Here is a 44,793-nt window from a genome sequence, read left to right on the forward strand (position 1 = left end):
GCCGCGACGGTCTATATCGCATCCCTTGGAACAAGCTCGACATTTCCGATCCCGCGCGACCGCGGCTGCTGTGCCCAATGACCGAACTCTCAGGCATGAAGGGCGCACCAGACCTCCAGGAATAGGCCGTGGGGTGCTGCTTCGTCGGGATCGTTCTCAGCGCAGCATGCTCGCTGCCAGGAAAACCACGGCTGCTATCAAAACGACAGCTGCAATCACCAACACCGGCCAGTTGCCGCCGGGCCGCAGTTCCGGCTCGCCTTCGACCGGACGCATGGCATTGGCAAAGCTGGCATCGTTTTCGAATTCTGGACGTTTGCGCGGCGGACTTGTCTCAGCGACCGGATTTTGCGTGTCCGCGGCCTCTGCGTCTGTCTCAAGCGGGGCAATGGCGGGATCGAACCCCGGCGTCTTGTCCTGCGTCGCTCCTGCCTGAACTTCGCCTCTGGCCGCGGCAGGGGTCGGACTTGAAACCTTGGCCATGATTTCTCCCTTTCAACCACGCCCTGGCAGACTTGCACTTGTGAGCGCGGCGAGAGCAAAGCTTGCGTGCGCCGGAGCGGCCTACCATGGTCGATTTGCTCGCCATGTGGTCCCTCGTAGCGCACGCCAAACTTCTGCCGCCGCCGATTTGTTCCAAGCAGCAACACCCACGGCCTGAGTCGGTTCACACGAGGCTGTGGCGCTCAAGAATTTGGCTGTGGAGCATGGCGTCGCCAAATTGGCGTTGGACCAGCCTTGGCAGATCATATGAACAGTCACTGCTCGCTGCGGGAAAATGAACCGACCCGTCGCTGCCTCGCGATTGAGGCCATGACGGCAGGTTCGCGATCAATTTCACAGCAGATCTTTCCGAAGGAAGATGCGGGCATGTCCAGGGATCCCGAATTCGACTTTGCCAAATTCCTCGAAACCATGGCGCATGTAGAATAGCGGCGCCTGGAAACTGCTCGTCTCCACGACGGCCTTCTTGCAGCCCCGCCGGATGGCTTCTTCCTCGATCATCGTGAGAAGTTGTGAGCCAAAGGATTGGCCACGCAATGGCTCAGGCAGGAAGAACATGTCGAGAAACAGGAGACCGAGTTCCGTTCTGCCCCAAAGCCCGCCCCAGATCTTTCCAGACTGGTCGCAAAGCTCCGCTCCGATAACAGCTCGGTCGTCGATCCCGGTCTGTGCGATGTTGTATTGATAGAGCGCTGCGGCGGCCCGCGCTCTTTCATCCTCGCTATAGGTCAAAGCGGTTGTAAATCTCTCGGATCGGAATGACATGCATTTTCCTCCTGGGTGGCACAGGCATGAGGTCCGCCGGCAACGTCGGTCACGGCCAAGATGAACTCGTTGCCAACGCCAAGAAATAAATCCGACATCCATCTCAGGCGCCTTCGAACGCCGCAGGCTTTGTGGTCTTCACAAAATGTTACGTAAGGGAACGTTCGCGCCTGACTCTTCTTAGGCAATCGAGGCGGTTGTCGCCTCGTGGATTTTGAAGGAGAAGAAGAATGCCCAATCAAGGTGGTAGTCACGAACAGCATGTGAAGGCAGGCCAGCAGAGCCACAAGAACGCCGACAATAAAAACCGTCAGCAACAGCAGGCCGCTGGTGGTGGTCAACGGCAGCAGGGCGATGGATCCGGCATGCGTGGTGGAACCCACGAACAGCACGTGAAAGCTGGCGAACAAGGCCACAAAAACCGCTGATCGCGGGTGATTTAAGCAGACCCACCCCTAAGTGTCGGGGTGGGTCTGATTGCATCTGAAGGGGTATCGACGACGCCGCGGCAAGTCGCGAAAGTCGCCCCGGCGGCTTGGCGCAGGGGCGAGGCCCGGTAAGGACACCCAGTCAGGCAGCTTGCTGCAGGGCGCGCTCATTGACACCGCCTTCGCCCAGCCCGGAAAGCGCTTCGTCCGTCGCGACCTCCTCTTTCAATGTCTCGTTGAGGAGTTTGACCACGTCGCTCTTGCCAAGCTGTTCAGCCCACGCGACCAACGTGCCATAGCGCGCGATTTCATAATGTTCGACGGCCTGTGCTGCGCCGACCAGCCCTGCATCCAGCGCTGGGTCACCCTTGTATTCGTCGAGGATTTCCGATCCTTCCTCAAGAATGCCGTCGATCGCCGGACAGGTCTTGCCGCGGGCCGGTTTGTCCATAAGTTCGAACACTTGCTCGAGTCGATCGACCTGGCCTTCGGTTTCCATGCGGTGTTTCTCAAAGGCTGCGGCCACCTCCTCGGATTCGGCGCCCTTTGCCATCTTCGGCAAGGCTTTGAGTATCTTCTTTTCAGCGTAGTAGATGTCCTTCAGCCCATCGAGGAACAAAGCCTCCAGTCCTTTTGTCGTCGTTTTTTTTGCAGTCGCCATGATTTGTCTCCCTTGGATTGTCGTGAAAGCTCACCGGCGGTGTAGCCATGGACTAACTTTCCATGGAAGCAGTTGTTCCCTGAGCGCGACTCGGAAGGGCAGCACGCGAAACACCGCTTTTGTCGAAAGCCGATCGCTGTCAAAAGGCGATGGATGATGACGGTGTGAGAACCGCCGGCAGGGGACGGAGAGCACCGGGGTTCGTCGCGCGATATGGAGCAGATGGTGAAAAGAAACCCTTCCGATGGGTTCATATACGAAATCATATTTACATATAAAACAAATCATGATGATCTTGCAGTCGTGCAACGCGGCTAAGGTGGTTGGTTCCGGCGTACATCGCTGAGCCTGAATGCCAGCAGATGATCGTGCACAAAATCAACATGATGTCGCGGTAGAGCCAGCCGTGCATTGGTCGGATCCGGGGAGTACGGCATGCCGTTCGATGTCATCGTTGTCGGAGCCGGCGCAGCCGGGGCTGTTCTTGCTGCCCGGCTAACCGAGGATGCAGCCACGAACGTGCTTTTGCTGGAAGCGGGGCCGGACTACCGGAGCGGCGAGCAACCTGCCGAGATGGCGAGCCCAAATCCCTTCAACCTGCTGCTTCCCGATCATTTTCAGCAGCAATACATGTATCCCGACCTGATGGCTCGCCGCACGAAGCGGCAGGAGCATCGGGTCTACTGGCGCGGCAAGGGGCTTGGTGGTTCGACGGCCGTCAATGGGCAGATTGCCATTCGCGGCGTGCTCCATGCATTCGACCGCTGGGAGGAAATCGGATGCAAGGGCTGGTCGGGAGCCGACGTGCTGCCCTTCTTCTGCCGCTTGGAGGATGATCCGATCGCGGCCAATTTTCACGGCAGCGGCGGCCCGATTCCGATCTACCGCGCGCCTGTCGAAAGCTGGGGAAGCGTCGACAAGGCCATGCGCCAAAGCGCGATGGCTCTCGGCCATCCCTGGCATGACGATCTCAATGCTCCGGATGTCGAAGGGGCTTGCACCTATCCCATCAACAGTCGAGCCGGCAAGCGCGTGTCGGTCAATGACGGCTATCTGGAAGCTGCCCGCGACCGGCCGAACCTCACCATCATCGGGCAGGCGACGGTGGATAAGGTGCTTTTCGATGGCAAGAAAGCGATCGGCGTTTTGGCCATCGTGGCCGGTCAGGTTCGCAAATTCGAGACGCCGCTGGTCATCGTCTCGGCCGGCGCCATCCACTCTCCGGTCATCCTGCAGCGCTCGGGCATCGGTCCGGCGGCTCTCTTGAATCGAAAGGACATCGAGGTGCTTGCCGACCTGCCGGTCGGCGAAGGTTTCTTCGACCATCCTTATTGCCGCATCGAACTGAAGCTGAAGCCGGAATTCAAGGCGACCGATGTCGACGCGCGGCATACCAACTGCTGTGTGCGGATGAGTTCGGGCGTGCCGGGCGCTGAGCGCGACGACATTCTCTACGTCGCCATGAACCATGGCGGTATCGGCGTGGAGTCCGACAGCGCCCAGTTCGGCGAGGCCATGGTCAATCTGATTCTGATGGAGGCCAAGAGCCGCGGCACCGTGCAACTGCGTTCCGCCAACCCTTTCGACCAGCCGATCGTGGAAGAGAACATGCTGGACGATCCAATGGATCTCCAGCGCATGCGTATCGCCTATCGCCACCTTGGCGAGATTGCCCGGCAGGCGCCGATCCAGGCGATCGCCGAGCGCGTCCTGCTGGGGGATTCCGATCTGCCTTTGTCATGGCTCGAAACGGCAAGCGACGAGGAGGTCGACAATTTCCTGCTGGCGCAGTCTTCCGATGCGCAGCATGGGATCGGAGGCTGTTGCATGGGAAGGCCCGGCGAGGCCGTGGTCGATCCGGAATGCCGGGTCTACGGTTTGGAAGGACTGCGGGTTATCGATGCGTCGATCATGCCGCTCGATTGCCAGGCAAACACCAATCTCACCTCGATCATGATCGGCGAGAAAATGGCCGACAGTCTGCGCCGGTCCACCTGACAGCTCTCTGCCGAACTGCATATGGTCGCGAGCCCGCGCACAAGAGCATGATGCCGAAAAGTGTGAAGCGGTTTTCTCGGACAAACGGGTACCGTTTGTCCAGACATCATGCTCTGTCTCTTTGAGTTGGAGCCGGATGATTTCAGGTCGAATCCACCCGAAATCATCCGGCTCTGGGCGCGGGCCTTGAATGTCAGCGAGTGACATCCACGGTAATCGTCTTCAAGTCGCACATTTCCATCAGCGTGTGCCGACCCCCGGTGCGACCGAGACCGCTCTGCGTCCCGGCGGCGCCGCCGGCAGGGATGTGCGGCTCCCAATAGCAACTCATCTCGTTGATGTTGACGATGCCGACCCTCAGGCTTTCAGCAAAGGCAAAGGCGTTCTTGATGGTGCTGGTGAAGACCGCGGCCGACAGGCCGTAGGGGCTGGACGCCGCAAGTTCCATCGCCTCCTCGTCGGTCTCGAAGGTCAGCACGGGTGCAATCGGCCCGAAGGATTCCTCGACATTGAGCAGGCTTTCCCGGGTCAGTCCTGTGACGATCGACGGCTCGAAATAGAGATTGGTGGCAAAGCCCGCCGCCACATTGCCGCCGGTGACGATCTCGGCGCCACGTGAGCGGGCGTCCGCGATGTGGCTGAGCACCTTGTCGACGGCCACCGCATTGTTGATCGGCCCCATCGTCGTCGCGGGATCGAAAGGGTCGCCCATTTTCACCTTCGCGGCCGCTTTCATGAGACCTTCGATGAAACGGTCATGGACGGATTTATGCACCAGCACGCGTTCGGTGGCCGTGCAGATCTGCCCGGCATTGGCAAAGCAGCCGGCCCCCACCTGGGCGGCAGCCATATCGATATCGGCATCGGCGAGCACGATGGTCGGACCGTTGCCGCCCATTTCGAGCAGAAGCGGCTTGCCCGCGCCACGCCGGGCGATCGTCGCGCCGGTGGCGGAACTGCCGGTGAAGCCGATGGCATGGGTGCCCGGATGAACGACCGCCTCGTCGCCCACCTCCGCACCGTCACCCAGAACGAGATTGATGGCGCCGTCCGGCAGGCCCGCCTCGATGAAGCATTCGACAAGTGCCGTGGCAATCAGCGACGTCGTCGGCGCGGGCACCCAGACGACGGTGTTGCCCGTTGCGACGGCCGGTCCGAGATAATAGAGGCAGGGCAGGGCGAGCGGGAAATTCCAGGGTGTGATGATGGCAAAGACGCCCTTCGGCTGCAGGAAGCTGAAGGCGCGCTTGTTGGCATCGGCAAGCGGAAACGCCGCCGTCTCCAGCCACTTCATCTGCTCTGCCGCATTGCGGAAACCGAGAGCTGCCGCTGATGCTTCGGCCTTTGCCTCGCTGTGGAAGGGCTTACCCTGTTCCAGGCAGAGCAGGCGCGCGAGTTCCTCGGCGCGCCTGTCGATCGCGTCGGCGATGCGCATGCACAGTTGAGCGCGTGCGAAGGTTCCCATCTTGCGCATGGCCTCGCGTGCGCCTTCGGCGGCTTTCACCGCGCGGCCGACATCGGCACGGGTGGAAAGTGAGAGATAGCCGAGGTGTTCGCCCGTCGAAGGACTGTCTATTTTCAGGAATTTGCCGGAGCTGCCGGCAATCCACTCGCCGCCGATGCGATTGATGCCGATGCGGGCGGCTGCTTCCGGCTCCGAGACGATCGCCATGCCGCGCAGGTTGGGGCCTTCGAGAGAAGATTTGAAATGAACTGTCATCATGTTTTCCTTTGGCCGAATTCGGATTGGATGTTCAAAATGGCGGCGCGGCTGCGCTCCACGGCTGCGATGAAAAGTCTGCTGCCGGCCTCCGCGCTTGCCTGCGATGGCTTGCCGATGACGCCGTTGTCGCGGATGGCTTCGAAACGGCGCCAGACGGTGACGGCCGGCGCCGCGTAAAGGTGAGGATCCGGCCAAGATGGCGGGGTGCCTCCTGGCGGGATGAGATCGCGGCGAACGCTGTCGCCAAGCACATGCATCATCATCGACGTTTCAAGCGCACAAGCGTGACCGGTGCCTGTAGCGGCATCGGGCAGGGCCTCCGCCGCCACGTCGGCGATGAGATCGAAATACGAGAAACCCGCCGTGACGATGCCACGCTTACCAAGGGTGGTGATCGCCACCTGGATGGCGGCGCGGTTTCCGCCATGGCCGTTCAGCATGACCGGCAGGAAGCCGTCTTCGGCAAGACAGCTGCAGAGATCGACGAGAACGGCGATGAAGGTCCGCGGACTGAGACTCATCGTGCCGGAGAAGGAGCGATGATGCTCGGACGAGCCATAGGCGAAAGGTTCGGCGACACGCATGGAAGCCTGTCCTTCCGCCGCGGCGAGAGCGACTGCTTCCGCAAGCCAGCAATCGACGCCGAGAGGCAGATGCGGGCCATGTTGCTCGACAGCGCCGAGCGGCAGAATGACGACGGGTTTATGCACGCCGGCTGTCGCGTGTCTTTCCGTATCCGGCGAGGTCATCAGCGCAAAGCTGGACCTGGGCGGGATCGGCAAGGCCGGAGCTGGCTCGCTCATCGTGCTGCCTCGACAAGCCGGGCCTTGGCGTAGGTCATGCCGGAATCGGCCAGGAGAGCGACCATGATGATTGCCCCCTTGTAGAGTTCGAGGCTGGAAGGATCCGTGCCGAACACCCGAAGCGCCGTCGTCAGCAGGCTGACGATCAGGGCGCCGACGACCGCCCCCCACACCGTTCCCCGTCCGCCGAAGATACTGGTGCCGCCAAGCACGGCAGCGGCGATCGCGTCCAGAAGCAGCGAGGTACCGCCGATATTAGGCGTCACGACAGGCACCCGGCTGATCATGATCACAGCCGTCAGGAAGACGAAAATACTGGAGGCGCAATAGACGAGGATCGTGTGTTTCGTCACCGGGATGCCGGCAAGTTCCGCGGCTCCGGCATCCGACCCGAGCGCATAGGTACGCAGCCCGAAACGGCTGTGCCGCATCAGGATTGCTGCTACGGCAACGATCAGGAGCGTTGCGAAGATGACATTGGGAATGCCAAAGCTGCGCTCAATGCCGACCGCGCGAAGCGTCGGATCCTTCAGCATCAGGACGCCTTTGGAGGCAACGGCAAGCGTTGCGCCCTGCAGCGCGACCATTGTGGCCAGTGTCGTCACGAAGGGCGGTATTTTCAACAGTGCGATAACGGCGCCGTTCGCGAGGCCGATCACCACCATCACGGCAAAACCGACAAGTAGGGCAAGCGGCAGGCCGGCGCCGCTGTCGACCAGGCTGGCGATGAAGACGGCGCAGAAGGCGACGCCGACGCCGGCGGACAGGTCGATGCCCGCCGTCAGCAGAACGATCAGAGCCCCAAGCGCCAGGATGGCGATCGGCGTCGCCTGGGCGACGATGTTGATGAGGCTGGCGGTTGAAACGATGCGGGCGTCGATGAGCGCGAAGATCGCCAGCAGGATGACCAGCAGGATCAACGGCGAGAGGTCGAGAAAGCGCCTGCACCAGATGTTCTGTTGGCGGGTCATGAGGATCCTCTCATCGAATGTGCCAATCTTCGACCGGTTCGCGCAGGCCTGATTTGACGCTGCGCAGGATGGCATCATTGACGGCGACGGCGCGTAGGGCGTCGCCGACCGGCATCACGAAAGGGGTGTCGTCGCGAACCGCCGAAATGAAATGGTGGACCTCCTCGAAGAGATCCCCGGTGATACGGCCATTGACGGTCGGCCAGTGCAGGGCGTCGGGTTGCGACCACTGTCCCCGCGACAGGATGCGCAGACCATGGTCGCGCACGTCGAGGTCGATCATGCCTTCAGTGCCGATGATTTCCGTGCGTGCCCAGATGCCGGTCGGAACGGTCGGTGGCAGCGTCCAGCCGAAGTAGAGCTGTCCGCTCATTCCGTTCGACAGCTCGACGGTGGAGAAGATCGCGTCTTCGGATCGAACTCCGAGCGAAGGCATGAGCTTGGCGACGGGCCGGGAGTAGACGGCGATGATGTCCGAACCTGAGATCCATTGCAGCGCATCCACGTCGTGCACGCCGAGGTAGAAGCAGACGCTCGAGTTTCCGTTCATGCGAAGACCGACTTCGCGATTGGTGAAACGGCCGCTGCTGCCGTGGATCGGCTCACCGATCCGCCCGGATTTCACCGCTGCCGCGGCCTCGCAATAGCGCGGGTCGAACCGCAGGATGTGGCCGACCAACAGACGCGCGCCGTTTCTCTCGGCCGCTCTAGCAATCGCCTTGGCAGCGGAAAGATCGTGAGCCATCGGTTTTTCGAGCAGCACCGGCTTGCCGGCATCGAGCAGCGTGCGGCAGACGTCTTCATGCAGCGTGTCGGGTGCCGCCACTATGTAGGCGTCGGCGGCATTGGCGGCCAGCGCGGTGGCGGCATCGCGGAAATGCCGGGCACCGAAATCGGACGCGGCCTTGCTTCCCGAGGCAGGATTCGGATCAACGAATGCCGACAGTTCCGCGACAGGGCTAGCGGCAACCACCTGCGCATGCAGGAGGCCCATGTAGCCGGCACCGACGATGGCGATCTTCAACTTGCTCAAAGGGTTTCTCCTCACAGGCATGGTGCAAGGTTGGATGCTGGCCGGGGTGAGCAGGCTGGTGGTGTGATCGTGCGATCACCGAAAGCCAGCGTCATCACGTCTTCTTCCGTCGCCCCACGAGCCAGCGTGCCGACAGAGTGGCCTTCGCGCATGACGACGATGCGGTCGGCAACGCCGAGAACCTCGGGCAACTCGCTCGACACCATGAGGATCGCCGCGCCCTCGGCCTTCAATCTTGCGATCAGATGATGGAGTTCCGACTTCGCGCCGACGTCGACGCCGCGCGTTGGCTCGTCGAGCAGAATGATTTTCGGCTTGGTGGCCAGCCATTTGCCGATGACGACCTTCTGCTGATTGCCACCCGAAAGCTCGATGGTCATCTTGTCGGGCTGGGCCGGCCGCACGCCGAGTGAGCCGATGAGATCGCGCGCGAGAGCCAGGATGCGGCGAGGTCTCAGCAGGCCGAAGTGACTGTTGTCGCGTATCCAGGCGAGGGACAGGTTATCTCTGATCGACATTGTGCCGACGAAGCCTTCCAGGTGCCGATCTTCCGGTATGTAGACGATGCCGGCGCGATTGGCGGCCTTGGTGTCGCCGCCGGTCTGCTGCCCGCCGAAAATTCTGAGCGTGCCGCCATGCATGGTCTCGAGGCCGGCAATCAGCCTGAGCACTTCGGAGCGGCCGCTGCCCATCAGGCCGGCGAGCGCGACGATTTCGCCCCTGCACACGCTGAGCGTCGCAGACTTCAAGAGCTTGCCATCGGAGATGTTGCTGATCTCGATCGCGGTTTCGCCGACTTGCGCTTCGAGATAGGGGAAGATGTCGCCGACATCACGCCCGACCATCATCGACACGATCTCGGCCTCGCTGGTCTGGCGGGTCTGGCGCTCGCCGATGAAGCGCCCGTCACGCAGAACGACGACGCGGTCGCACTGGCTGAAGATCTCTTCCATCTTGTGGGAGATGTAGAGGATGCCGGCGCCGCGAGCTCTCAGCCTGTCGATCAGGTCGTAGAGTTGGTCGCGCTCGCGGTTAGAGAGCGCGCTGGTCGGCTCGTCCATGATGAAGAACCAGGCATCGGACAGAACGGCACGGGCAATTTCCACCATCTGCCGGTGCCCGACGGAAAGCGTTCGCAGCTCCGCGCCAATGTCGATATCGAGCGACAGCTCGTCCATGATGGATTTCGCATCGCGCCGCATCCGGGCCCGGTCGAGAAATCCCAGGCGGGTACGCGGTTCGCGGCCGATGAAGAGATTCTCCGCCACCGTCAGGTCCGGCGAAAGGCTGAAATGCTGATGGATGACGCTGATGCCCTTGGCGTCGCTGGGGGAGTGGAACTGGACGGCGTTGCCGTCGATGACGATCTCACCCTCGTCCGGGCGATGCAGACCGGAAATGCACTTCACCAGCGTCGATTTTCCGGCCCCGTTCTCGCCGGCAAGTCCTACCACCTCGCCGGCCGAGACGGCAAAGCTGACACCGTCGAGTGCCTTGACGCCCGGAAAAGACTTGCCAAGCCCGCGCAAGGCGATGCTGTGTTTGCCGACCGGTGTTGCGGCGGTGTTGCGGTGCGACGGGGTGGACTTGCGGCCACTGGTTTTGAACAGGGCGGCGACACTCTCCGGCTGGCTGGTGAGAACGGCCACCAGAATGAGGCTCGCGGTCACGAAATAGATCAGTATCTGCGGTACCTGCAGGAAGGACAGGCCGGTGTTGATGACGCCCAGCAGCAGCGCCCCGATCGCCGTTCCCCAGGTGGAGCCCTGGCCGCCGGACAGTTTCGTGCCGCCGATGATGGCGGCTGTGATGGCTGTAAATTCAAGCCCGGTGCCGGCAAGCGGCTGTGCCGAACCAAGGCGGCCGATGGTGAGTATCGCGCCGAGCCCGGCCGTTGCGCCGGCAATCAGGTAGACGGAGATGCGCACGAGGTCGACGGGAACCAGAGAGGCCCGCGCTGCTCCCGCATTGCCGCCGACCGCATAGATCCAGCGCCCGTACACCGTGCGATTGAGCACGAACCACCAGAGGCCCAGGCAGATGGCGGCGATGATGACGGAGACAGGTAGGAGGCCGATCGTCTCGCGTCCCGCGAAAAGCAGGACCGGATCGGCGACGGCTATGCTGGATGCGCCGGAGAGACTGAGCGCCAGGCCGCGCGCAAACGCCATGGTGGCGAGCGTTGCGATGAATGGGGAGATGCCGGCAAAGCCGATCAGCGCTCCATTGAGCAGACCGATTGCGGCACCGCCACCGATCGCGGCGAGAAGGCTCAAGCTCGCCGAGCCGGTTGCCGTGTAGGCAAGGCCCGCGGCGATGCCGGAACAGGCGAGGTTGCTGCCGACGGAAATATCGATGCCGCGCGCGATGATCACGGCCGTCATGGCAAAAGAGATGAGGGCGATGACCGCACTTTGCTGCGCGATGCTGACAAGATTGCCGGTCGACAGAAAACGCGGATCGATCCAGCCGAAGACGGCGATGGCGACCAGCAGCACCGCGATGAGAACCGGTTCGTTGCGCCGCAGTAATGGAGAGGTCCAGGACTGGAACATGGGTCGGTCCTCTTATCGAGCATCATGCGCGGTCACCACGGAGCGGCGACGGCGATCGTCAGGAAAAGGGGGCGCCGGATGATATGTCATCCGGCGCTTGAGCCGCCTTTAGGCTGTTACTTTGCCAGGGTCATGGCGGTCGCCGGAACCTTGGGACCGAGTTGCTCGGTATAGTTCTTGGCTTCCACCGCCTCCTTGTCGGTGTTGATGTATTCGAAGGTGAGGCCATCGGCCTTGAGCTTCGCCGCCGTCGCATCCGAGGTCACGAAATAGGTCGGCATATAGAGATCCTGCGGCAGCTTTTCGCCGTTGGCCAGGCGAGCGGCAACGGCGATGTTCCAGTAGCCGACACGATAGGCGCCGGTCAGCACGTCCATCACCATCTTGCCGTCGTCGATCAGCGGCTTCATCTCGGCGTCGCCGTCATAGCCGCCGTAGAGCAGCTGGGTTCCCATCGAGCTGGCAACGGAATCGGCGGCCAGGCAAAGGCTGTCGGAGATGCAGCCGATGGCCTTCAGATCCGGATAGGTGGTGAGCCAGGTCTGGGCGGCATTGGTTGCCTTGGCTGCGTCCCAGCCGGTCGGCTCGATGCCGACGACCTTGATGTCCGGAAACTCCTTTTTCAGGGTTTCGACAAAGCCTTTTTCGCGCGTGTCGGACACGAAGTTGCCACGCGAACCGACGAGCAGGGCGACTTCGCCCTTGCCGCCAAGCGACTTGCCGAGCGCGCGGGCAACCATCGACATGTTGTCGTAGTCCGGATAGAGCGTCGAGTAGTTCGAGCCGGCCTCGACCTTGTTGCCCATGGTGATCACCGGAATGCCGGCGGCGGTGGCTTTCTGGATGACCGGAATGACCGCGTTCTTGTCGATCGGATCGATCAGGATCGCGCTGACGCCCTGATTGATGAAATTCTCGATGATGCTGACCTGTTTTTCCAGACTGCCCTCGGCGCTCTGCCAGGTGGATTTCACCCCATAGTCGGCGGCAGCCACGTCGCCCGCTTCCTTCATGCGGACAAAGAAGGAATTCTGCAGGTCGATTGCCGCAAGCCCCAGAACCTTTTCCGCGGCAAGCGAGGGCGTTGCGATGGCGAGTGCGAGCAGGGCAATGGATGCTTTCAAGGAAATGCGCATGTGTCAGTTCTCCTCTTGTTGCGACAGGACGATTCTTCGTCTCTTTTTCATGTCCCGCACGACGACCGTCCCAGCGACAGGCATTCCGGCGGTATTCCGCGGCACTCGTGCCGTATCCATGTCAGGGCCGCGTCCGGTGTGGACCAGCCTTGTTCAACCTCAGCCATTCAGGCCTTCGACACCGGCGCCGCAGACAAGCCCCGCGATGCGGGCGCCGCGCGGTGGCTTGAAAGCTCCGCTCGTCAACGCGGCCAGCGATGCCGCGCCGCTGAGGTCGGCGGCAATGCCGAATTCGAACCAGAGCAACTCAGCGGCCTTCTGCATGTCCGCATCCTCGACAAGGACGATGTCGTCGACGTGCTTGGCGACGATCGCGTAGATGCTTTCATCCGTGCGGCCGCAGGCCATGGTCGCCACCTTTGTCGTTATCTCGGGCAAGCGAACGACACGGCCGGCAGCCAGGGAGGCGTGAAGGGTCGGTGAACCGGTCGGCTCGACACCGATGATCCTGGCTTCAGGTTTGACGTGCTTCAGGACTTCGGACATGCCACTGATAAGGCCGCCACCGCCGATCGCGACGATGTAGATGTCGGCATCGGGAATTTGATCGACCATCTCCAGCGCCACGGTTCCCTGACCGGACACGATCTGGGCATCGGCGAAGGGATGCATGTAGAAGGCGCCGCACGCCTTTGCCTCGGCCGATGCAGCCTCATGCGCTTCATCCCAGACATTGCCTTCGAAGCGAACGTCAGCCCCCCATTTGCGCAGCTTTTCCGCCTTCAGCGGGCTTGCATTGTTCGGCAGGTAAATGGTGGCGGGAACGCCGGCTCGGGCAGCCACATAGGCGGTGGCCAGGCCGTGATTGCCGCCGGATGCGGCGACCAGTCCGTTTTCGATCCGGCTCGGCTCGAGCGTTTTCACCCGGTTCGTGGCACCCCGGATCTTGAAGGAGCCGCTCACCTGGAGGCATTCGAGTTTCAGATAGACATCATTTTGAAGGTTTGCGCCCGTGGCATGGTCGAGCTTGACGACCGGGGTGCGCCGTATGAAGGGGGCAATGCGCCGGGCAGCCGCAATGATGTCCTCATGGCTCATCGGTCAGTGCCTCTGGATATTCGTTGGCAAGCACGAAGCAGCAATTCCCCGGACGCACGCGGCCGGGCTGACGCTTGGCGAAAACGATGCCGTCGATGGGGTGAAGGAGATCGATGGGCGCGCGGGACGGCGTGTGGAGGAAGTGAATGCGTCCGGCAAGGTCGCCCTTGCTGACGGCACTGCCGAGCGGGCTCAAAGGTTCGAAGACACCGTCCTCCTCGGAAAGCAGATAGCCTTCGCTTCCGGGCACCTTGAGCACGCGCGCGTTGGCGCCAGGGGCGATGTCAGGCGCGCCTTTCAGGACGCCTGCATGTTTCAGCACATTGCGGATGCCCCTGCGGCAGATGGCCAGCGCATCCGGACTGACAAGGCCGCCGCCGGCCATCTCACTGCCGATAACGATCAGCCCCTGGTGGTTGGCGGACGCGGTCGAAGTCCGGGTTTCACCGAGATTGTCGACCATGACAACGGTCGGCGCCCCGAAGGCGAGCGTCGCCCTGATGTTCTTGCGATGCCCCAGCGCGGTGGGGGAGGGCTCGATGATCGCGCTCGGCAGGATCATCAGGGACGAACCGCCGGAGTGGAGATCCAGGAAGTAGTCGGCCATCGGAAACAGGATGTCATGCACGTAAGCCGCGATCTGGCTTGTCAGCGTGCCGTTGAAATCGCCCGGAAAACTGCGGTTGAAATTCAACCCGTCGACCGGGGAGGTGCGGGTGCCGGCCTCGACGGCCCGAATGTTGATGGCAGGGATCGCGATGATGCGACCGGCAATATCCCTCGGATCGATCTCGCGCAGGAGCTCGCCGAGCGCGATCGGCCCCTCATATTCGTCGCCGTGGTTGCCACCCTCGATCAGGACCGTCGGACCGTCGCCGTTCTTGATGACGGCGAGCGGCACGCGGACCGTGCCCCAGGCATCGTCATGCGGCGATTGGGGCACATGGAAGAAGCCGATCTGCTTGCCCTCGCGATCGAAATCGACGGACGTGTAAACACTGTTGTTCCGGGGAATGATGGTCGCGCGGACAGTGTTTGCAGGTCTCTGGACGGTCATCGGGTCGGCCTCGAAATTCATTGTCCCCGTCATCATGTCAGTTTTATATATGGTGTCAAGTTTGGATATAAAACCAATGGCAATTCCGATTTCTTGTCTCTATCGTGCGGGACCACCGGGGATTCTTCGAATGGCAGATGACGCAAAAGAGAGTGGCAAACCGACCTATTCGGCCCCGGCGCTGACCAAGGGCTTGGATGTCCTGGAGCTGCTGGCGGAGGCGCGGGCGCCCTTGACGATGAAGGAGATCGCGGAAGGCCTCGGCCGTTCGAAGAATGAGATTTTCCGGATGCTGATCGCGCTGCAGGAGCGACAATATATCGAGCGCAACGCCGAGACCGACGCCTATTCGTTGACCGACAAGCTTTTCAAGCTGGGGCTGCACACGCCGAGCGCTCAGGATCTCATGTCCGCCGCCATGCCCGAGCTGACGCAGATTGCCGGGGACTCAAATCAGTCGCCGCACCTGGTCGTCTTCAATCATGGCTTGACCGTCGTGACCGCGGCCGCTCCCGGCGGCGAGGACATGGCGTTCACGCTGCGCCTCGGCTACGGCCGCCTGGCCACCGACGCGACCTCCGGCCATGTGATACTTGCCTTCCAGCCGCCAAAGGTCGCAGCGCGGATGATCGATGAATGTGCGGCGCATTCGCCGGCGCCGCTGGATCGTGACGCGCTGGAAAAGCAGCTTCGTACCATCCGCGCGGACGGCTACTGGATGCGCGAGAGCCGTGACTTCGTCGGCATCACCGATATCTGCTGTCCGGTCATCGGGCCGGACGGCAGCGCCGTCGCCTCCATCATCGTCGCCTATATCAATCGCCATACGCGTGAAAGCCGCCATGCCTATACTCTGGAGGTCCTGCGTGCTGCCTGTGATCGCATCTCCATGAAGCTCTCACCGCGGGTTCGCTGAGGGATCTTACTGCGCTGAGGGCGCGGACGAAGCACCGTTCACGGGCCGTTTGCACCGGTTTGATAATACCAGTATAGGTCCAGTCGGGAATGTTTTGATCCTGGGTGCTTCTCGCGCGGGAGGAAAGGCAATGACAACCGTGAACCTGATCGGGCTTGTCAGTCGGGAAATGGATGCGACAGCGTCCGATGTGCCCCTTTACCGGCGGTTGAAATCGGCGATCGAGGCGGCGATCCGTTCCAATGCATTGAAGGCCGGCGCGGTTCTGCCAGGCGAGCGGATTCTGGCGGAAGCTCTGTCGATCTCACGTGTCACCGTAAGAAAGGCCCTGGCGTTGCTCGAAGAGGAAGGGCAACTCAATCGCCGGCATGGTTCCAAAACCGAGATCGGGTCGCGGGTCGAGAAATCGCTTTCGACGCTGACGAGCTTTTCGGAGGACATTCTGGCGCGCGGCCTGAAGCCTGGATGTCTATGGCTTTCCAAGCAGATAAGCCGCCCATCCCCAGCCGAAATGATGGCCTTGGGTATTGCAGGCAATACCAATGTAGTTCGCATGCGTCGTGTGCGGACGGCCGATGGCGCGCCGATCGCCGTCGAGGTCTCGGCCGTGCCGGTTCGCTTCCTTCCTTCGCCCGAGATGGTTCAGGATTCCCTTTATGAAGCGCTTGATGCACGCGGCTTCCTGCCTCAGAGGGCAGTCCAGCGCATGCGCTCGCGCGGCGCGTCGTTGGAGGATGCGAAACATCTTCATTGCGAGCCGGGCGCACCGCTGCTGATGACCGAGCGCCGCTGCTTTCTCGCCGACGGACAAATCGTCGAATACTGCGAGACACGATACAAGGGCGACGTCTACGATTTCGTCTTCGAGCTGCAAAGGTAATACCAGTTATGAACTGGTTGTAATCTGGTATTTTCCATCTATCGTGATGGCGACAGGGGAGTGCCGACGTGCAGCGGGAAGACATCGCCAACAGTCTCATCGTGTCCTGCCAGCCGGTTCCCGGCGGCCCGATGGATAGTGCGCAATTCGTGACAGGCTTTGCCAAGGCCGCTGTTGAAGCCGGAGCCAAGGCCCTGCGCATCGAATCCGTGCCCTATGTCGCGGCCGCACGCCTGGCCGTGCGCGTGCCGATCATCGGTATCGTCAAGCGCGGTCTCACCGACAGCCCGGTGCGCATCACACCCTATCTGGCCGATGTCGAGGCCCTAGCAGAGGCGGGCGCCGATATCATCGCTTTCGATGCGACGGACCGTGTCCGTCCCGTTCCTGTCGAAGCGCTTGTGAAAGCCGTCAAGGCCAGGAACAAGCTGACCATGGCCGATTGCTCCTGCCTTGACGATGCGCGCCGGGCCCTTGCCGCGGGTGTCGATTTCGTGGGCACGACGCTTTCCGGCTATGTCGGCGGGCCGGAGCCGGAGGATCCGGACATCGCCCTCGTCGCTCAAATCCGAACCCTGACCCCCTACGTCATCGCCGAAGGCCGTATCCGGTCGCCTGAGCAGGCGGCTGCCGCCGCGCGCGCCGGCGCCTGTGCCGTGGTTGTCGGCTCGGCGATCACCCGTACCGAGCACGTCACCTCATGGTTCCATCAGGCGCTTTCCGACGCCTATGCGGCGAGGGGCGCGCAAACCGCCCTTGGCACAAGTGTCCGGGGCTCAACCGTTCTGGGCATCGACATCGGGGGAACCAAGACCATGGCCGCGCTGGTCAGCGGCGGCAAGGTGATCGAGGGCATGATCGTGCCGACCGCGCGAGAGGCTGGACCCGACGCCTGGCTTGCATCCCTGGCGCAAAACACGTCGGCCTGGTCCGGCCGCTTCAGTCGCATCGGTATCGCGGTGACCGGACTGGTAGAGGATCGACGCTGGTCGGCGTTGAATCCGGCGACGCTTGGCATTCCCGATGACTACCCGCTGGTCGAAAGGGCATCCGCTGTTTTCGGCAAGCCGGTCTGTGCGTTCAACGATGCCCAGGCAGCCGCCTGGGGCGAATATAAATTCGGCGCCGGGCAAGGTCGCGACATCGTCTTTCTGACCATCTCGACTGGAATTGGCGGCGGCATCGTTTGCAACGGCCGATTGCTGTCCGGTCTAGCCGGTCACTTCGGTCTGATCCGTGGTCTGTCTGAAGACCGGGCTCCGCTCGAAGACAGCACCTCCGGCCGCTGGATCGCTTCGGAGGCCCTCAAGGCCGGTTCCAAGGCTGACGCCGCCGATGTGTTCGGACGCGCGCTGAAGGGCGAGGCCTGGGCCGGCGCCATCGTCTCGCGAAGCGCCTCGCGGGTCGCGGCGCTGTGCCGGGACATTCAGATGATGTTTGATCCGAAATTGATCGTCATCGGCGGCAGCATCGGTCTTGCAGAGGGGTATCTCGACCGGGTGCGCGCGCATCTGAGCGAGGTCCCGCCGCGCCTTTCCCCCGATCTCGTGGCGGCGAAGCTCGGAGGCCACGCCGGCGTCATCGGTGTTGCCGATCTTGCCGAACGGGCAAGGTAACGCGCCCCCGGCCATGCCATGCAAAAATCATCAAAAAAGAAGGGAACGATCATGAAATTGAGCAGGACGTCTTTTGCGCTTATGGCCACCCTCCTTGCGGGGACGGCTTTGCCGACCTTTGCCAACGCAACCGTGACCGTGCTCGGCTGGCCCGGCGGCTCCGAGGAAACCGCGCTGCGGGCAACCGTGGAAACCTATAACAAGCAGGCAGGCGATGCCGACAAGGTGGAGCTGCTGTTCTTCAACCGCGAAGGCTTTTACGACAAGCTGCAGGCCGACATGGCGGCCGGATCCAGTGCCTTCGACGTGAACCTCGTCGCCACCTACTCGCTCGGTCGCTACGCGCCTTATATGGAGCCGGTCGATCTTGGCGCGGACGCGGCCAAGGTTTTCGGCGAATCCGTTCTCAAGACGATGCAGTTCGACGGCAAGCAATACGGCGTGCCGACCGACCTTTCGCTGCACTTCATGTACTACCGCAAGGATCTCATCGACGCCCTGATGAAGGATGACGCCGCCAAGAAGACCTATGGTGAAATCGCCCAGAAATATCTCGGCAAGCCGCTCCAGCCCAAGGATCCGGACAACTGGACCTGGGACGACTGGGCAGCCACCGCCCTCTACTTCACCAAGCAGGTGAACCCGGACAGCCCGGTGCGCTACGGCACGGTCCTGCAGATGAAGAACCTGCTGTTCAACATGATGGTCTTCCAGTCGCTGCCGCGCTCCTACGGCGGCGACTGGATGGACAAGAACGGCAATGTCACGGTGGATTCCGATGCCTACAAGACCGCCCTCGAGCTCTACAAGAAACTCTATGATGCCGGGTCTTCGCCCAAGGATTCGCTGAGCTACGAATATGCGGAAACCAACGCGGCCTTCGCATCCGGCCAGGCCGCGACGGCGCTGCAGTGGAATGCCGCGGCGGCGGATCTGACCAGCACCGAAAAATCCCCGGCCGTCGCCGAGGTGACCGGGATCGTCGCGCCACCGGCAGGTCCCGACGGACGCGCCGATCATATCCACGGCCTTGGTTTGGGCCTTAACAAGAACGCCAAGAACAAGGAAGGCGCCGTCAAGTTCCTGAAGTGGCTCGCCACCCAGGATGCGGCCTTGCTCTATGCGCGCAGCGGCGGTTCGCCGGCATTGTCTCCCGATGTCGTGGCCAAGGTTGCGAAGGAACGTCCCGACCTCGTCAAGCTCGGCGAATTCGCCAGCAAGTACGGCTATGTCATGACCGGAGCGACGTCCGCGAGTGCGCTTCCGGTCTATGAGCTGCAGGCAAAGGAGTTCACTGGCTACTGGTCCGGCCAGCAGAGCCTCGAGGATGCGCTCGCCCACACCAAGGCGGGCATGCAGGACCTTCTGAAGAAATAAATTATTGGCCGGACGCCGGGTCGAGACTCGGTGTCCGGCACGTTTGGCGGATCGACATGGCCCTTGTGACACGTGCCGAAGGCAGGATGTATCTGACGCCGCTGGTCGGCTTCCTGCTTCTGTTTCTCGGCTTTCCGGCGATCGTCAATCTGATCTATTCCGTTTCGACCGTCACATTCGAGACGTTGCGCAGTCCGGTGTTGAGCGGTTTCGGTAACTATGTCGCGGTGTTGAACGACCGCGAATTCTGGAGCTCGGCCTGGTTCTCTCTGCGCTTCGGTATTCTTACCGCATCGGCGGAATGTCTGATCGGCCTTTTCCTTGCCATCTTCCTGGCGCCGCTTCTGAGCAAGCGTCCAGTCCTGATGGCGCCATTGATGCTGCCGCTGATGGTCGCGCCGGCCATGGTCGGTCTCATGTACCGGCTGGTGCTGCATGAATTCGCGGGCCCCGTCCCCTACTATCTCTTCGAATGGTTCGGCGACAGCCCGGCCTTCCTCGACATCGACAATGCCTTCCGCACCCTTGTCGTCGTGGAGACGCTGCAATGGACGCCTTTCGCCTTCCTGCTCTTCTACATGGCCTATTCGGCCATACCGCTCGACGTGCGCGAAGCCTCCTCGCTCGATGGCGCATCACCGTTTGAGATTGTCCGCTGGATCGACCTGCCGTTGATGAAGCCGACGCTGGTCATCGCGTTTTTCATCCGTTTCATCGACGGTTTCAGGGTGTTCGACAATGTCTACGCACTGACCGGCAGTGGCGCTGGCGGTTCAACGACGTCCTTGTCGATCTACATCTACCAGGCCTTCTTCAAGGAAGGGGCTATCGGCAAGGCGGTCGCCGCTTCGGTTGTGCTGTTCCTGGCTTCGTTCATCGTTCTCCACGGCCTTAACCGGCTTGCCGGCCGCAGGAAGCTTTGACGATGGTCAGGGCACTGCGCTGGATCGTTTTTGCCATCGCCGTGCTGGCGATGAATTTCCCCATTATCGTGACGCTGATCACATCGCTCAAAAGCCAGCGCGAGCTTTCGACGAACCCCGGTTTGTGGATCAGCCAGCCGACGCTCGACAACTATCTGGAGGTCCTGACGCAGACCAGCCGCTTCAACATCTATGCCTACCTGCTGAACAGCACCGTGGCGGCGCTGATTGGAACCGGCCTTGCGATCGCGCTCGCGTTCCCGGCTGCCTATGCGATCGCGCGTAGCGAGGCGGGAAAGCGCTTGGTCCTGCCGATCGTCATCAACCTTCGCGCCGTACCGCTGATCATCTTCGCGATCCCGCTCTACATGATGTACCAGTGGCTGGGCCTGCTCGATACGCAGATCGGGCTCGGGCTCATCCTGACCATCGTCAACGCGCCTCTTGCGCTCGTCATCCTGGTGAACGCGATTTCAGATGTACCGGTCGAACTCGACGAGGCGGCGAAAGTCGATGGCGCAAGTTCCTTGCAGGTGATGATGATGATCGTCCGGCCCGTCATCCGACCGGCGCTCGTCACAACCTTCATTTTCGGCTTCATCACTGCCTGGAACGAGTTCCTCTTCGGCCTCATGCTGACAACCAGCCGTGCCGTCCCGATGACGGTCGGCGCATCGTTTTTTTTCGCCGCAAGCGGCGGCGGCGTAAAATGGGGAACCGCTTCCGCGGTCATGATGCTGGGCGCCTTGCCGCCGGCCTTGCTGGGTCTTGTGATGTATCGGCAGATATCAGGATCCATGACCGCTGGAGCGGTCAAAGGCTAAGGCAAGACGAGTTCGTCGTTCTGACTAGTTGGACAACCCTATCCGACAGGGCGAGCGCACTTGTCAGGCCAGGTGACTCGATCCCGAAAAGACTGATCAGCCGTCCGGACGGATCTGCCAGAATGTCGAAATCGCCGAACTGCAACCCGTTCGTTTTAGGCCGCAGCCCGCAATAGCTCGGCTCCAGTTCCCCGTCCCTCAGCCCCGGCCAATAGCGTCGGATGGCCGCGTAAAACGGTGTGGCCCGAGTTGGGTCGACCGCGTAGCCGACCTCATCGACGGGCTCGACGTCCGGCCCGAAACGAACCGATCCGGCCATATCCAGCGTCAGGTGAACTCCGAGGCCGCCCGGTTCCGGAACCGGATAAACAAGATGGTTGAAGGACGGGCGGCGTCCAAGCGCAAAATAATTGCCTTTGACGTAGGTGACATCTGGGATTTTGCCGCCATGCCCGCCTACAAGACCCCGGGCAACGAGATGGGCTGACAATCCGGCCGCATTGATGACCAGATTTGCGGCGATCCTATAGCCTTCCATATCGCCGCCAAACTGGAGCTCGCAGCCCGTTTCGTCGACGCTGCCGCCGAGAACCGGCGCGCGAAACGCAAAGGTGGCACCGGCATTCTCGGCATCGCCCTGTAGCCCCAGCATCAGCGCGTGGCTGTCGACGATCCCCGTGCTTGGGGACAAAAGCGCGCCGGCAACGTCCAGTTCAGGCTCAAGGCGTTCCACATCCGCGCGGCTGAGCATCTCCAGGTCCGCAACACCATTGTCCGCGGCCTTGGTCCGGATCCCCTCCAGAATCGGCAATTCCGCATCGCTCGCGGCGACAATAAGCTTGCCGATGCGTTTGTGCGGAATCCCGCGCGCTTCGCAATAGTGGTAAAGCGCGTTCTTTCCTTCGACGCATAGCTGCGCTTTCAGGCTGCCCTTCGGATAGTAGATGCCGGCATGGATGACCTCGCTGTTGCGGCTCGACGTGCCCAGCCCGGGGCTGTCCTCGGCCTCCACGACAAGAACTTCGCGTCCATCGAGCGCCAGCTGCCGCGCAATCGCCAGGCCGACGACGCCGGCGCCGATGACGATGCAATCGACTTTCTCGTCGGGGACCTCCATCGTCAGTCGCCAGACCCTAGGGAACAATGCAGGACGTGCAAGCAGGCCTCACCAGAATTGCGGACCCACCGAAGGCACCGCCAGCATGAGATGTCACCACAAGCATGACATGTCACTCCACCGCCGAGCAAATAGAACGAGATGTCCAGACCGATGCCGTTCATCGGCTGATGGGTTCAGTTCAAACTTGCGTTGTGTGGCGCACGCAGCGCAATTTGTTTGCGTCCCGTTGCATTGATGCCGACCGCGATCTCGGCGGCCTTCCCAAGGTCGTGCTTCAAAATCCGGACGCAAGGCGAAAGTTCATCGTCTTTCTGCAAGGGCAACTCGGCATCACCGCGCAGGAGGCGGACACGATGCTGGAGCACTGCGCCAACTCCTTCGTCGGCATATTCACAACCTTCGACCGTCGGTTTCGCCAGCGGTTCGCGAAGGCCGACATCGAAAGGCTGCTGCGCGAGATCAACGGCGAGGCGGATGAGCGGGACGATCAAGCCGCTTGAATTCGATGGCGCGTGCCCGTGGCAGCCCAGCTGCAAAAGGTAGCGGTTCAATATTTGATTCACTGAACCGTTCCAACTCATTGTTTTGGCGCAGCTACTGACGGAAGGCCGCTGCATGCCTTACCTGGAGTTGCGCTACAGAAATTATCCCCGGCCCAGGATCATCTCCGCTGCCCGCTGCCCGATCATCATGCTGGGGGCATTGGTGTTGCCGCCGATCAGCTTCGGCATCACGGACGCATCCGCGACCCGCAAGCCACCGATGCCGCGTACCTTGAGCGTTGCCGGGTTGACGACGGCCATCGCGTCGGTCCCCATCTTGCACGTCCCCACCGGATGATAGACGGTGAGCGCTTCGGCACGCAAATAGGCGAGGATCTCGTCATCGCTGCGAACATCCTTGCCCGGCAGCATCTCCGTCCCCCTGATCGGGTCGAACTCGGATGCGGCAAAGATTTGACGCGCGATCTTGATGCCTTCGACCAACACGCTGGCGTCCTCGTCGTTCGAGAAGAAGCGATGATCGATCAGCACATCGCGGTTCGATGCCTGGCCTGACAGTTTGAGTTCGCCGACGCTTTTGGGCCTGAGCACGCAGGTGTGGATTGCGTAGCCATGGCCGTACTCCACCAGCTTGCCGCGATGGCTGCGATACCCGGGCACGAAGTGGAACTGGATGTCGGGAATGCCGTTCGCATACTTCGTCCGGGCAAAGCCGCCGGCTTCGACATAGTTGGTGGTGAGCATGCCCTTGCGGCCGGCAAAGTACCGGAAAGGCGCAGCCAGCACGCGGGGCAAGTTGGGCAGCGACAGGCCGAGCGTCTTCGTGCTCGAGGAGCGGACCGTGATCATGCCGTCGATATGGTCCTGAAGGTTCTTGCCCACGCCCGGCAGATCGACAACCGGCTTTATGCCGATCGCCTGCAGCTCGGCGGCTGCGCCGATGCCGGACGCCAGCAAGATCTTCGGTGAATTGATGGCCCCGGCCGAAAGCACGATTTCGCGGCGGGCCGACAGCGTCTTCTGCTCGCCCTTGTGCCGCACCCGTACCCCTGTCGCGCGCCCCTCGGCTATATCGAGGTCGATCACTTCGCATTCGCTGAGGATTGTGAGATTCTTGCGATCGAGCACCGGGCGCATGAAGGCGGTGAAACTGCTGAAGCGCTGGCCGCGATCCTGGGTGACATTGTAGATGCCGAGGCCGAACTGGCTTTCGGCATTGAAGTCGCTGTTGGCCGGAAGACCGGCATTGTTGCCGGCCTTGACGAACATCGACGACAGCACATTCGGATCGCGCGGCTTGTCGACCAGCAGTTCCCCGCCTGTACCGTGGTAGTGCGGGTCTTGGCCAAGCAGGTTGCGCTCGAGCTTCTTGAAGACGGGAAGCACGTCGCTGAATGCCCAGCCTGCGCAGCCGAGTCGCGACCACTCGTCATAGTCCTGCGCGGCGCCCCTGATGTAGACCATCGAGTTGATCGAACTGGAGCCGCCCAATGCCTTGCCGCGATTGACCGGAATCCTGCGGCCCTTGAGGTTGGGCTGAGGCACGCCGACATAGCAGTAGTCATAGTTCGGATTGCCGTAGAGCGAGAGGATGCCGGCAGGCACCTTGACCCGCAGGCCGCTGTCGCTGCCGCCGGCTTCGATCAGGCACACTTTGTGGGACGGGTTGGCGCTCAGGCGATTGGCAAGGACGCAACCAGCCGAGCCTGCGCCGATGACGATGTAGTCGTAGTCAAGATTTTCGGTCTGCATGGCCAGCCCCTTTGAGAATGGAGATGCCGGGGCGGCGCGCGCCCCGGCTGAGCGGCTCACTGCAGAAGCTGCGTCCAGACCTTGGTGACGAGTTCCTGCGCCGCCGGCGAGCAGGCCTGGCCCATCTTGACGGGAACGGTCGGGAACAGCTCCGGAGCGTTCTCCTTGTTGTAGAGCGCCTTGCTCTCGTCGATCTTCACCGGCGAAGAGTGGCCGTAATAATTGTACTGCGCCGTCGCGTTGTCGATCTGGGTCATGAAATCGATGAACTTCTTGGCGTTCTCGATATTGGCCGCGCCCTTCGGCACGACATAGGAATCCAGCCAGCCGACCAGACCTTCTTTCGGCATCGCGTATTCGACATTGGCCTTGTCGTTGCGGCGAAGCCTCATGGTGTTGCCGTCCCACCAGAAATGGGCGGCAACCTCGCCGCTGCCGATGCGGTTTTCGATGTTGTCGCTGGAATAGGCCGCCACGAATGGCTTCTGCGCCAGCAAGAGGTCGAGCACGCGCTTCATCTCCTGCGGATCTTCGCTGCAATATTTGATGCCGAGATAGTTTTCCGCTGCCGGAATGACTTCGTCGGGCTGCGCCAGGCTGGCGATCTTGCCGCGCAGCTCCGCCGGTGGCTCGAAATAGGTCTTCCAGCTGTCGACCGGGCCTTTGTAGAGATCGCGGTTGACAGTGTAGCCGGCATTGCCGAAGGCGAGCGGGATCGAATGATTGCCTGTCGCATCCCACCACGGTTTCTGCCAGTCCGGCAGGACTTGGCTGTAGGCCGCCATCGAGCTGGCGCCGAAATCCTCGAGCAGCCCGCTATCGATCATGATCTTCACGAAGTGCTGCGAAGGCGTGACGATGTCGTAGCCCGACGAGCCGGCCTGCAGCTTGGTCAGCAGGTCCTCGTTGGATGAGAAGGCGTCGACCGTGACCTTTATGCCGGTTTCCTTCTCGAATTTCGTGACCATCTCGGGCGAGATGGAATCCGCCCATGCGTAGATGGCCAGGCTGCCCTCGGCGAGAGCGGGCACGCTGAAGGCAAGGCTCACGGCGCCAGCCATGGCGAGCGCTGCAATTGTGGTTCTTGTCGACATCTCATTCCCCTGTTTTGTTGTTCTCCCAGGGGCGACGATAACAAACCGTCGGGTTCGATAAATTCGATTTGCCCGATGCCTTGATTAGGAAAAACTACGCCGCTGCTACTGCCGTCGCTGAAGCAGGAAGGCCACGGTCGCCAGCACCACCGAAACAATCATGATCAAGGTCGAGATTGCGTTGAGCTGCGGCGACACGCCCTGCTTGATCAGCGAGAAAATGTAGACCGGCAGCGTGGTGGCGCCGCCGGAATTCAACAGGTTGCTGGTGATGAAATCATCCATCGAGATGACGAAGGCGAGCATTGCGCCGGCGAACACGCCGGGCAGGATGAGCGGCAGCGTGACGCGACGAAAGGCGACCCAGCCGGTGGCATAGAGATCGCGGGCGGCTTCCTCCAGATCGAAGTCCATCCCCTGCAGGCGGGCGCGTATCGGCAGGAAGGCGAACGGGATGCAGAAGGTGGTGTGGGCGATCATCAGCTTCACCATTCCGTTGGCGAGCCCGATCTCGGAGAAGAGGATCAGGACGGCGACAGCAACGACGATTTCGGGCAGGAGCAGCGGCAGGTTCACCACCGCTTCGGAGATCCGGCGGAACCGGACATCGCGGCCGCGCACCAGCACCAATGCCGCCATCAACGCGACAAGCGTCGAGGCGACTGTGGCGACCGCGGCAACGAGCAGGGAGGTCTTCACCGCCGTCATCAGGTTCGCGTTGGACAAAGCGGTGGCGTACCAGTGCAATGAGAAGCCGCCCCAATTGGAGACGATCCGGTTCGCATTGAAAGAGTAGAACACCACGACGGCGATGGGCAAATAGAGATAGGCGAAGAAGATCGCGCTGAAGAGACCGAAGCCCGGATAGCGCCTGACATCATCGTCCGCGTTCATGCCGCACGCTCCAGGCCTTCGGTGCGCATCGAGCGCAGACCCTGGAAAATCAGGAAGACCATGACCGCGGCCATCAGCACGATGGCGATGGCGGCGCCGAGCGGCCAGTTGCGGGCGCCACCGAACTGCAGCTGGATGAGATTGCCCATCATCATCGTCTTGCCGCCGCCGAGCAGGGTCGGCTCCAGGACCGCGCCGAGGCTTGGAACGAACACCAGGATCGCGCCGGCGATCATGCCGGGCCGGGTGAGGGGCAGGATAACGCGGCGCAATGTGGTGAGGCGGTTGCCATAGAGATCATGCGACGCCTCGATGAGCGCAGGGTCGAGCTTTTCGATCGAGGCGAAGATCGGCAGGATCATCAGCGGAATGTAGCTGTAGACGAGACCGAGCAGCATGGCGGTGTTGCCGAACAGCAGCGAGTCCATGTTGTCGACGAGGCCGAGACCGCGAAGGGTCTTTTCGACGACACCATCCTTGCCAAGGATGATGATCCAGGAATAGACGCGCACGATCATTGAAACCCAGAATGGCAGCGTGACGAGATAGATCAGCAGCACTTTGATCGCCGGCCGCTGCAGCGCGATGAAATAGGCGACTGGGAAGCTCAGAAGCAGGCAGATCGATGTTGTCACGGCCGACAGGACCAGCGTCCTGGCAACGACGATGAGATATTGCGGATTGAACTCCAGCTCGCCGGTCCAGCCTTCGTTGAACAGCAGCTGCTTGTAGGGCGCGGTGGTGAACACATATTCGAACCCGCCGTAAGGTCCGCGCGTCGAGAACGACACCACGATGATGATACCGATCGGGATGATCAGCGTCAGCAGCATGATGAGATGGGCCGGCAGCAGGCCGAGGACATTCCAGTCAGGAGTTTTTGTGGGTGCCTTCATGCGCCGAGGATCCGCACGGATTCGGCGGCAAAGCCAACTTTTACCGATTGCCCGATTTCGAACATCTGGCCGCGGCTGACGCTGTTGCGCTTGGAGATGCGCAGCTTGGTGCCGCCCGCTTCAATCAGATAGTATGTGTAGCCGCCGAGGTAGTTGGTGCTCATGATCGTGCCGTCGATAGCGATCGGGTTGTCCTGGGCGGGCAGGCTGATTTTCTCCGGACGTATCGAGATGAAGGCCTTCTGGCCGGCGACCGCTTTCTTGTGAGAGGCCGTCAAGGTCATGCCGAGCTGCGTTTTCACGGTTGCCTGCTCGCCGTCCACGGCAATCACGTCAGCATCGAGGAAGTTGGTCTCGCCGATGAAATCGGCGACGAAGCGGTTCGACGGCTCCTCGTAGATCGCCGCGGGTGTGCCAAGCTGCTGGATCTCGCCATCGCCGAGAACGCAGATGCGATCCGACATGTCGAGCGCTTCTTCCTGGTCGTGGGTGACGAAGACGAAGGTGATGCCGGTCTTGCGCTGCAGGATGCGCAGTTCGTCGCGCATGGCTTGGCGCAGCTTCAGGTCGAGTGCCGAGAGCGGTTCGTCGAGCAGCAGCACTTCCGGTTCCGGCGCCAAAGCGCGGGCGAGCGCGACGCGCTGGCGCTGGCCGCCCGACAATTGCTGCGGCTTGCGCCCGGCAAAGGCCTCCATATGGACGAGACGAAGCATATCGGCGACGCGCGTATCGCGGCGGTCCTTTGACCAGCCGAGGTTTTCGAGCCCGAAGCCGATGTTCTGTTCGACGCTCATATGCGGAAACAGGGCGTAGCTCTGGAAGACGGTGTTGACCCGCCGCTTATGCGGGGGGAGTCCCTGTATGTCCGAGCCGTGCAGGAAAATCTGCCCCGCCGTCGGCTGCTCGAAACCGGCGATCATGCGCAGCAGGGTGGTCTTGCCGCAGCCGCTCGGGCCGAGCAGCGTGAAGAACTCGTTGTCGTAGATGTCGAAGGAAACAGGCTTCAGCGCCTGATAGGTGCCGAACACCTTGGAGACGCCCTTGATCTCGACGGCCTTTCGAGGTGCGCCGTGGCCGGCCTCGTCATTCATGGTCAGGCGCTCCGGTCAGGACTTTTTGCGGGCTCGGCGATGAAGGTGATCGACGCCGCGCCACTGAGAACGGGCGCGGCGTCGATCAGGTAGTTACATCTTCTCCCATTTGCCGCTGCGGACGACGAACATGTCGATGTCGATGGCCATGTTGGTCTGTCCGTTGGCATCGAACGACACGTCTCCCAGAATGCCGTCGTGGTGGATGTCACGAATGGCCTTGCTCAGCGCTTCCTTGTCGTCGAGGCCTTTTTCCTTGATGACCTGAAGCAGGATCTGCGTCGCCTCGTAGGCATATTTCGCATAGGAGCCGGCAGGATCGGGATAGGCCTTGGTTTCATAGGCCTTGTTGAACTCCTCGAGTTCGGGGTTCGACTGGACGGCCGGAGTTCCGGCGATGGTGCCCTCGGCGGCAGCTCCCGCGATCTCGATGAATTTCGGGTCGTAGATGCCTGAAATTCCGTACATCGGCAGATTGCCCATGCCGAGGTCGGCCATCTGGCTGCGCACCAGCGCTGCTTCGGTGACGACGCCGCCGAAATAGACCGCGTCGGGCGACGCTGCTTTCGCGGTAGTCAGCATGGCGCGGAAATCGGTCGTGCCGACAGCCGCGGCATCCGAAGAAACGACCTCGCCGCCGGCCGCCTTGAAGAAATCGCCGAACCATTTGGTGTTGGCCGCACCGTAGTCGGTGGTGTCGGAGATGATGGTGATCTTCTTGATCTTGCCTTGCTTGGCGATGGCTTCGGCCAGCGGCTTGTTCTCGTTGACCAGCGTCGGCGTCACGCGGGTCACGTTCGGGAAGTTCTGTTCGGTGATCTTCGGGCTGACCGCGCCCCAGACGATGAACGGCATCTGCGAGCGGTTGAAGACCGGGATCGTCGCCAGCGCGACCGAGCTGTTCCAATGCCCCGTTGCCGCGACCACCGCGGGATCGTTGACCAGCTTCTGCGCCGCCGAAACGCCGACGGCCGGATCGGAGGCGTCATCGAGCACGACGCCTTCCACCTGGTGCGGATAGCCGCTGGCATTGGCCTGCTCGATGGCGAGCAGGAAGCCGTTGCGGGCGCCGAGGCCCTGCTGGGCGTTGCCGCCGGAGAGCGGCCCGATGAAGCCGAGCTTGATCTGGTCGGCCTGCGCCTGGGCGGCGCCCAGGGCGATGGCAAACAGAGAGCCGGCCAGAATTGACGATACGCGGATAAGCGCACTGCGCCTGTTTTGCATGGTTCCACCTCAAACAGAATTATCTGCCGCCGTCGTAGCGACCCGGCCGATCGTGATCGTCGGCTGATCATCAGTGTACGGGCGCGTATTCAGTGACGAAATTCGGAAATTGTGACTCGTGAGTTCGGAGATTCGTTCTGTCCGCCCGGGATGGCGGTTGATACCTGTCGGCTTCAATCGAGAGACGGACCGCATGGCGGAACTGCTTGTCCAGCAACTGGTGAACTGGATAACCCTTGGCTGCATCTATGCCTTGCTGGCGATCGGATTCAGCCTGATCTTCGGTGTCCTGAACGTCATTCATTTCTCGCATGGCGATGTCGCGATGACGGCGCCGTTCATCACGCTGGCGCTTGCCCAGGCGTTGGCGACCGCTCTTGGCGCCTCGGGGCCCGCCTGGCTGGTGCTTGCGGTTCCGGTCGCCGTGCTCGCCGTCGGTTTGATCGGCGTCCTGCTCGACAAGGTGGTCATCAGGCGCTTCCGCGATGCGCCCGCCATGATGGCGCTGGTGGCGACGGTGGCGCTCGGCATCGTCATCCGCGAGCTGATCCGCCATCTCTATCCGCAGGGATCGAACCCGCACGCCTTTCCGCGCCTGGTGTCGGGCATGGCTTTCGAAATCTCCGGTGTTGCCATCAGCTGGTTCGCGCTGCTGGTTGTTGTGCTCACCGTCGCGCTGGTGGTCATGCTGTTTGTCTTCCTGCGCATGACGCCGCTCGGCCTGCGCATCCGGGCGGCCTCGGAGGACCGGGTCGTGGCGCGCATGATGGGCATCCGCGATGCACGCGTCTTCCGTGCGACATTCTTCATTGCCTCGGCTATCGGCGCCATCGCCGGACTTCTGTTCGCAAGCTATGCCGGCGTGACACGGTTCGACTTCGGCGTCATGGCCGGCCTGCTCGGCTTTTCAGCCGCGGTGATCGGCGGCCTCGGCTCGATGCCGGGCGCCATATTGGGCGGACTGATCATTGCCGGCATCGAAGTGCTGGCGCAGACATTCGTGCCGGACGGCGCTTCCTACCGGCTGGTCTTCGTCTTCCTGCTGGTCATCGCCGTGCTCATCTTCCGCCCCGCCGGCCTGCTTGGGCGCACCGTCATGGAGAAAGTCTAGCATGCAGGGTCGTGCTTCACCCGACGTGCCGGGCATAGCCGCGGCCACGGTCTTCGCCATCGCCTCGCAAATCATCGGGGCAGCGTTCCTGTACCTCATCCTCAGAGTCGACGGCGGCTGGCAGGTGGTCGGCCTGCTGGCCTTGCTCGGCCTCGGTTTCTATCTGCTGGAGAGGCTGCCGTGGATCGCCGACTATGCGTTGGCGAGCTTTGCCCGGGTTCCGCTCGTGGCGATGATCACTGCGGCGGTCATCGTCCTGGCCTTTCCGTTCTTCGTCGGTTCGAACACCTATATCCTTCATCTGCTGATCGTCGCCGAGCTCTATGCCGTGCTGGCGCTGGCGCTCAATTTCCAGCTCGGCAGCGCCAACATCCCGAACTTCGCCACCGGCGCTTCCTACGGCATCGGCGCCTACGTGTCGGCGCTGCTGGCGATCAATTTCGGCGTCAGCTTCTGGCTGACGCTGCCGGTCGCGGCGCTGGCCGCGACCCTGTTCGGTTTCATCATCGGCATCCCGTCGATGCGCACGCGCGACACTTATCTGGCGCTTGTCACCATCGCCTTCGGTGTCGTGGTCCAGCAATTGCTAAACAATTTCAGCTGGACCGGCGGACCGAACGGACTGGTCGGCATTCCGGCGCCCAGCCTGTTCGGCCATTCCTTTGCCGATCCGCTGGTGATCTTCGGCTGGAAGCTGCCGAGCCAGGCGAACTTCTATTATCTGTCGGCTGCATTGGTCGTGGTCGCCATCGTCACCGCGCACCGGCTGCACGGCTCGCGCATCGGGTTGGCCTGGAACGCGCTGCGCGCCGACGAGATCGCCGCCAAGGCGCAAGGCATCAATGTGGCGTGGTTCAAGGTGCTGGCCTTCGCGGTCGATGCCTTTCTCGCCGCTTTTGCCGGCACGATCTACGCCTTCTACGTGTCCTACATTTCTCCCGACAATTTCACCTTCCTGGTCTCCGTCACCATCATGACCATGGTCATCGTCGGCGGCATGGACAATATTTTCGGTGTCATCGTCGGTGCGTTCCTGCTGACCATCCTGCCGGAGAAATTGCGCGCGTTCGCCGACTACCGCCTGCTGTTCTTCGGCGTCGTCATCATCGGCTTCCTGATGATCCGGCCGCAAGGTCTGTTCCCGCAACGCATGCGGCGCTACGGAGGCGGGCTGTGAGCGCGCTTCTCAAGGTCGAGGATTTGACGATGCGCTTCGGCGGCCTGGTCGCGCTCAACGATGTCAGCCTGTCGATCGACAAGGGCGCGGTGCTCGCCGTCATCGGCCCGAACGGCGCCGGCAAGTCGACGCTGTTCAATGTCGTGACCGGCGTCTATCGGCCAACCTCCGGTCGCGTGACCTTCGACGGCGCCGAGATCACCGGCCGCCCGTCCTACGAAGTTGTCGACCGCGGCATCGCCCGCACATTCCAGTCGTCGCGTCTGTTCTCCGACCTCAGCGTCCTCGACAACGTGATCATCGGCATGCACACCCGCACCAGGACCGGCGTGCTGACCGCGCTGTTTCGGCCCGGCGCGTCGCGCCGTGAGATGGCGGCCTGCGTGGAAAAGGCCGAAACCCTGCTCAAGCTCGGCTCCGGCGACCTGTTCGAACAACGCTACCGGCCAGCGGGCACGCTGGCCCAAGCCGACAGGCGGCGGCTGGAAATTGCCCGCGCGCTCGCATCACAGCCCAAGCTCTTGCTGCTCGACGAACCTTCGGTCGGCATGGACGACACGGAAACCGACGCACTGGTGGCCGACATCACGCGGCTGCGCGTACAAAACCCTGCTCTGTCGGTGATCCTGATCGAGCACGACATGCGGGTGGTCGAAGCGTTCCCGCAGCATGTCACCTGCATCGACTATGGCAGCAAGATCGCCGAGGGCGACTTCGCGGCGGTGCGCGCTGACCCGCGCGTCCAGGAAGCCTATCTCGGGAAGGCGGTCGCCCATGCTTGAGCTCAGGGATGTCGATACTTCCTATGGCGCGGTGCCGATGCTGCGCGGCGTGGCGATGAGCGTGCGTCCCGGCGAACTGGTCTGCCTGCTGGGGCCGAACGGCGCCGGCAAGACGACAACCTTCATGACCGTCTGCGGCGTCGTGCGGGCGCAGCGCGGCAAGGTCGAGGTGATGGGCAGGGACATGGCGACGCTCGGCACGGAAAACCTCGCGTCGCTCGGCGTCGGCCTTGTTCCCGAAGGGCGCCGACTGTTCCCCGGCCTGACCGTGATGGAGAATTTGCGCCTGGGCTATGATGCGGTGTCGGGCAGGGGACCCAATTTCGCGGTGCAACTGGACAAGATGTGCAAGCTGTTTCCGCGCATCCATGAGCGTTTGCGCCAAGTCGCCGGCACGCTGTCCGGCGGCGAACAGGCGATGGTGGCGCTGGCGCGCGCCCTGATCGGCGAACCCAGACTGGTGATCATGGACGAGCCGTCGCTCGGTCTCTCGCCAAAACTCATCGGCGAGTATTTCGAGATTACAAGGGAGATCCATCGCCAAGGCACGACTATCCTGTTGATCGAACAGAATGCCGAAATGGGGCTGGGCATCGCCGATCGCGGCTATGTGCTGGTCAAGGGTAAGGTCGCCCAGGAAGGGCCGGCAAAGGAGTTGCTCTCGTCCAAGGCGGCCAGAAGCCTTTATCTCTGAGCCGTCCGTTTCTTCTGACTCAACAGGGATGATCCACGCCCGCGCTCCACATCTTCGACCATGCTTCCCGGCATTTAGGGACAAGCTAACCACTGCCACATGAAATCATAATTTTCGCTGCCCGGTGCCTCCAGTAAACCAACGATCAGATCTCCGCCGCATGCGCAGACACTCCCGGGGAGAGCCAGAAAGGGCCGCTGAAATGCCAGTCGAAACGGTAGACACGCTTGTTGTTGGCGGCGGCCAGGCGGGGCTGGCCATGAGCGAGCATCTGAGCAAGTGCGGGGTGCCGCATCTCGTGCTCGAGCGGAGCCGCATTGCCGAACGCTGGCGCTCCGAAAGATGGGACTCCCTGGTTGCCAATGGTCCCGCCTGGCATGATCGTTTTCCCGGCATGGAATTTCCGGATGCCGGTCCCGACGCCTTTGTCGGCAAGGAGAAGGTTGCCGACTATTTTGTCGCTTACGCCGACATGATCGCTGCCCCCATCCGCTGCGGCGTGGAGGTCAGGAGCGTGGAAAGGCTTGTCGGCCGTCCCGGCTTCCGGGTCGAAACCTCGGATGGCGTGATCGAGGCCAGGAGCGTGGTTGCCGCTACCGGGGCTTTCCAGCATCCGGTCATTCCGGCGGTTGTCCCCGGGGATGCCGGAGCGATGCAGATACATTCCAGCGCCTATCGCAATCCGGATCAGATGCCCGAAGGGGCGGTTCTGGTGGTCGGCTCAGGATCTTCAGGAGTGCAGATCGCCGACGAACTCCATCGCGCGGGAAGGCGCGTCTATCTCTCTGTCGGTCCGCATGATCGGCCGCCGCGGGCCTATCGCGAGCGTGACTTCTGTTGGTGGCTGGGGGTTCTGGGCAAGTGGGACGCCCAGGCGCCGGCGCCCGGCACGGAACATGTCACCATCGCGGTCAGCGGCGCGCGCGGCGGCCAGACGATCGACTTCCGGCGTCTTGCCGCGCAAGGGATGACGCTGGTTGGCCGGACGGAATCCTACAAGGAAGGGGTCATGACCTTCGCTCCGGATCTGGCTAAAAATATCGCGCGCGGTGATGCGAACTACATGTCGGTGCTGGACGAGGCCGACGCCTATGTCGCTCGCAACGGCCTCGACCTTCCCGAGGAGCCCGCGGCCCGCGAGATCGGACCGGACCCGCAATGCATGACCGATCCCATGCTCGAGCTGAGCCTGGCGGAAGCCGGGATAGGTTCGATCATCTGGGCAACGGGATTCACCGTCGATTACAACTGGCTGAAGGTCGATGTGTTTGACGAAAAGGGCAAGCCGAAGCATCAGCGCGGCGTGTCGACCGAGCCAGGGATCTATTTCCTGGGACTGCCGTGGCAATCGCGGCGGGGATCGAGCTTCATCTGGGGCGTCTGGCACGACGCCCAGCATGTGGCGGACCATATCTCCACGCAGCGCAAGTACCTGGCCTATCATGCGTCCGCAAAGCGCGAGACCAGGGTAGCATAGCAACGGCACCTGAAACGGACGCCCTACCTCGAGCCTGATCTGACGGAGACCAAGATGGCGCATACAAGAATTCGCAAGTTCAACACCAAGGACACCTATCCCGAGCAGAAGCTCGACAATGATCTGTGCCAGGCGGTCGTTACGCGGGGCGGCAGGACCGTCTATCTGCGCGGCCAATGCCCGCAGGATCTCGACACGGCCAAGAATATCGAAAGCCATGATCCGGTCGAGCAGACGCACAAGGTCATGCAGAACATCCGCCAGCTGGTCGAGGAGTGCGGCGGCACCATGGAGCATTTGGTCAAGGTGGTGGTCTACGTCACCGATGTCCGCCATCGCGAGGCGGTCTACCGCACCATGGGCGAGTATATCAAAGGCGTGCATCCCGTCTCGACCGGCCTTGTCGTGCAGGCCCTGGCGCGGCCGGACTGGCTGGTCGAGATCGACGGCACCGCAGTTATCCCGGATGATCGCACTTCGATAATCCCGGATTAAAGTCATGACATTCTCCATCGTCGCGCGATGCAGCCACACCGGCATGTTCGGGGTCGCAGTGTCCTCCTCGTCGCCTGCTGTAGCGGCGCGCTGCGCCTATGCGCAGGCTGGTGCCGGCGCCATTGCCAGCCAGAACGTCACCGATCCGACGCTGGGGCTGCGAGGTCTCGAATTGTTGGCGCGCGGTGCGTCGGCCGCCGAGGCGGTTGCCATCCTGAAGCGCACCGGCGCTTATCCCGAATACCGGCAGGTGCTGGCTGTCGATGCCGCCGGAAAGACCGCGATCCATTCGGGTCCCAAGGCGCTTGGCATCTGGGCGGAGGCGCGTGCGGACAATGTCGCCTGCGGCGGCAACATGCTGGCCCATGACGGCGTGCCGCAAGCCATGGTCGACGCCTTCCTGGCGTCGGAAGGGCATCTGGGCGACCGCCTCATCGCGACCATGCGCGCCGCGCTGAAAGCGGGCGGCGAGGCTGGTCCTGTCCATTCCGCCGGCATGAAGCTGGTGCGCGAGGTTGCGTGGCCGGTCGCCGATTTGCGCTGTGACTGGACCGATGACTGCCCGATCGAGCAGCTGGCGACGCTGTGGGAACTCTACAAGCCGCAGCTCGATGCCTATGTGATCCGCGCCATAAACCCATCCGATGCGCCGAGCTACGGCGTGCCGGGCGACGAATAGTCAAGACAGGGTCACCTGCGATGAGCGAGCTCAGCCACAAGGACTGGATCGGCAAGGCGTCCGCGATCCGTTTTCGCGACAAGGCGTTCATCGACGGCAAGACGGTTGCGGCGCGTTCGGGCCGGACCTTCGCCAGCGTCAATCCGGCAACTGGCGAGGTGCTGGCCGAAGTGGCGTCCTGCGGTGAGGAAGACATCGATCTGGCGGTTGCCGCAGCGCGGCGCAGCTTCAACACCGGCGTCTGGTCGCGGACCAGCCCGGCGCACCGTAAGGAGGTTCTGCTGCGGCTGGCGCAATTGCTGCGCGAAAACCTGCATGAACTGGCCCTGCTGGAATCGCTCGACATGGGCAAACTGGTCAGGGATGCGGCCGCGGTCGACGTCCCCGGCTCGGCAGCGATCTTTCAATGGTATGGCGAGGCCATCGACAAGATCTATGGCGAAGTGGCGCCGGCCGGCGAAGGTGATCTGGTGCTGGTGCGGCGCGAACCGCTTGGCGTGGTCGGCGCGGTGGTGCCTTGGAATTTCCCGCTCGACATGGCGACGTGGAAATGCGCGCCGGCACTGGCGGCAGGCAATTCGGTGGTGCTCAAACCCGCCGAGCAGTCGCCTTTGTCGGCCCTGCTTCTGGCGGAACTGGCAATGGAAGCGGGCCTGCCTGCAGGCGTGCTCAATGTCGTGCCCGGCCTTGGCGAAACCGCCGGCCAGGCGCTTGGCCGCCATATGGATGTGGATTGCCTCGCCTTCACCGGTTCGACCGCCGTGGGTAAGATGTTCCTGCAGTATTCCGGCCAGTCGAACATGAAGCAGGTCTGGCTGGAGACCGGCGGCAAGAGCCCGAACCTCATCTTTGCCGATTGCGGCGATCTCGACGCGGCAGCCGACATGGCGGCTTTCGGCATCTTCTTCAACCAGGGCGAGGTCTGTTCCGCCAATTCACGCCTGCTCGTCCAGCGTGACATCAAGGATGCTCTGGTGGAGAAATTGGTGCAACGTGCGGCTGTCACGCAGCCCGGCGATCCGCTCGATCCGGCTTCGAAAATGGGCGCGATGGTCGATAGTCGCCACGCCGCCAACGTCATGCGCTTCGTCGAGGCCGGCAAGAAAACCGCGCGCCTGGTCGCGGGCGGCGACCTGGTCACGGTCAACGGGCGCGGCAGCTTTGTCCAGCCGACCATCTTCGACGATGTCGCGCCTGCCGATCCGATTGCCCGCGACGAGATCTTCGGGCCGGTGCTTTCGGTCATCGCCTTCGACGACGAGGCCGACGCGATCCGCATCGCCAATGACAGCCCTTATGGGCTGGCCGCATCGCTGTGGACCGACAGCCTGTCGCGCGCGCATCGTATCGCGGGCCGGCTGCATGCCGGCACGGTTTCCGTCAACACGGTCGACGCGCTGAGCCCGATGACGCCGTTCGGCGGTTTCAAGCAATCCGGCTTCGGCCGCGACCTGTCGCTGCATGCGCTCGACAAATACACCGCGCTCAAAACGACATGGATCAAGTACTGATGGGCGCCTAAAGCGCATCGCGATTGAACGGATTCAAGCGATGCGCTTTAGGCCTTTGCTTTATGCATGTCGTTTGCGCAAAACCGGGGCCACTTTTGCGCGACATGCATTAGGCTTGATCGAAGCCCTCAAACCGGCAACATAGCCAGCCATGCCGCTACGCTTCACGCTCAGACAGCTGGAATATTTCGTCGCCGTGGGCGAGGCCGGCTCCATCGCCAAGGCGGCCGAACAGGTCAATGTCTCGCCGCCGTCGATTTCGGCTTCCATCGCCCAACTGGAAACCGAGTTCGGCGTCCAGCTTTTTGTCCGCAAGCATTCGCACGGTCTCTCGCTCACGGCTGGTGGCCGCGTCTTCCTCAAGGAAGCCGCCCGGCTGCTCAACGACGCCGACGCCTTGCACGACGTCGCCGGCGACTTTGCCGAAAAGGTGCGTGGTCCGCTGGCGGTAGGATGCCTGCTGACCTTTGCGCAGATCGTCCTGCCGGCGCTGCGCATGCGGTTCGAGCGCGCCTACCCCGATGTGCGCGTGCGCCAGTTCGAGCGCAATCAGGGGCAATTGCTCGAGATGCTGCAGCGCGGTGAAATCGATCTTGCACTGACCTACGATCTCGAACTGTCGCAGGACATGACCTTCGAGCCGCTGATGCTGGTGCCGGCCTATGTCATGCTGCCGGCGGGGCATCGCTTCGCGGCAAAGGCGTCGATCACGACGGAGGAATTGGCCGATGAGCCGATGGTGCTGCTCGACCTGCCGTTCAGCCGCGAATATTTCCTTTCGGCATTCCACCAGCGCGGGATCCGCCCCAACATTGCCGAGCGCACCGGCGACATCGCCGTCATGCGTTCCATGGTGGCCAACGGCTTCGGCTACGGCATCGCCAATATGCGGCCGCTCAACACGCTGGCGCCGGACGGCAAGCCGCTGGTCTTCGTGCCGTTGGACGGCGATCTGCGGCCGCTGACCATGGGCGTCGCCTTGCCCAGTTCCGAACACCGCACGCAAACCGTCCAGGCGTTCATCGACCACTGCCGGCATTTCGTCGTCGAGCAGGGCGTGTTCGGCGCCGAGCGGGCTGTCGGCCAGGCAGCACTTCCACAGAAGTAGCCCCGGTTAAGCCAACTGCTGGTCGGCAAGCCGCTGCAGCAATTTTTCCAGCATGCCGTCGCAGCGGCGCATCTGCTCGACGCTGACGAACTCATCCGGCTTGTGTCCCTGCGCCATCGATCCCGGTCCGCACACGACCGTCGGCGTGCCGAGATCGCGGCTGAACAGGCCGCCCTCCGTACCGTAGGCAACCTTGATGGTGTTGTTGGCGCCGGTCAGCGATTTGATGAAAGCGACGGCTTGCGAACTGGCCGGCGTGTTCAGGCCGGGATAGGTGTTGGTGATGTCTATGTCGATCGCCGCCTCGGGGGCGGTGGCCGAGGCTTCGGATGCAATAAGAGCAGCCTCCTTGCGCAGACGGTCGAGAATCTCGTGCGGATCGTCGGCCGCGACATTGCGGATCTCGAAGTCGACCTGGCAGAGGTTCGGCACGATGTTCAGCGCCATGCCGGCGTTGATCTTGCCGACATGGACGGTCGTGTAGGCAATGTCGTAGTCGCCGTCGCGGGCGCCATCGCGCACCAGCCGATCCTGCTCGCGGCGCAAGGCGGCGACGAAGTCGCAGCCGAGATGGATGGCGTTGAGCGCCAGCGGGGCGAGCGCCGAATGGCCCTCGCGTCCCCTGCAGATGGCGCGTGCGGCCAGCTTGCCCTTGTGACCCGTCGCCACCTGCATGTCGGTGGGCTCGCCGACGATGCACAGCAAGGGCCGCTGCGGGGCTGCTTGCAGCATGTCGATCAGGCTGCGCACACCAATGCAGCCGATCTCCTCGTCGTAGGAGAGTGCCAAATGCAGCGGCGTGCGCAGCGTCATTTTCGAGGCTTTAAGGCACGCCGCGAGCGCGCAGGCCACAAAACCCTTCATGTCGGCTGTGCCACGTCCGTAAAGCTTGCCGTCTCGGCTCGTCATCTCGAAGGGCGGCAGCGTCCAGGCTTGGCCGTCGACGGGGACGACGTCGGTGTGACCGGACAGCATGATGCCGGAAGCGTCGGCCGGTCCGATGGTGGCAAAGAGGTTGGCCTTGTGGCCGTCCTCGCTGTGGATGATCTGGCTGGCAATGCCATGCGCGTCCAGCAGCTCCGCCACGTAGCCGACGAGGGCGAGGTTCGAATCGCGGCTCACCGTCGGGAACGCGATCAGTTTTTCAAGGATCTGGATGCTGTCCATGCGTTTATGTCTCATTGGGCGTGCGCGCTATCTACATCGCGCGGCGGCGGCCTTGAAGTCGCATTTGGCTCAGCCGGGATTCAGCGGATGCTAATCCAGGCAGTGCTGATCGATTAGGCGCGTCCTAACCGGCACAGAAGAAATCTGTTGTTTCCCGGCGCTTGTCGCAATTTATGAATGGTCTCACGGCATCAACCCACTGGGCTGGCCGGCTTGCACCTTCTCGAAACCATGATCGGGCATGTGCAAGGCGACGCTGGCAGGAAGGCACGTTCCATGCGCGATCCGCGCTACGACATTCTGTTCGAGCCCGTGAAGATCGGTCCGGTGACCGCCAAGAACCGCTTCTACCAGGTTCCGCATTGCAATGGCGGCGGCTACCGCGACCCTTCGGCCGCAGCCGAGATGCGCCGCATCAAGTCGGAAGGCGGCTGGGGCGTCATCTTCACCGAGCAGACCGAGATGCACCATACTTCGGAGATCACGCCCTTCATCGAGCTCAGGCTGTGGGACGATGCCGATATCCCGGCACTGGCGAAGATGGCCAAGGCCATGCATCAGCATGGCGCGCTGGCCGGTATCCAGCTGGCCTATTCAGGCATCAACGGTCCCAACCTCTACACCAAGGAAGTGCCGCGCGGGCCGTCGGCCTTGCCGATCCGGACCTTCACCAACGATCCGGTTCAGGCGCGCGCCATGGACAAGCAGGATATACGCGACCTGCGCCGCTGGCACCGCAATGCATTCAAGCGTGCCAGGCTTGCGGGCTTCGACCTGGTCTGCCTCTACGGCGCGCATGGCTTCGGCATCATCCAGCACTTCCTGTCCACCGCCACCAACCAGCGCAGCGACGAATATGGCGGCTCGCTGGAAAACCGCTCGCGGTTGATGCGTGAGCTGATCGAAGAGGGCAGGGATGCCATCGGCGACACGTGCGGCCTGACGCTGCGACTGTCGCTGGACGAGATGATCGGCGAGCTTGGCTTCGCCAACTCCGAAGTGCGCGACATGATCGAGATGCACGCCGACCTGCCAGACCTCTGGGACCTGGCGCATGGCGCGTGGGAGGAGTGTTCGGGGCCGTCGCGGTTCAAGGAGGAGGGCGCGCAGGAGAACCTGGTGTCCGGCATCAAGACGCTGACCTCCAAGCCGGTCGTCGGTGTCGGCCGCTTCACCTCGCCGGATGTGATGGTGAAGATGATCAAGTCCGGTACGCTCGATTTCATCGGTTGCGCGCGCCCGTCGATCGCCGATCCCTTCCTGCCGAAGAAGGTGGAGCAGGGTCGGATCGAGGACATTCGCGAATGCATCGGCTGCAACATCTGCATCACCGGCGACATGACCATGTCGATCTCGCGCTGCACGCAGAACCCGACCTTCATGGAAGAGTGGCGCAAGGGCTGGCATCCCGAACGCATGCAGGCCAAGGGCGACAGCGACAGCGTGCTGATCGTCGGCGCCGGCCCGACCGGGCTGGAGGCGGCGCGTGCGCTCGGCCTGCGCGGCTATCAGGTGGCCATCGCCGAAGCCGGCACCGAACTCGGCGGCCGCGTGGCGCGCGAATGCCGCTTGCCCGGTCTCTCGGCATGGGGACGCGTGCGCGACTACCGCCAGTACCAGATCAGCCAGATGTCCAATGTCGACGTCTATTTCGAAAGCCGATTGTCGGCGCAGGAGATACTGGACTTCGGCTTTCAGAACATTGCGCTTGCCACCGGATCGACATGGCGCCGTGACGGCGTGGCGCGCGCGCATGTCGTGCCGATGCCGGCGGACCCGGCCATGCCGGTCTATACGCCGGACGATCTGATGGGCGGCAATGTGCCGACCGGCACTGTCGTGCTGTTCGATGACGATCACTATTACATGGGCGGCGTTCTGGCCGAGCTGATGGCGCGCCAGGGCGCGAAGGTGACGCTGGTGACACCGTCGGCCTATGTGTCCGACTGGACCCGCAACACGCTGGAGCAGGGCGCCATCCACCGCCGGCTGGCCGAACTCGGCGTCGATATCGTGCTGAATCGGACTGTGACCCGCATCGTGGCGGGTGGGGTTGCCACTGCGTGTGCCTATACGGGCAACCAACGCGACATCGCCGCGGACGCCGTCGTGCTGGTGACGTCGCGCCAACAGGACGATGGCGTCTGGTGCGAGCTGAAGGCGCGGAGGGATGAATGGGCCGATAGCGGCATCCGCTCGATCAAAATCATCGGCGATGCCGAGGCGCCGGGTCCGATCGCCTGGGCAACCTACGCCGGCCACCGCTTCGCCCGCGAGCTGGACAAAGCTGATATTGGCGACGCACTGCCCTTCCGCCGCGAGGTCACGGCGCTGGCGGCGGATTAGGCGCCTGCGGCGCGGTTAGCGAATCTCGGGTTGTTCAACCATACCGCATTGCACAATTCCTTCGCTTGGTCACAATGCAGGTATGGTTCGAACCGCACTCGCCGTCCTGGTGATCGACGAAAACCGCATCCGCGCCGCGATCATCGAGGCGGGGTTGCGCGAGGCCGGCCATGAGCGGGTCACCGTCATCCATGATGTGACCGGCATTGCGCGGCGGATCGCCGAGATCGAGCCCGATGTCATCGTCATCGATCTCGAAAACCCGAATCGCGACATGCTGGAAAACATGTTCCAGCTTTCGCGTGCCGTAAAACGGCCGATCGCCATGTTCGTCGACCGCTCGGACCAGGCCTCGATCGAGGCGGCGGTCGATGCCGGCGTTTCGGCCTATGTCGTCGACGGTCTGCGGCAAGAGCGCGTCAAACCGATTCTCGACATGGCGGTCAGCCGCTTCAACGCTTTTTCGCGCATGGCGCGCGAACTGGAAGAGGTTCGCGGCGAGCTCGAGAGCCGTAAGGTGATCGATCGTGCCAAGGGCATATTGATGAAGTCGCGCGGCCTCTCCGAAGAGGCCGCCTACACGCTGCTGCGCAAGACGGCGATGAACCAGAACCGCAAGATCGGCGACATCGCCCAGAGCCTGGTGACTGCCGCCGGGTTGCTGGGACCGGCGGAGGACGAATGAGCATGGACGCCGCGCACCAGATCACCGCTGGCTTCATGCCGCTTTTCGACAGCGCCGTGCTGGTCGCGGCCGGTGAGCTTGGCTTTGCCGCACGGGAAGGCATCGACCTGACCCTGCACCGCGAGACGTCCTGGGCTAACATCCGCGACCGTATCGCCATCGGTCACTTCCATCTGGCGCATATGCTGGGACCGATGCCGCTCGCCTGCAATCTCGGGCTGACGCCGCTCGCTTCGGAAACCATCGTGCCGTTCTCGCTCGGACTCGGAGGCAATTGCGTCACCGTCTCCAACACTGTGTGGGCCGGAATGGTGGCGCACAGCGCCGAAGCCGATCTCGACCCCGCGCGCGCCGGTGCGGCGCTGCGGGCGCTCATTCGCGAGCGCGCTGCGACCGGTGGCGACCCGCTGCGCTTCGCCGTGGTGCATCCGCATTCCGGGCACAATTACGAATTGCGCTATTGGCTCGCCGCCTGCGGCATCGATCCGACGCGCGAAATCGAGATCGTCATCGTGCCGCCGCCCTTCATGGCCGATGCACTGGCCGCCGGCCGCATCGACGGCTACTGCGTAGGCGAACCCTGGAACAGTGCTGCGGTTGCCGCCGGCACCGGGCATATCGTCACCGTCAAGGCGCGGATATGGCGTAACAGCCCGGAGAAGGTGATCGGCGTGCGCAAGGCCTGGGCAGACGAAAACCCCGAGGCCTTGGCGGCGCTGCTGCGCGCGCTGCATCACTCGGCACGCTGGTGCCAGGATCCGGCCAACCATGGCGAATTGGCTGCCGTCATGGCGCAGGCCGGCTTTCTCGGCCTGCCGCCGGCCGTGCAGATGCCGATCCTGACCGGCCATCTCCGACTGGGCGGCGGCGCGGAGCGGAGCATCGACGACTTCTTCCTCCCCTTCGACAAGGCGGCGAACTTTCCGTGGAAGAGCCATGCGCTGTGGTTCTACACGCAGATGGTGCGTTGGGGGCATGTGGCGCATACGCCTGAAAACCTCGCCATCGCGCGGGATTGCTATCGTCCCGATCTCTATCGTTCGGCGCTGAAGCCGCTCGGCATCGCACTTCCCGGCGCCAATTCGAAGGTCGAGGGCGCGCTTCGCCTGGCCACCGCGGTCGGCGCGACAGGCGCCGGCCTTGTGCTCGGTCCGGACGGTTTCTTCGACGGCCAGATCTTCGATCCGGACGAGGTCGACGCGTACATTACCGGCCAGAAATCGGCTCGCGCGGAAGCCTGATCATTTCCACGTCATTCTTGTGCATTGCACAAAAATTGTGCGCGCGATTGCCCGAATGAGCAATCTTTGGCCTTCCGGCCATAGGACCCGGTGCGTCCGCGATCGGCGCGGGTTGCTGATTTAATTGATCTTTTTCCCCTCTCTCAAAACTGGCACGGTTCCTGCTTTGAAATAGACAGGCCCTTCGCGGGTCACGGAACAGGCGCCCAATGGCGGGCGCCACAGGCAAAGCTGCCGCTCAGGTTAATGCGCGCTCCCGGTCACCCGGACGCGAAGACCTGGCTGGCGGCTTTTTTGTTTTGATCAACACGCAATCGACGACGCGGATCCCAAGCCGCGCCCAACCGGAGACGACGATGACGAAACGGATCAGGACTGGAACGACCCTCAAAGACATGACGCGCCGTGATTTTCTTGTCAGCAGTGCGATGACGGCGGGGCTGTTCGTGGCGGCCCGCAAGCTCTTCCCTTCCGGCGC

Annotated in this window: 42 protein-coding genes (1 of these 42 running past the window's edge); 22 read left to right on the forward strand and 20 right to left on the reverse strand. The window is 62.5% G+C overall.

Translation table 11 applies throughout. The features are described 5' to 3' along the window. Nucleotides 1-125, forward strand: the final stretch of a protein-coding gene (locus EOA13_RS10790) for a hypothetical protein (RefSeq protein WP_127292269.1). It extends 208 nt beyond the left edge of the window; only the last 125 of its 333 coding nucleotides appear in the window; its start codon lies beyond the left edge, outside the window; it ends in the stop codon at nt 123-125. A gap of 31 nt (nt 126-156) precedes the next feature. On the opposite strand, the gene EOA13_RS10795 is transcribed toward EOA13_RS10790, so the two are convergent. Together EOA13_RS10795 and EOA13_RS10800 are read right to left on the reverse strand one after the other, a co-directional pair. After that, entirely contained in the window at nt 157-483 is a 327-nt protein-coding gene (locus EOA13_RS10795) for a hypothetical protein (protein WP_127292271.1), read from the reverse strand. A gap of 354 nt (nt 484-837) precedes the next feature. After that, nucleotides 838-1,236 (reverse strand): GNAT family N-acetyltransferase, encoded by a 399-nt coding sequence (locus EOA13_RS10800; protein WP_245490347.1) that lies wholly within the window; start codon nt 1,234-1,236, stop codon nt 838-840. A 263-nt stretch (nt 1,237-1,499) separates the two neighbouring features. On the opposite strand from EOA13_RS10800, the gene EOA13_RS10805 reads away from it, so the two are divergent. Continuing rightward, nucleotides 1,500-1,697, forward strand: coding sequence for a hypothetical protein (locus EOA13_RS10805; RefSeq protein ID WP_127292274.1), 198 nt, complete (start codon nt 1,500-1,502; stop codon nt 1,695-1,697). Between the two features lie 142 nt (nt 1,698-1,839). Here EOA13_RS10805 and EOA13_RS10810 read toward each other — a convergent pair whose 3' ends face one another. Next, entirely contained in the window at nt 1,840-2,358 is a 519-nt protein-coding gene (locus tag EOA13_RS10810; RefSeq protein ID WP_127292277.1) for a ferritin-like domain-containing protein, read from the reverse strand. 435 nt (nt 2,359-2,793) lie between these two features. Here EOA13_RS10810 and EOA13_RS10815 point away from each other — a divergent pair, with 435 nt between their 5' ends. Further along, nucleotides 2,794-4,356, forward strand: a complete 1,563-nt coding sequence (locus EOA13_RS10815) for a GMC family oxidoreductase N-terminal domain-containing protein (protein WP_127292281.1) — start codon at nt 2,794-2,796, stop codon at nt 4,354-4,356. Nucleotides 4,357-4,549: 193 nt separating this feature from the next. On the opposite strand, the gene EOA13_RS10820 is transcribed toward EOA13_RS10815, so the two are convergent. The 8 genes from EOA13_RS10820 to EOA13_RS10855 all read right to left on the reverse strand — a co-directional run bounded on the left by EOA13_RS10820 (nt 4,550) and on the right by EOA13_RS10855 (nt 14,732). Further along, on the reverse strand, nt 4,550-6,076 hold the full coding sequence (locus EOA13_RS10820; RefSeq protein ID WP_127292284.1) for an aldehyde dehydrogenase family protein: 1,527 nt from the start codon (nt 6,074-6,076) through the stop codon (nt 4,550-4,552). Beyond that, a complete protein-coding gene (locus tag EOA13_RS10825; protein ID WP_127292287.1) occupies nt 6,076-6,882 on the reverse strand; it encodes a creatininase family protein in 807 nt (268 codons plus the stop codon). The genes EOA13_RS10820 and EOA13_RS10825 overlap by 1 nt, the downstream gene beginning before the upstream one ends. Next, nucleotides 6,879-7,853 carry an ABC transporter permease gene (locus EOA13_RS10830; RefSeq protein ID WP_127292290.1) on the reverse strand — a complete coding sequence of 325 codons (975 nt, stop codon included), beginning with the start codon at nt 7,851-7,853 and terminating at the stop codon, nt 6,879-6,881. The genes EOA13_RS10825 and EOA13_RS10830 overlap by 4 nt, the downstream gene beginning before the upstream one ends. A 10-nt stretch (nt 7,854-7,863) precedes the next feature. Beyond that, nucleotides 7,864-8,886, reverse strand: coding sequence for a Gfo/Idh/MocA family oxidoreductase (locus EOA13_RS10835; RefSeq protein ID WP_127292292.1), 1,023 nt, complete (start codon nt 8,884-8,886; stop codon nt 7,864-7,866). Between the two features lie 11 nt (nt 8,887-8,897). Next, on the reverse strand, nt 8,898-11,441 hold the full coding sequence (locus EOA13_RS10840; RefSeq protein WP_127292295.1) for an ATP-binding cassette domain-containing protein: 2,544 nt from the start codon (nt 11,439-11,441) through the stop codon (nt 8,898-8,900). Nucleotides 11,442-11,557: 116 nt separating this feature from the next. Beyond that, the gene (locus EOA13_RS10845) at nt 11,558-12,577 is read right to left on the reverse strand and encodes a sugar ABC transporter substrate-binding protein (protein WP_013530435.1); all 1,020 of its coding nucleotides are present in this window, start codon (nt 12,575-12,577) and stop codon (nt 11,558-11,560) included. 159 nt (nt 12,578-12,736) lie between these two features. Continuing rightward, on the reverse strand, nt 12,737-13,675 hold the full coding sequence (locus tag EOA13_RS10850) for a threonine/serine dehydratase (RefSeq protein ID WP_127292297.1): 939 nt from the start codon (nt 13,673-13,675) through the stop codon (nt 12,737-12,739). Then, nucleotides 13,665-14,732 carry a succinylglutamate desuccinylase/aspartoacylase family protein gene (locus EOA13_RS10855; protein ID WP_127292300.1) on the reverse strand — a complete coding sequence of 356 codons (1,068 nt, stop codon included), beginning with the start codon at nt 14,730-14,732 and terminating at the stop codon, nt 13,665-13,667. The genes EOA13_RS10850 and EOA13_RS10855 overlap by 11 nt, the downstream gene beginning before the upstream one ends. Here EOA13_RS10855 and EOA13_RS10860 point away from each other — a divergent pair. The 6 genes from EOA13_RS10860 (at nt 14,707) to EOA13_RS10885 (ending at nt 21,268) form a co-directional block, all read left to right on the forward strand. Further along, nucleotides 14,707-15,648, forward strand: coding sequence for an IclR family transcriptional regulator (locus EOA13_RS10860; protein WP_164780046.1), 942 nt, complete (start codon nt 14,707-14,709; stop codon nt 15,646-15,648). The two genes, EOA13_RS10855 and EOA13_RS10860, sit on opposite strands and share 26 nt — an antisense overlap. A 130-nt stretch (nt 15,649-15,778) precedes the next feature. Further along, nucleotides 15,779-16,528, forward strand: coding sequence for a GntR family transcriptional regulator (locus EOA13_RS10865; protein ID WP_127292389.1), 750 nt, complete (start codon nt 15,779-15,781; stop codon nt 16,526-16,528). Nucleotides 16,529-16,596: 68 nt separating this feature from the next. After that, nucleotides 16,597-18,144 carry a putative N-acetylmannosamine-6-phosphate 2-epimerase gene (locus tag EOA13_RS10870; protein WP_127292302.1) on the forward strand — a complete coding sequence of 516 codons (1,548 nt, stop codon included), beginning with the start codon at nt 16,597-16,599 and terminating at the stop codon, nt 18,142-18,144. An 81-nt stretch (nt 18,145-18,225) separates the two neighbouring features. After that, complete coding sequence (locus EOA13_RS10875) at nt 18,226-19,521, forward strand: sugar ABC transporter substrate-binding protein (RefSeq protein ID WP_245490348.1); 1,296 nt, start codon at nt 18,226-18,228, stop codon at nt 19,519-19,521. A gap of 56 nt (nt 19,522-19,577) precedes the next feature. After that, entirely contained in the window at nt 19,578-20,444 is an 867-nt protein-coding gene (locus EOA13_RS10880) for a sugar ABC transporter permease (RefSeq protein ID WP_127292307.1), read from the forward strand. A gap of 2 nt (nt 20,445-20,446) precedes the next feature. Further along, nucleotides 20,447-21,268 (forward strand): carbohydrate ABC transporter permease, encoded by an 822-nt coding sequence (locus EOA13_RS10885; protein WP_127292310.1) that lies wholly within the window; start codon nt 20,447-20,449, stop codon nt 21,266-21,268. On the opposite strand, the gene EOA13_RS10890 is transcribed toward EOA13_RS10885, so the two are convergent. The 8 genes from EOA13_RS10890 to EOA13_RS10925 all read right to left on the reverse strand — a co-directional run bounded on the left by EOA13_RS10890 (nt 21,258) and on the right by EOA13_RS10925 (nt 29,842). Continuing rightward, nucleotides 21,258-22,385 (reverse strand): NAD(P)/FAD-dependent oxidoreductase, encoded by a 1,128-nt coding sequence (locus EOA13_RS10890; RefSeq protein ID WP_127292313.1) that lies wholly within the window; start codon nt 22,383-22,385, stop codon nt 21,258-21,260. The two genes, EOA13_RS10885 and EOA13_RS10890, sit on opposite strands and share 11 nt — an antisense overlap. 176 nt (nt 22,386-22,561) lie before the next feature. Further along, on the reverse strand, nt 22,562-22,939 hold the full coding sequence (locus EOA13_RS10895) for a hypothetical protein (RefSeq protein ID WP_127292316.1): 378 nt from the start codon (nt 22,937-22,939) through the stop codon (nt 22,562-22,564). A 93-nt stretch (nt 22,940-23,032) separates the two neighbouring features. Next, nucleotides 23,033-24,643 (reverse strand): GMC family oxidoreductase N-terminal domain-containing protein, encoded by a 1,611-nt coding sequence (locus EOA13_RS10900; protein ID WP_127292319.1) that lies wholly within the window; start codon nt 24,641-24,643, stop codon nt 23,033-23,035. 56 nt (nt 24,644-24,699) lie between these two features. Continuing rightward, nucleotides 24,700-25,737, reverse strand: coding sequence for an extracellular solute-binding protein (locus EOA13_RS10905; protein WP_127292322.1), 1,038 nt, complete (start codon nt 25,735-25,737; stop codon nt 24,700-24,702). A gap of 105 nt (nt 25,738-25,842) precedes the next feature. Next, complete coding sequence (locus EOA13_RS10910; protein ID WP_127292325.1) at nt 25,843-26,631, reverse strand: ABC transporter permease; 789 nt, start codon at nt 26,629-26,631, stop codon at nt 25,843-25,845. Further along, nucleotides 26,628-27,527: an ABC transporter permease gene (locus tag EOA13_RS10915; protein WP_031212568.1), complete on the reverse strand. Its 900-nt coding sequence runs from the start codon at nt 27,525-27,527 to the stop codon at nt 26,628-26,630. Before EOA13_RS10915 ends, EOA13_RS10910 begins: the two co-directional genes overlap by 4 nt. Next, nucleotides 27,524-28,618 carry an ABC transporter ATP-binding protein gene (locus tag EOA13_RS10920; protein ID WP_127292328.1) on the reverse strand — a complete coding sequence of 365 codons (1,095 nt, stop codon included), beginning with the start codon at nt 28,616-28,618 and terminating at the stop codon, nt 27,524-27,526. The genes EOA13_RS10915 and EOA13_RS10920 overlap by 4 nt, the downstream gene beginning before the upstream one ends. A gap of 93 nt (nt 28,619-28,711) precedes the next feature. Then, nucleotides 28,712-29,842: a branched-chain amino acid ABC transporter substrate-binding protein gene (locus EOA13_RS10925; protein WP_127292331.1), complete on the reverse strand. Its 1,131-nt coding sequence runs from the start codon at nt 29,840-29,842 to the stop codon at nt 28,712-28,714. 193 nt (nt 29,843-30,035) lie between these two features. Between EOA13_RS10925 and EOA13_RS10930 the strand changes: the two genes are divergently transcribed. The 9 genes from EOA13_RS10930 (at nt 30,036) to EOA13_RS10970 (ending at nt 38,876) form a co-directional block, all read left to right on the forward strand. After that, on the forward strand, nt 30,036-30,953 hold the full coding sequence (locus EOA13_RS10930) for a branched-chain amino acid ABC transporter permease (RefSeq protein ID WP_127292333.1): 918 nt from the start codon (nt 30,036-30,038) through the stop codon (nt 30,951-30,953). Between the two features lies 1 nt (nt 30,954). Then, nucleotides 30,955-32,130 (forward strand): branched-chain amino acid ABC transporter permease, encoded by a 1,176-nt coding sequence (locus EOA13_RS10935; protein WP_127292336.1) that lies wholly within the window; start codon nt 30,955-30,957, stop codon nt 32,128-32,130. After that, on the forward strand, nt 32,127-32,912 hold the full coding sequence (locus EOA13_RS10940; protein WP_245490349.1) for an ABC transporter ATP-binding protein: 786 nt from the start codon (nt 32,127-32,129) through the stop codon (nt 32,910-32,912). The genes EOA13_RS10935 and EOA13_RS10940 overlap by 4 nt, the downstream gene beginning before the upstream one ends. After that, nucleotides 32,905-33,606: an ABC transporter ATP-binding protein gene (locus EOA13_RS10945; RefSeq protein WP_127292339.1), complete on the forward strand. Its 702-nt coding sequence runs from the start codon at nt 32,905-32,907 to the stop codon at nt 33,604-33,606. Before EOA13_RS10940 ends, EOA13_RS10945 begins: the two co-directional genes overlap by 8 nt. A 202-nt stretch (nt 33,607-33,808) precedes the next feature. Next, a complete protein-coding gene (locus tag EOA13_RS10950) occupies nt 33,809-35,083 on the forward strand; it encodes an NAD(P)/FAD-dependent oxidoreductase (RefSeq protein ID WP_127292341.1) in 1,275 nt (424 codons plus the stop codon). Nucleotides 35,084-35,137: 54 nt separating this feature from the next. After that, entirely contained in the window at nt 35,138-35,578 is a 441-nt protein-coding gene (locus tag EOA13_RS10955; protein ID WP_127292344.1) for a RidA family protein, read from the forward strand. A 4-nt stretch (nt 35,579-35,582) separates the two neighbouring features. Beyond that, nucleotides 35,583-36,257, forward strand: a complete 675-nt coding sequence (locus EOA13_RS10960; RefSeq protein WP_127292347.1) for a DUF1028 domain-containing protein — start codon at nt 35,583-35,585, stop codon at nt 36,255-36,257. A 20-nt stretch (nt 36,258-36,277) separates the two neighbouring features. Then, on the forward strand, nt 36,278-37,768 hold the full coding sequence (locus EOA13_RS10965; RefSeq protein WP_127292350.1) for an aldehyde dehydrogenase: 1,491 nt from the start codon (nt 36,278-36,280) through the stop codon (nt 37,766-37,768). A gap of 151 nt (nt 37,769-37,919) precedes the next feature. Beyond that, entirely contained in the window at nt 37,920-38,876 is a 957-nt protein-coding gene (locus EOA13_RS10970; RefSeq protein WP_023809423.1) for a LysR family transcriptional regulator, read from the forward strand. Nucleotides 38,877-38,882: 6 nt separating this feature from the next. On the opposite strand, the gene argE is transcribed toward EOA13_RS10970, so the two are convergent. Continuing rightward, nucleotides 38,883-40,043: an acetylornithine deacetylase gene (gene argE, locus EOA13_RS10975; protein ID WP_127292353.1), complete on the reverse strand. Its 1,161-nt coding sequence runs from the start codon at nt 40,041-40,043 to the stop codon at nt 38,883-38,885. Between the two features lie 276 nt (nt 40,044-40,319). Between argE and EOA13_RS10980 the strand changes: the two genes are divergently transcribed. From EOA13_RS10980 to EOA13_RS38620, 4 genes are all read left to right on the forward strand, one after another. Beyond that, entirely contained in the window at nt 40,320-42,389 is a 2,070-nt protein-coding gene (locus EOA13_RS10980; protein WP_127292356.1) for an NAD(P)-binding protein, read from the forward strand. Nucleotides 42,390-42,471: 82 nt separating this feature from the next. Beyond that, nucleotides 42,472-43,074: an ANTAR domain-containing response regulator gene (locus EOA13_RS10985; protein WP_013530455.1), complete on the forward strand. Its 603-nt coding sequence runs from the start codon at nt 42,472-42,474 to the stop codon at nt 43,072-43,074. A gap of 2 nt (nt 43,075-43,076) precedes the next feature. Beyond that, nucleotides 43,077-44,315, forward strand: coding sequence for a CmpA/NrtA family ABC transporter substrate-binding protein (locus tag EOA13_RS10990; protein WP_164780049.1), 1,239 nt, complete (start codon nt 43,077-43,079; stop codon nt 44,313-44,315). A 209-nt stretch (nt 44,316-44,524) separates the two neighbouring features. Beyond that, nucleotides 44,525-44,793 (forward strand): twin-arginine translocation signal domain-containing protein (locus EOA13_RS38620; RefSeq protein WP_245490350.1); only part of this gene is annotated, 269 nt, incomplete at its 3' end.

The sequence above is a fragment of the Mesorhizobium sp. M7A.F.Ca.US.011.01.1.1 genome (assembly GCF_003998295.1).
Classification (GTDB): domain Bacteria; phylum Pseudomonadota; class Alphaproteobacteria; order Rhizobiales; family Rhizobiaceae; genus Mesorhizobium.

What these genes read in the sequence shown, in the direction of transcription:
- EOA13_RS10795 (WP_127292271.1), bottom strand. Translation starts at nt 483, where the DNA reads ATGGCCAAGGTTTCAAGTCCGACCCCTGCCGCGGCCAGAGGCGAAGTT.
- EOA13_RS10805 (WP_127292274.1), top strand. Translation starts at nt 1,500, where the DNA reads ATGCCCAATCAAGGTGGTAGTCACGAACAGCATGTGAAGGCAGGCCAG.
- EOA13_RS10810 (WP_127292277.1), bottom strand. Translation starts at nt 2,358, where the DNA reads ATGGCGACTGCAAAAAAAACGACGACAAAAGGACTGGAGGCTTTGTTC.
- EOA13_RS10815 (WP_127292281.1), top strand. Translation starts at nt 2,794, where the DNA reads ATGCCGTTCGATGTCATCGTTGTCGGAGCCGGCGCAGCCGGGGCTGTT.
- EOA13_RS10820 (WP_127292284.1), bottom strand. Translation starts at nt 6,076, where the DNA reads ATGACAGTTCATTTCAAATCTTCTCTCGAAGGCCCCAACCTGCGCGGC.
- EOA13_RS10825 (WP_127292287.1), bottom strand. Translation starts at nt 6,882, where the DNA reads ATGAGCGAGCCAGCTCCGGCCTTGCCGATCCCGCCCAGGTCCAGCTTT.
- EOA13_RS10830 (WP_127292290.1), bottom strand. Translation starts at nt 7,853, where the DNA reads ATGACCCGCCAACAGAACATCTGGTGCAGGCGCTTTCTCGACCTCTCG.
- EOA13_RS10840 (WP_127292295.1), bottom strand. Translation starts at nt 11,441, where the DNA reads ATGTTCCAGTCCTGGACCTCTCCATTACTGCGGCGCAACGAACCGGTT.
- EOA13_RS10845 (WP_013530435.1), bottom strand. Translation starts at nt 12,577, where the DNA reads ATGCGCATTTCCTTGAAAGCATCCATTGCCCTGCTCGCACTCGCCATC.
- EOA13_RS10850 (WP_127292297.1), bottom strand. Translation starts at nt 13,675, where the DNA reads ATGAGCCATGAGGACATCATTGCGGCTGCCCGGCGCATTGCCCCCTTC.
- EOA13_RS10855 (WP_127292300.1), bottom strand. Translation starts at nt 14,732, where the DNA reads ATGACCGTCCAGAGACCTGCAAACACTGTCCGCGCGACCATCATTCCC.
- EOA13_RS10865 (WP_127292389.1), top strand. Translation starts at nt 15,779, where the DNA reads ATGACAACCGTGAACCTGATCGGGCTTGTCAGTCGGGAAATGGATGCG.
- EOA13_RS10875 (WP_245490348.1), top strand. Translation starts at nt 18,226, where the DNA reads ATGGCCACCCTCCTTGCGGGGACGGCTTTGCCGACCTTTGCCAACGCA.
- EOA13_RS10880 (WP_127292307.1), top strand. Translation starts at nt 19,578, where the DNA reads ATGGCCCTTGTGACACGTGCCGAAGGCAGGATGTATCTGACGCCGCTG.
- EOA13_RS10885 (WP_127292310.1), top strand. Translation starts at nt 20,447, where the DNA reads ATGGTCAGGGCACTGCGCTGGATCGTTTTTGCCATCGCCGTGCTGGCG.
- EOA13_RS10890 (WP_127292313.1), bottom strand. Translation starts at nt 22,385, where the DNA reads ATGGAGGTCCCCGACGAGAAAGTCGATTGCATCGTCATCGGCGCCGGC.
- EOA13_RS10900 (WP_127292319.1), bottom strand. Translation starts at nt 24,643, where the DNA reads ATGCAGACCGAAAATCTTGACTACGACTACATCGTCATCGGCGCAGGC.
- EOA13_RS10905 (WP_127292322.1), bottom strand. Translation starts at nt 25,737, where the DNA reads ATGTCGACAAGAACCACAATTGCAGCGCTCGCCATGGCTGGCGCCGTG.
- EOA13_RS10910 (WP_127292325.1), bottom strand. Translation starts at nt 26,631, where the DNA reads ATGAACGCGGACGATGATGTCAGGCGCTATCCGGGCTTCGGTCTCTTC.
- EOA13_RS10915 (WP_031212568.1), bottom strand. Translation starts at nt 27,527, where the DNA reads ATGAAGGCACCCACAAAAACTCCTGACTGGAATGTCCTCGGCCTGCTG.
- EOA13_RS10920 (WP_127292328.1), bottom strand. Translation starts at nt 28,618, where the DNA reads ATGAATGACGAGGCCGGCCACGGCGCACCTCGAAAGGCCGTCGAGATC.
- EOA13_RS10925 (WP_127292331.1), bottom strand. Translation starts at nt 29,842, where the DNA reads ATGCAAAACAGGCGCAGTGCGCTTATCCGCGTATCGTCAATTCTGGCC.
- EOA13_RS10930 (WP_127292333.1), top strand. Translation starts at nt 30,036, where the DNA reads ATGGCGGAACTGCTTGTCCAGCAACTGGTGAACTGGATAACCCTTGGC.
- EOA13_RS10935 (WP_127292336.1), top strand. Translation starts at nt 30,955, where the DNA reads ATGCAGGGTCGTGCTTCACCCGACGTGCCGGGCATAGCCGCGGCCACG.
- EOA13_RS10945 (WP_127292339.1), top strand. Translation starts at nt 32,905, where the DNA reads ATGCTTGAGCTCAGGGATGTCGATACTTCCTATGGCGCGGTGCCGATG.
- EOA13_RS10950 (WP_127292341.1), top strand. Translation starts at nt 33,809, where the DNA reads ATGCCAGTCGAAACGGTAGACACGCTTGTTGTTGGCGGCGGCCAGGCG.
- EOA13_RS10955 (WP_127292344.1), top strand. Translation starts at nt 35,138, where the DNA reads ATGGCGCATACAAGAATTCGCAAGTTCAACACCAAGGACACCTATCCC.
- EOA13_RS10960 (WP_127292347.1), top strand. Translation starts at nt 35,583, where the DNA reads ATGACATTCTCCATCGTCGCGCGATGCAGCCACACCGGCATGTTCGGG.
- EOA13_RS10965 (WP_127292350.1), top strand. Translation starts at nt 36,278, where the DNA reads ATGAGCGAGCTCAGCCACAAGGACTGGATCGGCAAGGCGTCCGCGATC.
- EOA13_RS10970 (WP_023809423.1), top strand. Translation starts at nt 37,920, where the DNA reads ATGCCGCTACGCTTCACGCTCAGACAGCTGGAATATTTCGTCGCCGTG.
- argE (WP_127292353.1), bottom strand. Translation starts at nt 40,043, where the DNA reads ATGGACAGCATCCAGATCCTTGAAAAACTGATCGCGTTCCCGACGGTG.
- EOA13_RS10980 (WP_127292356.1), top strand. Translation starts at nt 40,320, where the DNA reads ATGCGCGATCCGCGCTACGACATTCTGTTCGAGCCCGTGAAGATCGGT.
- EOA13_RS10985 (WP_013530455.1), top strand. Translation starts at nt 42,472, where the DNA reads ATGGTTCGAACCGCACTCGCCGTCCTGGTGATCGACGAAAACCGCATC.
- EOA13_RS10990 (WP_164780049.1), top strand. Translation starts at nt 43,077, where the DNA reads ATGGACGCCGCGCACCAGATCACCGCTGGCTTCATGCCGCTTTTCGAC.